The sequence below is a fragment of the Pacificibacter marinus genome, from assembly GCF_018860665.1.
In the GTDB taxonomy this organism is placed as follows: domain Bacteria; phylum Pseudomonadota; class Alphaproteobacteria; order Rhodobacterales; family Rhodobacteraceae; genus Celeribacter; species Celeribacter marinus_A.
Map to the genome: position 1 here is coordinate 1 of NZ_JAHKPK010000003.1, position 57,671 is coordinate 57,671.

At 53.4% G+C, this 57,671-nt stretch carries 51 protein-coding genes and 1 pseudogene (1 of these 52 running past the window's edge); 21 read left to right on the forward strand and 31 right to left on the reverse strand.

Going from position 1 to position 57,671, the window contains the following annotated elements; translation table 11 throughout:
* Nucleotides 1-165: 165 nt before the first annotated feature.
* Nucleotides 166-600 (reverse strand): annotated as a pseudogene (locus KO497_RS19525) (IS3 family transposase); the annotation flags it as partial.
* Nucleotides 600-935 carry a transposase gene (locus tag KO497_RS19530; RefSeq protein WP_436799276.1) on the reverse strand — a complete coding sequence of 112 codons (336 nt, stop codon included), beginning with the start codon at nucleotides 933-935 and terminating at the stop codon, nucleotides 600-602. The pseudogene KO497_RS19525 and the gene KO497_RS19530, both read right to left, overlap by 1 nt.
* Between KO497_RS19530 and KO497_RS19340 the strand changes: the two genes are divergently transcribed.
* Nucleotides 889-1,212, forward strand: a complete 324-nt coding sequence (locus KO497_RS19340) for a helix-turn-helix domain-containing protein (protein ID WP_354668069.1) — start codon at nucleotides 889-891, stop codon at nucleotides 1,210-1,212. The genes KO497_RS19530 and KO497_RS19340 overlap by 47 nt on opposite strands.
* 128 nt (nucleotides 1,213-1,340) lie before the next feature.
* Here the strand turns inward: KO497_RS19340 and KO497_RS00700 are convergent, their stop codons facing one another.
* The 17 genes from KO497_RS00700 to KO497_RS00780 form a co-directional block, all read right to left on the reverse strand.
* A complete protein-coding gene (locus KO497_RS00700) occupies nucleotides 1,341-2,474 on the reverse strand; it encodes a CaiB/BaiF CoA transferase family protein (RefSeq protein WP_215942052.1) in 1,134 nt (377 codons plus the stop codon).
* Nucleotides 2,467-3,678 (reverse strand): acyl-CoA dehydrogenase, encoded by a 1,212-nt coding sequence (locus KO497_RS00705; protein ID WP_215942053.1) that lies wholly within the window; start codon nucleotides 3,676-3,678, stop codon nucleotides 2,467-2,469. The genes KO497_RS00700 and KO497_RS00705 overlap by 8 nt, the downstream gene beginning before the upstream one ends.
* A 50-nt stretch (nucleotides 3,679-3,728) precedes the next feature.
* Complete coding sequence (locus KO497_RS00710) at nucleotides 3,729-4,754, reverse strand: phosphotransferase (RefSeq protein ID WP_215942054.1); 1,026 nt, start codon at nucleotides 4,752-4,754, stop codon at nucleotides 3,729-3,731.
* On the reverse strand, nucleotides 4,751-6,832 hold the full coding sequence (locus tag KO497_RS00715; protein WP_215942055.1) for a 3-hydroxyacyl-CoA dehydrogenase NAD-binding domain-containing protein: 2,082 nt from the start codon (nucleotides 6,830-6,832) through the stop codon (nucleotides 4,751-4,753). The genes KO497_RS00710 and KO497_RS00715 overlap by 4 nt, the downstream gene beginning before the upstream one ends.
* Nucleotides 6,829-8,028, reverse strand: coding sequence for an acetyl-CoA C-acyltransferase (locus KO497_RS00720; RefSeq protein ID WP_215942056.1), 1,200 nt, complete (start codon nucleotides 8,026-8,028; stop codon nucleotides 6,829-6,831). The genes KO497_RS00715 and KO497_RS00720 overlap by 4 nt, the downstream gene beginning before the upstream one ends.
* Nucleotides 8,029-8,040: 12 nt before the next feature.
* Nucleotides 8,041-9,501: an aldehyde dehydrogenase family protein gene (locus tag KO497_RS00725; protein ID WP_215942057.1), complete on the reverse strand. Its 1,461-nt coding sequence runs from the start codon at nucleotides 9,499-9,501 to the stop codon at nucleotides 8,041-8,043.
* Nucleotides 9,502-9,511: 10 nt separating this feature from the next.
* Nucleotides 9,512-9,892, reverse strand: coding sequence for a carboxymuconolactone decarboxylase family protein (locus KO497_RS00730; RefSeq protein ID WP_215942058.1), 381 nt, complete (start codon nucleotides 9,890-9,892; stop codon nucleotides 9,512-9,514).
* Nucleotides 9,893-9,905: 13 nt separating this feature from the next.
* Nucleotides 9,906-11,078: a CaiB/BaiF CoA transferase family protein gene (locus tag KO497_RS00735; protein WP_215942059.1), complete on the reverse strand. Its 1,173-nt coding sequence runs from the start codon at nucleotides 11,076-11,078 to the stop codon at nucleotides 9,906-9,908.
* Nucleotides 11,075-11,947, reverse strand: a complete 873-nt coding sequence (locus KO497_RS00740) for an NAD(P)-dependent oxidoreductase (RefSeq protein ID WP_215942060.1) — start codon at nucleotides 11,945-11,947, stop codon at nucleotides 11,075-11,077. Before KO497_RS00740 ends, KO497_RS00735 begins: the two co-directional genes overlap by 4 nt.
* A 9-nt stretch (nucleotides 11,948-11,956) precedes the next feature.
* Nucleotides 11,957-13,189, reverse strand: a complete 1,233-nt coding sequence (locus KO497_RS00745; protein WP_215942061.1) for an acyl-CoA dehydrogenase family protein — start codon at nucleotides 13,187-13,189, stop codon at nucleotides 11,957-11,959.
* Nucleotides 13,190-13,234: 45 nt separating this feature from the next.
* Nucleotides 13,235-14,005: an SDR family NAD(P)-dependent oxidoreductase gene (locus KO497_RS00750; protein ID WP_215942062.1), complete on the reverse strand. Its 771-nt coding sequence runs from the start codon at nucleotides 14,003-14,005 to the stop codon at nucleotides 13,235-13,237.
* A complete protein-coding gene (locus tag KO497_RS00755) occupies nucleotides 14,002-15,216 on the reverse strand; it encodes a mandelate racemase/muconate lactonizing enzyme family protein (protein ID WP_215942063.1) in 1,215 nt (404 codons plus the stop codon). The genes KO497_RS00750 and KO497_RS00755 overlap by 4 nt, the downstream gene beginning before the upstream one ends.
* Nucleotides 15,213-16,820 (reverse strand): GMC family oxidoreductase, encoded by a 1,608-nt coding sequence (locus KO497_RS00760; protein ID WP_215942188.1) that lies wholly within the window; start codon nucleotides 16,818-16,820, stop codon nucleotides 15,213-15,215. The genes KO497_RS00755 and KO497_RS00760 overlap by 4 nt, the downstream gene beginning before the upstream one ends.
* Nucleotides 16,807-18,453, reverse strand: coding sequence for an ABC transporter ATP-binding protein (locus tag KO497_RS00765; protein ID WP_215942064.1), 1,647 nt, complete (start codon nucleotides 18,451-18,453; stop codon nucleotides 16,807-16,809). Before KO497_RS00765 ends, KO497_RS00760 begins: the two co-directional genes overlap by 14 nt.
* A gap of 4 nt (nucleotides 18,454-18,457) precedes the next feature.
* Complete coding sequence (locus KO497_RS00770; RefSeq protein WP_215942065.1) at nucleotides 18,458-19,351, reverse strand: ABC transporter permease; 894 nt, start codon at nucleotides 19,349-19,351, stop codon at nucleotides 18,458-18,460.
* A gap of 2 nt (nucleotides 19,352-19,353) precedes the next feature.
* Nucleotides 19,354-20,271, reverse strand: coding sequence for an ABC transporter permease (locus KO497_RS00775; RefSeq protein WP_215942066.1), 918 nt, complete (start codon nucleotides 20,269-20,271; stop codon nucleotides 19,354-19,356).
* 100 nt (nucleotides 20,272-20,371) lie between these two features.
* Nucleotides 20,372-21,901 carry an ABC transporter substrate-binding protein gene (locus tag KO497_RS00780; RefSeq protein WP_215942067.1) on the reverse strand — a complete coding sequence of 510 codons (1,530 nt, stop codon included), beginning with the start codon at nucleotides 21,899-21,901 and terminating at the stop codon, nucleotides 20,372-20,374.
* Nucleotides 21,902-22,107: 206 nt separating this feature from the next.
* Between KO497_RS00780 and KO497_RS00785 the strand changes: the two genes are divergently transcribed.
* Together KO497_RS00785 and KO497_RS00790 are read left to right on the forward strand one after the other, a co-directional pair.
* A complete protein-coding gene (locus tag KO497_RS00785; RefSeq protein WP_215942068.1) occupies nucleotides 22,108-23,046 on the forward strand; it encodes a LysR family transcriptional regulator in 939 nt (312 codons plus the stop codon).
* Between the two features lie 134 nt (nucleotides 23,047-23,180).
* On the forward strand, nucleotides 23,181-24,533 hold the full coding sequence (locus KO497_RS00790) for a cytochrome-c peroxidase (protein ID WP_215942069.1): 1,353 nt from the start codon (nucleotides 23,181-23,183) through the stop codon (nucleotides 24,531-24,533).
* Here KO497_RS00790 and KO497_RS00795 read toward each other — a convergent pair.
* Both KO497_RS00795 and KO497_RS00800 read right to left on the reverse strand, forming a co-directional pair.
* Nucleotides 24,530-26,020 carry a CRTAC1 family protein gene (locus tag KO497_RS00795; protein WP_215942070.1) on the reverse strand — a complete coding sequence of 497 codons (1,491 nt, stop codon included), beginning with the start codon at nucleotides 26,018-26,020 and terminating at the stop codon, nucleotides 24,530-24,532. The two genes, KO497_RS00790 and KO497_RS00795, sit on opposite strands and share 4 nt — an antisense overlap.
* Complete coding sequence (locus KO497_RS00800; protein ID WP_354668070.1) at nucleotides 26,017-27,198, reverse strand: ROK family protein; 1,182 nt, start codon at nucleotides 27,196-27,198, stop codon at nucleotides 26,017-26,019. The genes KO497_RS00795 and KO497_RS00800 overlap by 4 nt, the downstream gene beginning before the upstream one ends.
* Before the next feature lie 272 nt (nucleotides 27,199-27,470).
* Between KO497_RS00800 and xylF the strand changes: the two genes are divergently transcribed.
* From xylF to xylA, 5 genes are all read left to right on the forward strand, one after another.
* Nucleotides 27,471-28,493: a D-xylose ABC transporter substrate-binding protein gene (xylF, locus tag KO497_RS00805; protein WP_215942072.1), complete on the forward strand. Its 1,023-nt coding sequence runs from the start codon at nucleotides 27,471-27,473 to the stop codon at nucleotides 28,491-28,493.
* Between the two features lie 173 nt (nucleotides 28,494-28,666).
* Nucleotides 28,667-29,962, forward strand: coding sequence for a sugar ABC transporter permease (locus KO497_RS00810; protein WP_215942073.1), 1,296 nt, complete (start codon nucleotides 28,667-28,669; stop codon nucleotides 29,960-29,962).
* Complete coding sequence (locus tag KO497_RS00815; RefSeq protein WP_215942074.1) at nucleotides 29,959-30,708, forward strand: ATP-binding cassette domain-containing protein; 750 nt, start codon at nucleotides 29,959-29,961, stop codon at nucleotides 30,706-30,708. Before KO497_RS00810 ends, KO497_RS00815 begins: the two co-directional genes overlap by 4 nt.
* Nucleotides 30,705-32,144, forward strand: a complete 1,440-nt coding sequence (gene xylB / locus KO497_RS00820; protein ID WP_215942075.1) for a xylulokinase — start codon at nucleotides 30,705-30,707, stop codon at nucleotides 32,142-32,144. Before KO497_RS00815 ends, xylB begins: the two co-directional genes overlap by 4 nt.
* Before the next feature lie 2 nt (nucleotides 32,145-32,146).
* Nucleotides 32,147-33,448, forward strand: coding sequence for a xylose isomerase (gene xylA, locus KO497_RS00825; RefSeq protein ID WP_215942076.1), 1,302 nt, complete (start codon nucleotides 32,147-32,149; stop codon nucleotides 33,446-33,448).
* Between the two features lie 233 nt (nucleotides 33,449-33,681).
* Here the strand turns inward: xylA and KO497_RS00830 are convergent, their stop codons facing one another.
* The 3 genes from KO497_RS00830 to KO497_RS00840 all read right to left on the reverse strand — a co-directional run bounded on the left by KO497_RS00830 (nucleotide 33,682) and on the right by KO497_RS00840 (nucleotide 36,764).
* Complete coding sequence (locus KO497_RS00830) at nucleotides 33,682-34,719, reverse strand: transporter substrate-binding domain-containing protein (RefSeq protein ID WP_215942077.1); 1,038 nt, start codon at nucleotides 34,717-34,719, stop codon at nucleotides 33,682-33,684.
* Nucleotides 34,720-34,730: 11 nt separating this feature from the next.
* Nucleotides 34,731-35,813, reverse strand: coding sequence for a transporter substrate-binding domain-containing protein (locus tag KO497_RS00835; RefSeq protein WP_215942078.1), 1,083 nt, complete (start codon nucleotides 35,811-35,813; stop codon nucleotides 34,731-34,733).
* A gap of 150 nt (nucleotides 35,814-35,963) precedes the next feature.
* Nucleotides 35,964-36,764: a hypothetical protein gene (locus tag KO497_RS00840; protein ID WP_215942079.1), complete on the reverse strand. Its 801-nt coding sequence runs from the start codon at nucleotides 36,762-36,764 to the stop codon at nucleotides 35,964-35,966.
* A gap of 589 nt (nucleotides 36,765-37,353) precedes the next feature.
* On the opposite strand from KO497_RS00840, the gene KO497_RS00845 reads away from it, so the two are divergent.
* The 6 genes from KO497_RS00845 to ptsP all read left to right on the forward strand — a co-directional run bounded on the left by KO497_RS00845 (nucleotide 37,354) and on the right by ptsP (nucleotide 44,155).
* Nucleotides 37,354-38,655: a 3-deoxy-D-manno-octulosonic acid transferase gene (locus KO497_RS00845; RefSeq protein ID WP_215942080.1), complete on the forward strand. Its 1,302-nt coding sequence runs from the start codon at nucleotides 37,354-37,356 to the stop codon at nucleotides 38,653-38,655.
* Between the two features lie 123 nt (nucleotides 38,656-38,778).
* On the forward strand, nucleotides 38,779-39,258 hold the full coding sequence (locus tag KO497_RS00850) for an NUDIX hydrolase (RefSeq protein WP_215942081.1): 480 nt from the start codon (nucleotides 38,779-38,781) through the stop codon (nucleotides 39,256-39,258).
* 110 nt (nucleotides 39,259-39,368) lie between these two features.
* Entirely contained in the window at nucleotides 39,369-39,863 is a 495-nt protein-coding gene (locus KO497_RS00855; RefSeq protein WP_215942082.1) for a DUF1178 family protein, read from the forward strand.
* Nucleotides 39,864-40,010: 147 nt separating this feature from the next.
* Complete coding sequence (locus KO497_RS00860; RefSeq protein WP_215942083.1) at nucleotides 40,011-41,246, forward strand: aspartate kinase; 1,236 nt, start codon at nucleotides 40,011-40,013, stop codon at nucleotides 41,244-41,246.
* Nucleotides 41,247-41,324: 78 nt separating this feature from the next.
* Nucleotides 41,325-41,534 (forward strand): DUF6500 family protein, encoded by a 210-nt coding sequence (locus KO497_RS00865; protein ID WP_215942084.1) that lies wholly within the window; start codon nucleotides 41,325-41,327, stop codon nucleotides 41,532-41,534.
* 368 nt (nucleotides 41,535-41,902) lie between these two features.
* Nucleotides 41,903-44,155: a phosphoenolpyruvate--protein phosphotransferase gene (gene ptsP, locus KO497_RS00870; RefSeq protein ID WP_215942085.1), complete on the forward strand. Its 2,253-nt coding sequence runs from the start codon at nucleotides 41,903-41,905 to the stop codon at nucleotides 44,153-44,155.
* A 14-nt stretch (nucleotides 44,156-44,169) separates the two neighbouring features.
* On the opposite strand, the gene KO497_RS00875 is transcribed toward ptsP, so the two are convergent.
* Together KO497_RS00875 and KO497_RS00880 are read right to left on the reverse strand one after the other, a co-directional pair.
* Nucleotides 44,170-44,955 carry an EcsC family protein gene (locus KO497_RS00875; protein ID WP_215942086.1) on the reverse strand — a complete coding sequence of 262 codons (786 nt, stop codon included), beginning with the start codon at nucleotides 44,953-44,955 and terminating at the stop codon, nucleotides 44,170-44,172.
* 51 nt (nucleotides 44,956-45,006) lie between these two features.
* Nucleotides 45,007-45,498 (reverse strand): GNAT family N-acetyltransferase, encoded by a 492-nt coding sequence (locus KO497_RS00880; RefSeq protein WP_215942087.1) that lies wholly within the window; start codon nucleotides 45,496-45,498, stop codon nucleotides 45,007-45,009.
* Nucleotides 45,499-45,646: 148 nt separating this feature from the next.
* Between KO497_RS00880 and KO497_RS00885 the strand changes: the two genes are divergently transcribed.
* Nucleotides 45,647-46,231: a flavin reductase family protein gene (locus KO497_RS00885; RefSeq protein WP_215942088.1), complete on the forward strand. Its 585-nt coding sequence runs from the start codon at nucleotides 45,647-45,649 to the stop codon at nucleotides 46,229-46,231.
* Between the two features lie 10 nt (nucleotides 46,232-46,241).
* Here KO497_RS00885 and KO497_RS00890 read toward each other — a convergent pair whose 3' ends face one another.
* Complete coding sequence (locus tag KO497_RS00890) at nucleotides 46,242-46,934, reverse strand: GntR family transcriptional regulator (RefSeq protein ID WP_215942089.1); 693 nt, start codon at nucleotides 46,932-46,934, stop codon at nucleotides 46,242-46,244.
* Between the two features lie 545 nt (nucleotides 46,935-47,479).
* Here KO497_RS00890 and KO497_RS00895 point away from each other — a divergent pair.
* The gene (locus KO497_RS00895; RefSeq protein WP_215942090.1) at nucleotides 47,480-48,223 is read left to right on the forward strand and encodes an SDR family NAD(P)-dependent oxidoreductase; all 744 of its coding nucleotides are present in this window, start codon (nucleotides 47,480-47,482) and stop codon (nucleotides 48,221-48,223) included.
* Nucleotides 48,224-48,247: 24 nt separating this feature from the next.
* Nucleotides 48,248-48,559, forward strand: coding sequence for a cupin domain-containing protein (locus tag KO497_RS00900; RefSeq protein ID WP_215942091.1), 312 nt, complete (start codon nucleotides 48,248-48,250; stop codon nucleotides 48,557-48,559).
* A gap of 99 nt (nucleotides 48,560-48,658) precedes the next feature.
* Here KO497_RS00900 and KO497_RS00905 read toward each other — a convergent pair whose 3' ends face one another.
* Nucleotides 48,659-49,396 (reverse strand): ribonuclease activity regulator RraA, encoded by a 738-nt coding sequence (locus KO497_RS00905; protein WP_215942092.1) that lies wholly within the window; start codon nucleotides 49,394-49,396, stop codon nucleotides 48,659-48,661.
* A gap of 496 nt (nucleotides 49,397-49,892) precedes the next feature.
* Between KO497_RS00905 and KO497_RS00910 the strand changes: the two genes are divergently transcribed.
* The 3 genes from KO497_RS00910 (at nucleotide 49,893) to KO497_RS00920 (ending at nucleotide 52,788) form a co-directional block, all read left to right on the forward strand.
* The gene (locus KO497_RS00910) at nucleotides 49,893-50,879 is read left to right on the forward strand and encodes a TRAP transporter substrate-binding protein (RefSeq protein WP_215942093.1); all 987 of its coding nucleotides are present in this window, start codon (nucleotides 49,893-49,895) and stop codon (nucleotides 50,877-50,879) included.
* A gap of 95 nt (nucleotides 50,880-50,974) precedes the next feature.
* A complete protein-coding gene (locus KO497_RS00915; RefSeq protein WP_252729451.1) occupies nucleotides 50,975-51,505 on the forward strand; it encodes a TRAP transporter small permease in 531 nt (176 codons plus the stop codon).
* Between the two features lie 2 nt (nucleotides 51,506-51,507).
* Nucleotides 51,508-52,788 (forward strand): TRAP transporter large permease, encoded by a 1,281-nt coding sequence (locus KO497_RS00920; RefSeq protein ID WP_215942094.1) that lies wholly within the window; start codon nucleotides 51,508-51,510, stop codon nucleotides 52,786-52,788.
* A 299-nt stretch (nucleotides 52,789-53,087) separates the two neighbouring features.
* On the opposite strand, the gene KO497_RS00925 is transcribed toward KO497_RS00920, so the two are convergent.
* On the reverse strand, nucleotides 53,088-54,632 hold the full coding sequence (locus KO497_RS00925; RefSeq protein WP_215942183.1) for a SulP family inorganic anion transporter: 1,545 nt from the start codon (nucleotides 54,630-54,632) through the stop codon (nucleotides 53,088-53,090).
* Nucleotides 54,633-54,876: 244 nt separating this feature from the next.
* On the opposite strand from KO497_RS00925, the gene KO497_RS00930 reads away from it, so the two are divergent.
* Entirely contained in the window at nucleotides 54,877-56,376 is a 1,500-nt protein-coding gene (locus KO497_RS00930) for a hypothetical protein (protein ID WP_215942095.1), read from the forward strand.
* Here KO497_RS00930 and KO497_RS00935 read toward each other — a convergent pair.
* Together KO497_RS00935 and KO497_RS00940 are read right to left on the reverse strand one after the other, a co-directional pair.
* Nucleotides 56,360-57,004: an aminotransferase class IV family protein gene (locus KO497_RS00935; RefSeq protein WP_215942096.1), complete on the reverse strand. Its 645-nt coding sequence runs from the start codon at nucleotides 57,002-57,004 to the stop codon at nucleotides 56,360-56,362. The two genes, KO497_RS00930 and KO497_RS00935, sit on opposite strands and share 17 nt — an antisense overlap.
* Nucleotides 57,001-57,671, reverse strand: partial view of an aminodeoxychorismate synthase component I gene (locus tag KO497_RS00940; RefSeq protein ID WP_215942097.1) — the 3' portion only. The gene runs 475 nt beyond the window's last position; 671 of the gene's 1,146 nt are visible here — the last part of the coding sequence; the start codon falls outside the window, past its right edge; it ends in the stop codon at nucleotides 57,001-57,003. The genes KO497_RS00935 and KO497_RS00940 overlap by 4 nt, the downstream gene beginning before the upstream one ends.

Here is a 57,671-nt window from a genome sequence, read left to right on the forward strand (position 1 = left end):
GTGCATAAGTCTGTCGCCAAAACCAAGACACCCCGTCGAAAGTCCCGGGCCCAATTGCCCGCAAAGCTGTAAGGGACTTGGTTTGCGGAACCCATCAGGGCCAGCGGTCAAAGCCGCGTAAACAGGCCGGACACATGACCGCTTCTGACAAATGCACAAATCTGATCAAAAATGTCTTGCTATGCAGGAGCCATCCACACATGCCTTTCGCTCGAAGGCCAAGGGGCTTTTGCCGCCTAGCGACGAGTGGCGTCGACGCGGATTTACGAGGCCGTTGATATACTGGAAAATCGCGCCTTCGGCCTGGTGTCTGGTTTCCCAGCGGTTGCGCCAGATCAGCTCAGCATTGATCACTGCCTGGCAGGGTATTGCGCAGCAATGTCCCGAGAAGGGGGTTTGAAAAACGTTTCCATCATGGAATTGTCATAACAATTACCTTTTCCGCTCATGGACCCTTTGAAGCCATGCTTTAACAGGCGCTTCTGATTGTCATTTGAACAGTATTGTGACCCACGGATATGTGTGGTGAATGCAGCCCTCTTGCGGTTGTCGCAAAACTACTGCCATATCCAGCGCCCGGATCGCCAGGTCCCTTTTCATCACGCTGTCGTTAGCTCATCGGTTTTGACCTGCAAAGAAGATGGTGGCCTTGTTCGGGGAAAACGCCCCACCGGGGCCTTTTCTAATCCCTCCAAGTTTAACGCTTCCCTCGCCTCGCGCAGCAGGCGCACTTCCTTGCGGAGAGGTTCGTTCTCTTTCTCAATGTCCTCGTGCGGCCCAGACATCAAATCATCATGCTGATGCTTTTGGACCCACTTGTTCAATGTCGAAAGGCCAACACCCAAATCTGATGAAACCTGTGGCCGCGTTAAGCCTCTGAGGGTTGCGATGCGCACAGCATCACGCCGAAACGCGTCTGTGTATCTCGTTGCCATTCATTCTCTCCTTCATAGCAAATATTGCTTGCAAGAGATCGGAACCAAACGGCGACAAGGCCACTTTGCAAAAGCACGCCTAGAAAGTTCAGGTCGCTCACTCAAGGAAATTGCAGCAGATCTGGGATTCGCCGACGGGTCGCGTTTCAGCCATTGTTTCAAACGCAGAACGGATATGTCGCCGGGCGCATATCGTGCAAATGTGAGCCGCCCTGACGGAGACGATCTAACCGAACTGAGGCGCAGTTTTTCTGATTGGCCGCGAGGATCGGGCTGATTTTTGAACAGCGTACTTTGGATGAACGGCGACGTCGGCACGCCTTGAAAACACCAAGAAGACACAAGAGCACAGAGCCACATGGCATATAACAACGTGCGCCCCAACATGGGCGTCGGGGCATCACGCTATTTGTTGCCCTGCCCCAAAAGAGGGGCGGAACGATCCTCTGATTTGATGCTGCGCGAAAACTTGATCGGCGTGCCAAGCCCTGAAATCCCGTCTGCCTCGACCTGAAGACCGCGCGCGATAGCTTGCGGGTCGGCTAAGGCTTCGGACACGCGGTTGATCGGGCCGGCGGGCACTTTGGCCTGCTCTAACGCGTCAATCAAATCGCTACGTGTGCGCATCAAGGTTTTCGCGGTGATCACATCGGTCAGCACGCTTCGGTTCGCCACACGGTCTGCATTGGTCGCGAATTTAGGCGAGACCGCCATATCGCCCAAGCCAAGTACGTCGCAAAATGACGCAAATTGGCGATCATTGCCGCAGGTCACGATCAGATGGCCATCACTGGCGGGGAACACCTGATAGGGCGCGATATTCGGATGAGCGTTGCCAAGGCGTTTTGGCTCAACCCCGCCAATCAAAAAGTTCGATGCCTGATTGGCCAGCACGGAAATGCCTGTGTCAAACAACGACAGATCCACATGCTGCCCTTTGCCCGACCGCTCCCGTTCTGCCAAAGCGGCCTGCACACCGATCACACCGTAAAGACCGGTGAAAATATCGATCCAGGCCACGCCAACCTTTTGCGGGTCGCCATCAGGGTCGCCGGTCAAATCCATGATGCCCGACATACCTTGGATCAAGAAATCATAACCGGGCTGCAAGGCGCGTGGCCCCGTTTGCCCGAAACCAGTAATTGATGCATAGACAAGTCGCGGATTGAGCGCAGACATGCTGGCATAATCAAGTCCATATTTATCAAGCCCGCCGACTTTGAAATTCTCAATCACCACATCTGCCTCTGCGATCAAGGCTTTTAGGTTTTCCAGATCGTCAGCGTTTTGAAAATCGCAAATGACCGACGCCTTACCGCGATTGGCGCATTGAAAATAGGCCGACACCCGTTCTGTGCCGCCATCCGGGCGCTCCCGTTCAATGAACGGAGGCCCCCATTGACGGGTATCATCGCCGCTTGGACTTTCGATTTTAATGACCTCAGCCCCCAGATCGGCCAAGGTTTGACCGATCCAAGGACCCGCAAGAATGCGGGCAAGTTCAACGACCTTAAGGCCTTTTAGCGGTGTCTCATCCAAAGGCTTGCAATCCTGTTTGCGCGCGTCCCAAGATCAACGCATGAACGTCATGCGTGCCCTCATAGGTGTTCACGGTTTCAAGGTTTTGCGCATGACGGATCACGTGGTATTCGGCCTGAATGCCGTTGCCGCCGTGCATATCGCGTGCCAAGCGCGCAATATCCAAGGACTTGCCACAGTTGTTGCGTTTGATCATCGAAATCATCTCAGGCGCGAATTTTCCTTCGTCCATCAAACGGCCCACGCGCAGGCTGGCCTGCAGGCCAAGGGCGATCTCGGTTTGCATATCAGCCAGTTTTTTCTGGAACAATTGCGTGGCCGCCAATGGGCGACCAAACTGAATGCGATCCATACCGTATTGATGCGAGCGGAACCAACAGTCTTCAGCCGCGCCCAAGACGCCCCAACTGATGCCATAACGCGCGCGGTTCAAACAGCCAAACGGCCCACTCATACCTTCAACATTGGGCAGGATCGCATCCTCTGACACCTCGACGTCCTGCATGACAATCTCGCCTGTGATTGATGTGCGCAGGCTCAACTTGCCTTCGATTTTCGGCGCGCTCAAACCCGCCATGCCCTTTTCTAGAACAAAGCCACGCACCTTGCCGCCATGCGCTTCGGATTTGGCCCAAACCACGAACACATCCGCGATTGGTGCGTTGGAAATCCACGTTTTGGACCCGACGAGACGATAGCCGCCATCGGTTTTGATCGCGCGGGTGCGCATCCCACTAGGGTCAGATCCCGCGTCAGGTTCAGTCAGACCGAAACAACCGATCCATTCACCAGCGGCCAGTTTTGGTAGGTATTTTTTCTTTTGCGCTTCTGATCCATAGGCAAGGATCGGGTACATCACCAAAGACGATTGCACCGACATCATAGACCGATAACCAGAATCCACACGTTCCACTTCGCGCGCAACAAGCCCATAAGATACATAGCCAGCACCAAGCCCGCCGTATTCTTCGGGCACTGTGACCCCCAAAAGACCCGCCTCGCCCATGCGTTGGAAAATCTCGGGATCAGTGGCCTCATTCAAATAGGCTTCTGTGACCCGTGGAGCCATTTCTTCATCGGCAAAAGCGCGTACAGATTCACTGAACATGCGTTCATCATCGGTGAGCTGATCATCCAGCAAAAACGGGTCTTGCCAATTGAAAGAAGCACCTTTGTGCGTCGTTGTTTTCGCGATGTCATTCATCGTCTTACTCCGTTCATAAGTAAATGTATCAAGGCGTCCTGCCCCGCGCTTTACAGCTTTGTCTCAACAATATTCCATGCGGTCTCGGCACGCAGTCGCGCCAAATGCCCCAACTTCAGCGCCTTCTCAGAGGCCGCGTTGCCGTCCAAACCGCGCTTGTAAACGCCTTGGATGATGGCCGCGCTGCGAAACAGTGAAAAGACCACGAAAAACAGATGGTTGGTCACAGGCGCGCGCCCTGCGTATTTGCAGTAAAGATCCAAAAATTCTTGTTCCGTCGGAATACCAAGCGCCTTGTGATCCAACCCCTTCAGGCGTCCTGTCGGCAAAACATCGGCGTGGTACAACGCGCAGACATAGCCCAAATCCGCCAGCGGGTGACCCAAGGTGCACAGTTCCCAATCAAGCAGGGCCAAGATTTTCGGATCGTCTCCGCCCGCAATCACATTGCCCGGACGAAAATCGCCATGAACAAGCGCCGCTTCGCCATCTTCGACGACGTTTTCAGGCAACCACTCCATCAATCTGTCCATTGCCAAAATCGTTTCGGTTTCTGTCGCCTTGTACTGCTTGGTCCAACGCGAAATTTGACGTGTCAAAAAACCATCAGGGCGACCAAAATCAGACAGGCCAACAGCATCGACATCCACCGCATGAAGCGCCGCCAGCGAGCGGATAAAATCATCGTAAAACACGCGGCGCTGATCTGGTGTCATCCCCGGCAAAGACGGGTCTTGGTAGATCGGACCTTTGACCATATCCATCACGTAAAATTCTGTGCCGATCACATCGCGGTCCATACACAATGCCAACATTTGCGGTACAGGCACGGAGGTATCGGCAAGCGCTGCCATGACGCGATATTCACGATCAACCGCATGGGCAGAAGGCAATAAAGTCCCCGCAGGTTTCTTGCGCAGAACATAGTCTTTGCCCCCTGCCGTGATTTGATAGGTCGGGTTGCTTTGGCCTGCGGTGAATTGGGTCAAAACCATATCCCCCGAAAACCCTTCAACGTTTTCAGTCAAGTAGCGATGCAACGCTTGTGTATCAAAATCTATCTGCGGCGAACTCATGGCTCTGCCCTTTCTACATTTAGGTCGGCGAAAGTGCGGCCTGTGGCGACCATGTCGCGCAAAAGCTCAGGCACGCGCCAAAAATAAGGGTCTTGGATGGCATAGGCTTCGATACGATTGATCAAGGCCTGCGGCCCGATTTGATCGGCCAAATGCATCGGACCACCTTTGTGACGCGGAAAGCCGTAGCCGAACAATTGGACCGCATCGATATCAACAGGGCGCAGCGCGATCCCCTCTTGGATAACACCAGTGGCTTCCATGATCATCGCTGTAAGACAACGGTCAACGATGTCTTGATGGCTAAACTCTTGCGGCGTCAGACCAAGCGCTTTGCGCTCTGCATGCATGATGTCTACCGCGCCAGCGTTTGTCCCCGTTTTCTTAGTGCCCTCGTAGACATAATATCCCGCTTCGGTTTTACGTCCGAACCAACCTTGATCGACGATCCGGTCCGCAATCGGCGAATAGCGTTCTTCGGGCGGGCGCGTTGCCGCCTTGCGGTCGCGTGTGGCCTTGGCCACATCCAACCCCGCCAAATCGCCAACAGCAAACGGCCCCATGGCAAAGCCAAAGCCCTCAAGCGCTTGATCCACATCCGAAAAATCAGCACCATCCAGAACCAAATATTCGCAAGCCTTGCGATAAGTGGTCAAAATACGATTGCCGATGAACCCGTCGCAGACCTCAGAACGCACAGGCACTTTGCGGATCATTCGCGCGACTTCGAACACGGTTGCGGTGACTTCAGGCGCAGTTTTTGCCCCAACGACAACTTCCAGTAGACGCATGATATGTGCGGGCGAAAAGAAATGCAGTCCGATAACATCTTGCGGCCGCTTGGTGGCTTCAGCAATTTCATTTACATCCAAGTAGGACGTGTTGGTCGCCAAAATACAGCCCTGTTTGCATACGGCATCGAGCTTGGCAAAAATGCCGGTCTTGGTCGCCATGTCTTCAAAGATCGCCTCGATCACCAGATCAACGTCAGACAGCGCCGTAATATCAGTCACGCAAGACAATGCACCAATGGCTGCGGCATGACTGTCAGCTGTCAGCTTGCCACGTTTGAGCGCCCCAGTCAGATTGGCCTCAATCGCCTTTTGCGCCCGCGCGGCGGCTTCAACTTGCGTCTCGATCAAAGTCACAGGACGCCCTGCGATCAAAATCGCCGTGGCAATACCGACGCCCATAGTTCCGCCGCCGACAACACCGACCGTCTCAACAGTCCGTGTCTGCGCCCCGCGTTCTGGGATTTTGGTCGTCGCACGTTCAGCAAAAAAGGCATGGACCAATCCAGCGCGTTCTTCACCTTGCATTAATTCCATGAACAAGGCGCGTTCGCGTTTTAAACCTTCATCAATAGGCAAGGTTGCGGCTTCAATTGCATCAATCGCACGCTGTGGTGCGGTCAATCCCTTTGCGTATTTTGCGCGGGCCGCAGAAAGTGCTGCGTCATCAGCCATGACGGTTAGATCATCGGTGGGTCGTGCCGTCAGATTACCAGCCAAAATATCACGCGCAGCCATTAGTCCTGCATCGCGCGGATCGCCTTGGTCAAGACGCGCGATGATGCCCAGCTCCAGCGCTTCACTGTCCGCCACATGGCGGCCCTTGCAGATGATATCTATGACGGGCGCAATCCCTGTCAAACGGGTCAAACGTTGGGTGCCCCCAGCCCCTGGCAGCAACCCAAGCGTCACTTCGGGCAGTCCCACTTTGACGCCTTCGATCCCCACCCGCAGATGGGTTGCAAGCGCCAGTTCCAGCGCGCCACCAAAGGCCACGCCATGCAGCACAGACACAACAGGTTTCGCGCTGTCATTGAGTGCCTTCAACAGATCCGGCAAGGTCGGTGTTTCCGCAGCCCGCGCGAAATCTTTGATATCCGCGCCCGCCGAAAACAAACGCCCCTCACCGTACAACACAATCGCGCGCACTGAAGTGTCAGCGACAAGCTCAGCCAGCGCGTCAAACACAGCAGACCGCAAGGCAACGCCAAGTGCATTCACAGGTGGCTTTGTCAGGCAAATCAATCCGATATCGCCATCTCGTTCTACACGTACGATGTCACTCATTGATCAGCTCCGTCCATCCGTTCAATAATCATCGCAATGCCTTGACCAAAGCCAATGCACATGGACAAACAGGCATAGCGCCCTTGGGTTCTTTCCAACTGGCGCAGTCCTGTCAGGATCAATCGCGCCCCCGATGCACCCAGTGGGTGACCAATCGCGATGGCCCCGCCATTGGGATTTATGCGGCTGTCGTCATCCGCCAAACCAAGCGCCGCGTTGCAGGCCAAGACCTGCGAGGCGAAGGCTTCGTTCACTTCGATCACGTCCATATCTGCCAGTGTCAGCCCCGCACGCGTCAAAGCTTTGGGGATGGCAAACGCTGGCCCGATCCCCATCACGCGAGGGGCAACCCCTGACACAGCACCCGCCAAAATACGGGCACGCGGGATACCAAACCCACGCGCGCCAATGACCAGAGCAGCAGCCCCGTCATTGATGCCCGACGCATTGGCAGCCGTCACGACGCCACCGTCAAACAAGCTGCGCATACTGGCAAGTTTTTCCAAATTCCCTCCGGGCCGCGGGTGTTCATCCACCTCAACCGTGGTCACGCTGCGCTTGGGGCATTTGACCTCAATCGGTGTGATTTCATCTTTGAAAAAACCGTCCGCGCGTGCAGCTTCGTATTTGGATTGGCTCGCCAAGGCATAGACGTCACAGGCCGCACGACTGATGTCGAACTCTGCCGCCAAATTGTCTGCCGTTTGTGGCATCGTGTCCGTTCCAAAGGCGGCACCAAAGGTCGCATTCGGGAAAGGTTTGCCTGCTGTGGCATCATGTATTTCCACCTGCCGTGACCACGCAGTGCCAGATTTTGACATCACCAATGGCGCACGGGTCATGCTTTCAACGCCGCCAGCCACCAACAAAGCGCCATCGCCAAGCGTAACAGCGCGCGCCGCATCCAGCGCCGCAGACAGGCTTGAGCCACATAAGCGATTGACCGTTTGCCCGCCTACGGTGTCAGGCAGCCCCGCCAAAAGCGCCGAGAACCGCGCCATGTTGCGGCTGTCTTCGCCGGATTGGCTGACATTGCCCATAATCACGTCTTCGAATTGATCCAGTGGAAAGTCACCTCGCGCCAGCAAGGCCCGAATGACATCCGCCATCAAATCGTCAGGACGTATGCCCGCCAAGGCACCGCCATGACGGCCAAAGGGACTGCGCAGCCCGTCGTAAATATATGCATCAAGCATGCTTTAAGTCCTTTATGGCGCTGAGAATTTTCCCGCGGCCTGCATCTTTTCGATGGAGGGCATGGATTTGATCTCAAGAAACTCTTCCAGTCCGATGAGACCACCTTCGCGGCCATTGCCGGACCGTTTGTAACCCCCAAGCGGTGCGCCAAAACTGGTGCCCTGCCCGTTGATCCCGATATTGCCTGCGCGAATTTGCGCAGCAACTCGCGCCGCACGGCTGGCACTGCCAGTTTGGACATAGGCGGCAAGGCCATAGTCGGTGTCATTGGCAATTGCGATGGCGTCTTCTTCGGTCTCAAACGGGATAATGCACAGCACAGGCCCGAAAACCTCTTCACGCGCGATGGTCATATCATTGCTGACATCCGCAAAAACTGTTGGACGCACGAAATAGCCCACCTCAAAGCCATCAGGACGGCCAAGCCCTCCCGCCACCAAACGCGCGCCATCATCGATGCCCACTTGAATGAGGGATTGAACGCGTTCGAATTGCGCTTTGTTGGCCAACGGTCCGATATGTGGGCCCTCTTTGGCAGGATCATCAATCGGTTGCGCGCTGGCCTGTTTAGCCACCATATCCACCACTTGATCGTATATGCTGCGTTCCACCAACATACGTGTCGGGGCGTTACACCCTTGACCTGTGTTCATAAAACACCGCGCTGTCGAGGCCGTCACACAGGTCTGCAAATCGGCATCCGCAAACACGATGTTCGGGGATTTTCCACCCAGTTCAAGCGTCACGCGTTTGATCGTCTCGGCAGCATCACGGGTAACCATGGCACCAGCACGGGTTGAGCCGGTAAAGGATAACATCGCAATGTCTGGATGGCGCGACATGGCCGAGCCAACGGTTGGACCATCACCAAAGACAAGATTGAAAACGCCAGCCGGAAAGCCCGCCTCATGCATGAAGTCCGCAAACAAAGCCGCAGATATTGGTGTCAATTCAGACGGTTTCAAAACACAAGTCGCCCCCGCTGCAAGTGCGGGCAGAACTTTCGGCACAATCTGAAAGATCGGCCAGTTCCAAGGCGTGATCAGACCACAAACACCAATCGGCTCTTTGTGCATGATGTCCCCGTTGGACAGGGTTTCAGTGCTTTCAAGTTCTTCCAAAGCTGCGATAAATTGATCGACATGGCGTGAGGCACTGCCCGCTTGGGCGTTGCGCGACAAGGTGATCGGCGCGCCCATTTCAGACGAAATCGCCTGTGCCATTTCCTCATTTCGATCAATCATCACCTTTTGCAAGGCACGAAACAACGCGATGCGTTCGGCTTTGGTTGTTTTTGAATAGGTCTTGAAAGCCTTGGACGCGGCTGCAACGGCATCATCCACATCAGCCGCAGAGCCCAAAGTCACTGTGCCGATCTGCGCCTCGGTCGCGGGGTTGATGATGGGAAAGTCGCGCCCATCAGATGAGGAAACCCAAGCGCCGTTGATGTATTGTTTATCTAGCGTTTTCATTACCTTATACCTACAGCATGTCGTGCTCTTCGAGCACGTTGCGCGCGTGGCGGAAACATTCCAAACCTTGGGGAACACCACAGTAAATACCGATAATGTGCAAAATCGCGCGGATTTCTTCTTTGGTGACACCGTTTTTGATGGCTCCACGACAATGGATTTCCCATTCGGTCATTTTGCCAAGGGCCGCCAACATCGTCAGGTTCAACATCGAACGGGTCTTGTGGTCGATCGCTTCATCGCCCCAGCCAAAGCCCCAGCACCAAGCGGTCATGGCCTCTTGGAACGGCAGTGAGAAATCATCAGCCGCAGCCAGATTTTTCTCGACATATTCAGCGCCCACAACGGCCTTGCGGTTTTTCAGGCCTTCTTCGAATAGTTTTTCGTCCATGAGTTTTCTCCAATCAGGCGACAATTCCGTCTGCGATAAGACGGTCAATTTCAGGGTCAGTGTAGTTAAGTTCGGTCAAAACAGCGCGTGTGTGCTGGCCGATCTCGGGGGATTGCGCCAAGACATCACCAACGGTGAATTCCGGCATTCCAGGGATATTTGGCACCGGCCAAGGATCGTCGCTGCCCGCTTGATCCAGCCAAGAAAACACGCCGATTTCTTTGGCCTGCGGGTGTTCGACAAAATCGCGGTAAGATTGCACCACAATGTTTTGCAGCCCCACTTTGGTCAAAACCTCAGACAAAGCATCCGCGTCCCATGTTTTGGTGATCGCGCGCACATAGTCGTTGAGGTATTCGATATTTTCCAACCGTCCAGCGATGGTGTGGAATTTGGTCTCAGCCCACAGATCATCGAGGTTCAACACATCACAGAACGTCGCGAATTCGGGATCGCGCACGATGTTGATCTGGATGTAGCCATCTTGCGTTTGGAACGTGCCAGAAGGGGCTGTCGACGCTTTGCGCGCACCGCCACGAAAGCCGGACAAAAGACGCACGGCTTGAATGGCCCCTGCCCCTTCCATCAGACTGATCTCGATCTTACGACCCTTTGCGTGGTCACGACGCGCATAAAGGGCACCGGCCAAAGACTGGCTCGCGTACAACCCTGTGGCCATATCAAAATAGCTCACGGGTGTATGGTGCGCGATGCCGTCCATACCGGTGTTTTCATGCACGAACCCACTGAACGCCTGCAGCATCGGGTCCATCGCGGGTTTGTCGCGCAAAGGACCAGAATTGCCAAAGCCCGAAATCGACACATAGATCAAACCGGGGTTCATCTCAGATAAGCGATCGTAGCCAAAGCCAAGACGTTCGGCCACACCGGGACGATACCCTTCGATAAAGACATCTGCCTCGGCGATCAATTTATCTGTGATCGTTTTGGCGTCGTCTTGTTTCAGGTTCAGGCTGATCGCCCGTTTGCCCATATTGGCGACGATGGAATAGGCTGTGTGATCGCCGAACACGCCGCCGATCAACCGCGCCCAATCGCCACCCTGAGGTTCGATTTTGATCACATCCGCGCCTTGTTGAGCCATCAACATACCGCAGTATGGACCCGCAAGGCCTTGGGACAGATCAACAACCTTTAGACCCTCATAGGGGCGTTCAAAGCTCATGATTTTGCCCTTTCATCAAGGACTTGGTACACGCGAGTGAAATCAGATTTCGGTGGCAAAGTTTCCTCGACAAGGTTCCACACCTCGGCCACGCGCTCCCCCATCAGGTTGGATGTGCCCGCTTCTTTGACGAACTCGTTGTACAGACGCACATCTTTGTTGAGCAGCTCGGCAAAGAACCCAGCATCAAATGTGCCAGGCAGCACGCGGTTGGGGAATTTGTCGGCAATCGCTGTGTTGTTGCCCGTGGACACCTTCACAACATCGATGATGGTTTTCATCTCGACACCATGCGAGAGCCCGAACAGAACCGCCTCGGATGAAGCCGCCATGGCCGTGGCTGACAAGAAATTGTTGAGCAATTTCACGGCCTGCCCCTGACCTGGCTCTGGGCCTACGTGAAACGCATTGGCGCAGAACAGGTCGATAATCGGACGATGGCGTTTGAATTCGTCTTCCGAACCTGACCAAATCAGCGTGATCGCTGCCTTCAACGCGCCTTGACGACCGCCGCTGACAGGGGCGTCAACATATGTCATCCCCACAGCGTTCAATGTCGTGGCAGCTTCTTTGGCTGCTGCCGGTCCAATTGTGGACATCTCGATCAAGACTTTGCCTGCCACATCAGGCACAGCCGCGATTTGAGCCGCAACGGCGTTGACGATTTTGCCATCTGGAAGCGACGTAAAAATTGTGTCAGCGCCTTTGATCACCGCCTCAAGACTGTCCATTTCGGTGGCCCCAGCTGGAGCCAAACCAGGCACCATGTCAAAGCAGATCATTGGCGTAGGACCTTTGGCGATAAAGGCCGCCATAGGTTCGCCCATTTGGCCAAGGCCGATAAAGCCGATGGTTTTAGGAGTGGTCATGTTTTGGTCCTATCGGTTGAGGTATTTTTTGAGCTCAAGGCGCGCAATCTGGTTGGCATGCACCTCATCAGGGCCATCAGCCAGACGAATGGCGCGCGCACGGGCATAGGCATAAGACAGGCCGAAGTCGCTTGAAATGCCTGCCGCGCCATGGGCTTGGATGGCCCAATCGATCACTTGAGCCGCCATATTCGGAGCAACCACTTTGATCATACCGATTTCTTTGCGGGCTTCTTTATTGCCAACCTTGTCCATCCGATCCGCAGCATTCAGCGTCAACAAACGCGCCTGATCGATCATGATCCGCGACTGCGCGATCCATTCACGCACAACGCCTTGATCAGACAACGGCTTGCCAAACGGATGACGGTCCACAACACGTTTGCACATTTTCTCAAGCGCAACTTCTGCTTGACCGATCATCCGCATGCAGTGGTGAATACGTCCAGGTCCAAGCCGCCCTTGAGCGATTTCAAATCCACGGCCTTCGCCAAGCAAAATATTGCTGACCGGCACACGCACGTTGTCATAGATGATTTCGCCGTGACCATGCGGGGCATCGGAAAAGCCAAAAACAGGGATCATACGTTTGATCGTCAAACCTGGCGTGTCGCGTGGCACAAGGATCATAGATTGCTGGCGGTAGGGATCGGCGCCATCGGGATCGCTTTTACCCATAACAATGAACAGCTTACACCGCGAGTCGCCAGATCCAGAGGTCCACCATTTGCGACCGTTGATCACATATTCGTCGCCATCACGGATGATGGTCAGGCTGATATTGCGTGCATCTGATGAGGCCACGTCAGGTTCGGTCATTGAGAAACAAGACCGGATTTCCCCAGCCAGCAGCGGCTCCATCCATTCTTTTTTCTGTGCCTCGGTGCCGTAGCGTTCCAACGTTTCCATGTTGCCAGTATCAGGCGCGGAACAGTTGAAAATCTCAGCCGACCAAGGCGCACGGCCCATGATTTCACACAAAGGTGCGTATTCCAGATTGGTCAAACCACCGCCACGACGGCTTTCTGGCAAAAACAAATTCCAAAGCCCATCAGCGCGGGCTTTGACTTTCAATTCTTCGATAATCGGAACACCGCCCCAATTTTCCCAGTCTTCAACACTGGCGCCCATGTCTTTCAACTGTTGCTGATAGACAGGTTCGTTCGGGTAAACATGCGCGTCCATGAATGCCTCAAGACGATCGCAAAGATCGCGGGCTTTCGGGCTCATTTCGAAATCCATACCGGGTCTCCTATTCAAATTCTTTGTTAATCAATGCGGGTCCGTTTACGGCCCGACGATTGTTGTTCCGCCGTCGGCGACAATGACTTCGCCAGTGATAAAGCGTGACCAAGGCCCAGCCAGGAACGCCGCGATGCCGCCAATGTCGTCAGGTTCACCGATACGGCGCACAGGCGTGCGTTTGATCCGGTCCGCAGAGACTTCGGGATTTTCCCAAAGTGCGCGGGCAAAATCGGTTTTCACCAATCCCGGCATGATGCAATTGACGGTGATGTTCTTGGGGCCCCATTCCACCGCAAGCGAGCGTACAACGCCCAGATCGGCGGTTTTCGAAATCCCGTAAGCGCCGAGCGTGGGCGAGCCGCGCAATCCCCCGATGGAGGACACTACGATAAAGCTGCCTCCGCCCTGTTCGGCCATCAATGGCATCGCCGCTTTGGCGAACCACAAAAGGCTGTGCACGTTTGATGTCATGACCTTTTCAAAGGCTGAATCTTCAAGTTCCGCCAAAGGACCATAGACAGGGTTCACGGCGGCGTTGGCCACGAAAATATCGACACGTCCCCATTTGTCTTTGGCCGCTTGGACCAGCGCCATGCAGTCTTCTTTCTTTGAGATATTGCAGGCTACGGCCAGTGCTTCGCCGCCTTTGGCTTCGACTTCAGCGACGACGACTTGGCAAGCTTCGATCTTGCGACTGGCGATGACGACCTTTGCGCCAAGCGCGGCAAGGTGATGGACAATCGATGTACCGATGCCCTTAGAGCCTCCGGTCACAATCGCAACTTTTCCAGCGAGAGAATATGGCAGGGTCATTTACGGGCTTCCTTTCGAATTTCGGCAGGCTCATCGCCCATACGCAATTGCAAACGCGCGCCGGTATAAGGGTGGGCTTCGGCGACGTCTTCGTCCAGTTCGACGCCGATACCGGGGGCGTCTGGAACGATGACATGGCCGTTTTCCCAACGGATAGGGGATTTAAGAATTTCAGCGTGGAAACCGCCCCATTGCTCGATGCCTTCCATGATCAGGAAGTTGGGCGAACAGGCAGACACTTGGATATTGGCTGCCCCCACGATGGGACCACAGAACAAATGCGGTGCGATTTGCGCATGAAAGGCTTCGGCCATCGAGGCGATTTTCTTAGCTTCCAAAATGCCACCAACGCGGCCCAAGTTCGGCTGCAAAATCGCGGCGGCGTCTTGGCGCAAAAGCTCGGCAAATTCGTATTTCGTACACAGGCGTTCGCCGGTAGACACAGGGATCGAAGTGTTTGCCGCAACCCGCGCCGTACCGGAAATGTAATCTGGCGGTGTGGGTTCTTCGAACCACAGCGGATCAGATTTTTCCAACCGCTTGGCCAAACGAATGGCCCCAGCAGGCGTCAATTCGCCGTGGGTGCCGATCAAAATATCGCAACGATGCCCGACAGCTTCGCGGATGCGTGCTGTGTAATGCTCTGCAAATTCAAGCGTTTCCATCGACAGTTGACGCGGATCAAAAGCGGTGTAGGGCCGAGCAGGATCAAATTTAAGCGCCGTAAAGCCTTGTTCGACATATTCAAGCGCGCGCTCTGCTGCGGCATCTGCATTGTCGTAAACCATCTGATTTGACGCCGCATCAATCGGCGCATTCAGATAGGTGTAACTGCGCAAACGATCCTGTACCTTACCGCCAAGCAAGTCATAGACAGGCTTATCAAGTGCCTTACCGATGATGTCCCAAAGCGCGATTTCGATACCACTGAAAATGCCCATAACGGTCGGATCGGGGCGCTGCGAGAAGCCCGCAGAATAGACATGACGGAAATGACGTTCGATGTTGAACGGGTTGGCGCCCACGAAATGACGCTCGAACATATCGTCAACCATGGCGACCAAGGCTTTGGGGTGAAACGGCACGCCGTAAATCTCGCCGTAACCTTTGATGCCGGTGTCCGTTGTGACCCGAACAAAGACCCAGTAAGGCCCGCCCCGATGAATGGACGGATTGGCGACAACAAAGGTTTTGATGTCTTTGATCTTCATGCGATACGTTCCTTTAGAATTAAGTCCGCGGCTTTTTCACCAATCATGATGCAGCCCGCGTTGGTATTGGCCGACACGAGGGTCGGCATGATTGAAGCATCGGCAACCCGCAGCCCCATGATGCCATTCACCCGCAAATCGGGCGCAACAACCGCGCCGGCATCCGCGCCCATGCGACAGGTTGAACTGGGATGGAAAATGGTTGACCCATTGGCACGCACATAATCGAGAATCTCGGCGTCGCTTTGCACGGCATCACCAGGCACAATCTCATTGGCGATATAGTCACTGAGCGCCGGTTGCTCGGCCACGGTGCGCACCAGTTTCATACCCGCCACCATCACGTCGCGGTCTTTTGCAGCCGTTAAATAATTGGGTTGGATCGCGGGCTTGGCACGGTGATCTGCCGACATGATCCGCACATGGCCACGGCTTTCAGGGCGCAATTGACACATGGTCACGGTGAAGCCCGAAAAGTCATCGAGCTTACGCCCGCGTGTGGCAGACGAAAAGCGCATGAAATGGAATTGCACGTCTGGCGTGGCGGCGTCTTGGTTGGTTTTCGCAAACACGCCGACTTGGCCTGCGGACAAGGACAAAGGCCCACCGCGATCTTTCAACCAACGTAAAGCAGAACGCACTTGGCCGACCATTGATCCCGCCTCGTCATTGACGGTGACAGGCTGGCTGCACAGGTATTTGCTGGAACAAGTGTAGTGATCTTGCAGGTTTTCACCCACATCAGGCAGATCGTGCTGCACCTCGATGCCGTGCTCTTGCAACAATTCACCATTGCCGATGCCAGACAGTTGCAAAATCTGCGGTGAATTGATCGCACCTGCGGACACAATCACCTCGTGACGTGCCCGAAAGCTACGTGTCACACCGTTTTGATCGACCTCGACGCCTGTTACACGACGATCTTCAATGATCAATCGACGCACAAGGCTGTCGGTTTGAATGTCCAGATTTTTCCGCCCCTTGGCGGGACGCAGATAGGCCGTCGCCGCAGAACTGCGCAAGCCCTTGTGGGTGGTAACGTGAAAGTAGCCCGCGCCTTCTTGGTCGCGTCCATTATAGTCGGGGTTTGCCCGAATACCGGCTTGGGCCGCAGCCTCGATGTAGGCGTCACACAAAGGATGCGCGCTGGCACGGCTCACACTGAGCGGGCCGTCCGTGCCATGAAACCCATCGTCAAGATCATCCATCGCTGTGCCTTCAGCGCGGCGGAAATAGGGCAGCACATCATCATAGCCCCAGCCCGTACAACCAAGCTGGCGCCAGTGATCAAAATCTTGGCTTTGACCACGCGCATAGACCAACCCATTGATTGAACTGCACCCGCCCAAAACCTTACCGCGATGCCAATCAAACACACGCCCATCAAGATCAGGTTGAGTTTTGTAACCCCAGTTGATCTTAGGATTGTACATCGCTTTGTAATAGCCAATCGGGATGTGTATCCATGGATTGCTGTCTTTCGGCCCCGCCTCAAGCAGCAAGACACGGATGTCCGCGCGCGCCGACAGACGGTTGGCAATCACGCAGCCCGCAGAGCCAGCACCGACCACCACGTAATCATATTCTGCATCAAATTTTTGCAAGGGTATCCCCTTCGTCAAAGACTGGCATGTCCCAGTTTTGACCCGGTTGAGCTGACAAAAGCGCCTTCGTGTAATCGTGACTGGGCGCGTTGAAAATCTGCGACACCCCGCCCCGTTCAACAACAGAGCCATATTGCATCACCAGCACTTCGTTACAGATTTGCGCCGCGACCCGAAGGTCATGGGTGATGAAAATCACCGTCAGGCCAAGCCGATCCCGAATGTCGTTCAACAGGTGCAAAACCTCGCGCTGGATCGACACATCAAGCGCCGATACGGCTTCATCCGCGATCAAGACTTTGGGCTGAACAACCAGCGCACGCGCGATACACAAGCGTTGGCGTTGCCCACCTGAAAACTGGCTTGGGAAACGGTTCACAGAGTCATGCGGCATACGCACGATATCGAGCAATTTATAGACGCGATCCCATGCTTCTTTGCGTGGGATGCCAAAGTTAATCGCCCCTTGAATCAGCTGACTGCCGATGGTGCGGCGTGGGTTGAGCGAACCGTAAGGATCTTGAAACACGATCTGGATGTCTTTGCGATGGCTGCGCAATTCCGACCGCGATTTGGCGGCAAAATCAACGCCAGAGATATTGATCGCACCTGAGTCAGGCTCGATCAATCGCATCAGACAGCGTACAAGCGTGGTTTTACCTGATCCAGATTCGCCAACGATCCCAAGTGTTTCGCCGCGTTTAACTTGGAAAGACACATTGTTCACCGCCGTCACAGTGCGCGATGGTTTGAACATACCTGTGCTGGTGGTGAACGTTTTGTTCAAACCCTGCACATCAATAACAACAGGGTTTTCATTTGCCTCAGGGGTGGTTTCTTCGGTCATCGGACGCGGCACCGCATCGATCAACGCGCGGGTGTAGGGGTGCTGCGGATTGTTCAGAACTTCGTCAGCCGTGCCTTGTTCGACGATTTCGCCGTGGCGCATCACAACAACACGGTCCGCAATCTCTGCGACCACGCCAAAGTCATGAGTGATGAACATAATGCCTGCGTCGTGGCGTTCATTCAGTTGCTTCAACAACACCAAAATCTGCGCTTGCGTTGTCACATCCAGTGCCGTTGTCGGCTCATCCGCGATCAACAATTTCGGGTCCAGCGCCAGCGCCATCGCGATCATGATGCGTTGACGTTGCCCGCCTGACAGTTGATGCGGAAAGGCATCATACAAACGCTTTGGATCTGGCAAGCGCACTTCTTCAAGCAGACGCATGACCTCAGCACGACGATCAGCCGCGCTCAGATTGCGATGAATGCGAAACACTTCTTCGATCTGCGCGCCGACAGTGTAGGCAGGGTTGAGGGCCGTCATCGGCTCCTGAAAAATCATCGCCATTTGGTCACCGCGCATGGCGTTGCGTTCTTTGTTGCTCAGCTTCAAAACGTCACGACCATCAAAATCAATCGATCCGCTGGTGACTTTCAAGCCAGGCGACAACAAGCCCATCGTCGCCAAAGAGGTAATGGATTTTCCAGAGCCGGATTCCCCCACAACACAAAGGATTTCACGGGGGCGCACGTCAAAGGAAATGCCGGTAACGGCGTTTTTTCGGTCCAATTTGACCGGCAGACCAACAGTGAGGTTACGAATAGAAAGGACGGGATCAGCCATGTCATCAATTCCTGTTCTCAGGGGCTGTGACATCACGGATGCCGTCACCCAAAAGGTTAATTGCTAGGATCAACAAAAAGAGCGCTGTCCCTGGAATGGCGATCAGCCAACCGTCGAAAAACATCAGGCCTTTGGCCTCAGAAATCATCAGCCCCCAGCTGGGATCCGGCGGTTGAACGCCAAGACCAAGAAAGGACAAAGCAGCTTCAAGCAGGATCGCATGCGCCATTTCAAGCGTCGCAATAACGATGAAGTGGTTGAGGATATTGGGCAAAACTTCGACGAATAGAATACGACGGGTCGTGCTGCCCAAGGCTTCCGCTGAGGCGACGAAATCAAGGCCGCGTACTTGCTGTGTGGCGCTGCGCATCACGACAGCGAAACGGTCCCAGATCAGCAAACCCAGCACCCAGATGACGACGGTCAGCGATGATCCCATCAGGCTCACCACCGCCAAGGCCACCAAGACAACCGGCATGGACAGGCGTGTGGTGATCACAAAGTTGATCACGTTATCGACGCGGCCGCCGAAGTAGCCTGCACAGACACCCAAAGTCGTGCCGATCACGCCGGAAATCAGCATTGCCGAGAACCCGATCATCAGCGAAATCCGTGCGCCGTAAATCAAGCGTGATAGATAGTCACGCCCCAAATGGTCCGTGCCCAGAATGTGGTCCCAAGTCGTTTTAGGACTATCAAACCAAACCGGCGGAATAAGTTTACGAGATAGAATTTGCTCGTAAGGATCATGCGGCGCCAACATCGGCGCAAAAATCGCGATAAAGATAATCGCAAAAACGACAAAGGCACCAAACAGAACACCACGATGATTGAGGGCCTGCCGCAAGACCTGCTTGGAGGGCGACGTATGTGCGGAAGTGGAAACGGGAGTGGTCATGATCAAGAAATCCTAATCCGAGGGTCCAGCCAAGCGTTCAGAACATCTGCCAAAAAAGTCAGCATAATGTAGAACACGCTTAAAACGAGGACGATGGCTTGCATCATCGGTAGATCCGCACGTTGGATCGACTCCCAGGCGAGAAAGCCCAGTCCGTTGACCGCAAAGATTGTCTCGATCACGATGGAACCGCCAAGCATGAAACCGAATTGCACGGCCGCCAATGACACCACCGGAATGATCGCATTGCGCAGCGCATGTTTAAACAAGATCGAAAAGCCGCTGGCCCCTTTGGCCCGTGCGGTTCTGATGTAATCCGAGCGCAGCACTTCAAGCATGCCTGCACGGGTCAGACGCATCACGCCGGGAGTGATAAAGTACCCAAGGGCAATAGACGGCATCACAAAATGCGCCCAAGTGTCAGTGCCGGAGACTGGCAAAATGCGCCAATTGATCCCGAACCAAAGCATCATCGTCAGCGCGAACCAAAAACTTGGCATCGCTTGCCCGACGACGGCCACAGTCAAAGCGAACCGATCAAGCAGGCTATTGGGGCGGATCGCGGCCACAACGCCCAATGGAATGGCAAGCACCAGCGCGAATATCAACGCGGACAGACCAAGCGTCATTGTCGTTTTCAATCGTGCGAAAATTTCAATCGACACGGGCTGGTTCAGATACAGTGATTGCCCGAAATCCCCCTGCGCCGCGCGTCCGAGCCACGACATGAACTGAACGGGGATCGGCCTGTCATACCCGTAGTATTCTCGAATACGTACGATATCAGCCTGTGTTGCGTTTTCACCGGCCACAGCAATGGCAGGATCGCCTGTCAAGAACGTCATGGAAAACGTCATCGCAGACACCGTTAGGACAACCAATAAGGCCGTCACCAGTCGTTTAATGAAAAAAGCTATCACAGTATCAAGCCCGTTTTGTTTGAGAAAAGTGAGGCGACACTCCCCCGATGGCCCAAGGGCATCGGGGAAGGATCATCGACTTCGTTCGAGTGTGTTTTGCCTAGTTCCAGGTTGCTTCGAAAAAGCGTGGAATTTCATCCGACGTCGGTGTGAAATTCAGGTCTTTCGAAAACGCGTAGTATTTTGCGTAGGTAAACATCGGTAACCAATAGGCTTCTTCGGCGATAATACCCAAGGCCTCGGCATAGGCTTCCTTGCGGACGGCACTATCAACAGATGTATCACCGCGCGCCAAAGCTTCGGCCGTACGTGGATCTTTGGCTGGATCATCAGCACCGCCAGAGAAGAAATGCGGCGTGATCGCGCCCACATCAGGAATAGACCCAGAGCCCCAAGTCATGTGGTTGATCGGAGTCTTACCTTTATGCGTCAGATCAAGAAGGCTTCCGTACTGCATCCAGTTCAAATTGGCACGAATGCCAACAGCGGCAAGATCACCGATAACCGCTTCAGTGAATTCACGCTGACGGTAACCATACAGATCAAACTCAAATCCAGCAGGATAACCGGCCTCAATCAAAAGCGCGCGGGCTTTGTCTGGGTCATAGTCGTATTGCTTTACATCTTGCGTACAGCCAAACTGATCAGGGTGACAGGCGGAGTGAATCACAGTGGACGCAGGACCAACCAATTCAATCGCGATGGCTTCGCGGTTGATCGCGTGTGACACGGCCTGACGCACGCGTTTGTCGGTGAAGAAATCCTGACCAGAATCCCCATCGACATCAAACGCCATATAGGAAATGCGCAGAGTCTTTTCGTTTACGACAGAAACCTGCCCACTGTCTTCCATCCGCAGAGCCTGCTCTTTAGGGACATCCCAAATCCAGTCCAGACCGCCTGTTAGCAATTCAGCAAGCTGGGTGTTGGATTCAGAAATCGTCCGGTAACGGATGTTTCCAATTTCAGGCGTGCCTTTAGGGCCACCTTCAAAATAGGCGTCATTGCGCTTCCAAAGAATGGATTTGCCAGTTTGGGAGTCGGCAACCATGTAAGGCCCTGTCCCCACAGGCGGCACCGAGCTATAATCTTTGCTGCCATCAGCGCCCGTTGGCGCATTGTCGTAATGCCCAGACGGCATGATCGAAATTTCGTTGGACAAATAAGAAAAGGCCAGCGGGCTTGGGGCGTTCAATTCGATACGCACAGTATAGTCATCGATTTTCTCTGCAGACTTCATCCAGTTATAGATAGAGGCCGCAGGAACACCGTTTTCTTCATCCAACAAGAAATTGATGGTGTAGACCACATCATCCGCGTCGAATGTGCTGCCGTCGTGAAACACGACATCTTCGCGCAGCTTAAATTCAACGGCCATATTGCCGTCCCATGTCCAGCTTTTCGCAAGCAGCGGGTCGAATTCACCTGTTTCAGAGTTGAACAAGACAAGGCCGTCCCACCCCATTTGCCCCATGATCACCAATTCGCGCGTCACACTAAAATACGGATCGATGACTGCGATTTCTTTATCAGTTGCCCAGTTCAGCGTATCGTCTGATTTACCTGCAAATGCAGGCACAGCAAGCGACGCCGCGAGGGCTCCAGCGAGTGCCAGTTGTAGATGTTTCAAATTTTATCCTCCCTTAACAATGCCCAAGATCCTAACGCCCTGTACCGCTGGGGCTGACAAGTTTTGACTTGCCAACACGCAAAGGCCTGTGGTCGATTTCCCTGTCTCGAACATGTGTAAGGTTGATAATCAAGCGTGTGAGTCTATAAAGCAAATGATAAATAATTATCTCTTCATGCATTCTTGTTATAGTAAAAGGATAGCCCATGCATATGCCTCTGCGCCAGATCGAAGCCTTTCGTGCGGTCATCGAAACAGGCAGCATGACAGAGGCTGGAAAGCTGTTAAATGTCTCTCAGCCTGCGATCAGCCGCCAAATTCGCGAACTGGAACAAAGGTTTGGCATAAACCTTTTTCTGCGTCGCGCAGGTCGGGTCGAGCCGACCAAAGATGCGCAACTCTTGTTTGCCGAGGTCGAACGCTGTCTTGGCGGCTTGGAACAATTCGTGAAATTCGCCGGCGAACTGGGCGTATCGCGTCGTCAACGATTGCGAATCGCAGCCACGGTCGGTCATTCATATTTTTTATTGCCCGATGTGATTCACGCCTTTCATAAAATCTATCCCGATGTGACGATTTCACTGCGCAGCGGACCATCGCCTGAAGTTGTCGATTTGATCGAAAAAGGCCAAAGCGACATCGGCTTCGCGCTTTTACCGCCTGAGTCTCATGGTGTCACCACAGAGACGATGCCCGAGGTCGAATTGGTCTGCGTTGTGCCAAAAGATCACCCGCTTGAAACCAAAGATTTTATCGAACCCATCGACCTAAAAGACACGCCTCTGCTGCTGATTTCCGAAGACAGTCTAATGCGCAAGCGATTGCTGCAGGCCTTCCAAGAGGCGGGTATCCGGCCCAACGTCATCGTCGACTCGACCTATACTGGCCCGATTTGCAGTCTTGTTGGGCAGAACATGGGCGTCTCGATTGTCGATCATCTGACGGCGGCTTCAAATGCCTATCAAGACATCACAATCAAGCGGTTCAGACCTTCAATCCCCTGTGAATTAAAACTTGTCACCCATGCACGGCAAGACATTTCTGCCCCCGCGCAGGCCTTCGTTGATCTTGCCAAAGAAGTTCTCGTGCGAATCTGTGAATCCTCAGACTTAAATGCACCACATAAGACAGGCCACGTCAGATAATCCGCGCTCAGACCATTGGACGCGGCAAGCTGTTTTGCATTTTCTTAAAGATGCACCTGACGATGGTTCAATATACGCCACAAGGACTGTCTTGTGATGTTGCGATACGATCCTGCGTCCCTTAGCCTGATCATATGCGCATCATTCCTTTCATAACCTTTTTCGTTTTATCCACCTCATGCGCCAGCGCCGAGCCTTTGCCTGCGCCTGTGCAAGATGACGACTTTAGACCGGTAAACCTTGACGAAGCGGCCCTTGGGCAGCTGTTGTTTTACGATCCTATTTTGTCTGGAAATTCCGAAGTGGCCTGCGCCAGTTGTCACCATCCCGCCTTTGGAACATCGGATGGTCTTTCCCTTGGGATTGGCGATGGCGGCATCGGTTTGGGGACCCATCGTGAGGTCAGCAACGCCAACCTGCCAGAGGAACGCATCCCCAGAAATTCGCCCGCTTTGTTCAATTTGGGTGCGCATGAATTTACGGCCATGTTCCATGATGGTCGCCTTGAAGTCGACCCTTCCCGTGCCAGTGGCATGCGCACAGATATGGGCGAGGATATGGAAAACGGCTTTGCCTCGATCCTGTCTGCGCAAGCCATGTTTCCCGTGCTCAGCCGCGATGAAATGGCAGGGTCCTACAATGAAAACGACATTGGCCGATTGATCCGCCAAGGTCTCATCACCGGTGATGAGGGCGCGTGGGATGTGTTGGCAAAACGCGTGGCCCACCTGCCCGATTACGCCACCCGTTTCATCGAAGTCTATCCACATATCTCTGAAGCAAATCAAATTGCTTTTACAGATATCTCAAACGCGATTGCGCGCTTTATCGAATTTGAATGGCGATCCGACACAGCGCCATTTGACGCGGTTTTGGCGGGTAAACGGCAACTAACAGGTCAAGCACAAACTGGGATGGATCTGTTCTATGGCGATGGAAATTGCGCCTCTTGTCACAAAGGCCCCTTTTTGACCGATCACACATATCACGCGATGGGAGCGCCGCAAATAGGGCCGGGGAAATCCGCAACATTTGAAGATCATCACCGCGACGACGGGCGCTTTCGCGTCACGGGGCGACTTGAAGATCGTTACGCCTTTCGCACGCCATCCCTGCGTAATATCGCTCTGACTGGCCCCTATGGGCACGCAGGCGCGCATTCAGATTTGGCGACATTTATCGCCAGTCATGCAGACCCCGCGACGTCGATTTTTGAATACGATCCCGCACAGGCAATCTTGCCAAACCTTGGCAAAGCAGATCAATCAGACATCGACTTTAGCGTGATGAATGACCCTGAACAGGTCAGCGCCATTGCTGCCGCTGTGCGCACGCCGCCTGTGTCTTTGTCAGATGCAGATGTGGCGGCTTTGGTCGCCTTTCTTGCCACTCTGACTGACACCGCCAGCTTGCAAGGGCGTTTGGGCATACCTGACCAAGTGCCCAGCGGATTGGACATTCCCAATCCTGACCCAAATCCCAACTAAGGCTTGATCATCTCAACAGACTGCCCAGCTTTATGATGCGCTGAGGATATGGTGCCGTCAGGCCAAGTGACCGTGACAAGTGCCTCGGTTGCATCCCCAAGTCCGAAATGGCGTGGCAACAATTGCCCGCCTGCGTGGCCACCACCAATGGTGTTTTGAATCATTTGCGTACCCTGCGGCGTTTGCACCGTGATCAGCGCGCCAATCGCATCACGATTTCCGCCAGCTTTCTGCAAAGATACGCCGAGCCAATGGCCTGTCTGGGGGGTAATATTGCGATAGAGCTCAAGCGGGGCGCGCCGATTGACAACAATCAAATCCAAACGCCCATCCTTGTCAAAATCGGCCAAAGCAGCGCCGCGAGACCGCGCGGCCGTGGCAACGCCAGCTGTGGCGGCAGTTTCCATGAATGTGCCATCTTCGTTTTGCATCAACAGGTTGTTCGGATCATCCATCGCCATCCCCGGCATTTGATCCACATTGCCTTTGGCGATGAACAGATCTGCACGGCCATCGTTATCGATATCGCCAAACTCTGCATGCCACCCTGTCGAGGGGCGTCCATCGTCACCGATATGCGGGCGCTGCGCATAGGTGCCAATGCTGTAATCCGCCGCCGCATAGGTGCCATCAGGTTGCGATAGTTGTAAAAGCTGATCGCCCATCGAGGTCAACATTACATCGTCAAACCCATCCGCATTCAAATCGCGACTGGCGATCCCCATGCCCCACAACGACACGTTTTGCCAGCCATCCGCGGCATCAAGAAAACGCCGATCCTTGATGTCCCACATTTGCTCATGGCCCTGTTTGACGTAGTAATGCCGATCGTTGGACAACCGCAGACTTGTGCGTCCCCGTGCATCTTTGCTCGCCAAAATCGACAGGGCGCAATATCCGGGGCTTAAGACTTCGGCTTCATATCCCTGCCCCATGGGCCGTAAAATCGTGTTCACATCGCAGGCTTCAAACGGCCCGTCTGGATCATCACGATCCACGTAATTGCCAATCGCAAGTGTGGGGCGCGCGTCCCCCTCCTCCCACCACGCTGTGAAAGCCGTACTCCAACGTGTGTCGGTTTTGATGCCCAGCGCCTGCGTCGCATCAACGAAACCGCAGTTGCCATCGCCCTTCAAGACAACATTACGACCTGCGCGCAGAACAAACAGATCGACATGGCCGTCGGCGTCCATATCGATGGGATAGGCGCCGGTTGTCTGGGTGAGGCTTGGAATTGGTGCATCTGCAAAGGTGAAATCACCCATGTTGCGCAACAGCTTTGCGCGCGTCTCGCCACCAGCGGCAAACACATCAGGCAGCGTATCGCCGTTGCAATCAAACACCGCGACGCCGCCGCCGACAAAATGTTCCCATCCGCCGCTGTAAACATGTGAGGGCAAGCGTGATGACATATCTTCGAACATGGGCTCGGCCCGCAAAGGCGGCACCATGATCAACGACATCAACACCCCGCCCAGCACCTTCATGCGTTGCTCGTTTCACAAGCGGTCACAAATTGATCTGACAAAGCACTGATCGCCGGCACAGTTGCCCCATGCGCCCAGACCATATCATCCCAAGGCCGTATTGCGATGGCGCAGGGTTTGCGCATATCTGACAAAGTCATCGTTTTCATTTCGGCCAAAACCTCGTCAGCAAAAAGGTAATCATAGCGCGTGCGCTCGCCCGAAATGATGATCAGCGGCGGATCGAAAAGCTGGACAACATTGGACAAGCCGACAGCCAAATACCGTCCCGCACGCCGAAAAATCGTGGCGGCAGCGGTATTTCCCGCTTTTGCCTCATCAAACAGTAAATCCAACAAATCTTCGGGTGTGCGATTGTGCATTTCCCCCAAATCCAAGGCCACGCCCACCTCGCGGGTGAGCGCATAATCCCCAAGATAGGCTTCAAGGCACCCACGCTGACCGCAGCGACACAGCGCCCCGTCCATTTGTACCTTTGTATGCCCCAATTCGAGTCCAACACCATGACTGCCTCGATAAAGGGTATTGTTGACAACAAGCCCCATACCGACGCCATTCTCAATCGTCACCACGGCAAAGTCGGTCTTGTCGCGCCCCTCTCCGAACCAAAGTTCAGCAAGGGTCAGCATATTTGTGTCGTTGTCGATAAACAGTGGCATATCGAACCGCGCAGCAAAGGCTGGCGCAAAATCGACATCGTCACCTTGCAGCAATGAACACCACCGCACCACGCCACTTTCCATATCAACGATCCCGGGCAGCCCAACGCCAACAGCGCCGATGTTTCCGACCGAGATCTCGCCTTTTTGCGCCAACATCTCGATCAGGGTGGTCATTTGATCTAACAGTTGCGTTGGCGTGCGCCGTTGATTGCTTGAGGGCAAAGTCACCCCCGCAAGCACATTTCCAACAAAATCAGATAAAACCGCTGAATGTCGTCTTGAAGACAATTTGATTCCCACAACGTAAGCGGCGCTTGGCACGACCTCCAACGCAACAGATGGACGCCCCCGCCCCGTTTCACGCGTTGGCTCATGCACCTCGCGCAGCAAACCAGCGGCAATAAGATCCGAGGTGACCGCTGTTGCACTGCCCGCACTGATTTTTAGCGCCCGCGCCACGTCAGCGCGCGCAGCACGCCCGTTCGCGCGCACGTGCTGAAAAAACTGCTGCCGCAAAGATGCTGCCTTGGTGGTTCCAGACTGGAGCAATGGGCCACAGCCTGCACCAATCGCTGAGGGATACATATAATTCATCATATAAAAGAAATATCACAAAAACCTACGTACTCAACCCGAAACCGATAGGGTTTCGTTAATAATTCGATCAAGTAAGGACAGCTTTCTATATTTTTACTTTACTCATTGAAGTTAATTGCGGCAATGTCACCCCACGCGAGTCGTGTGACTCGTCCTCGAATGCATTCGAGGGAACCTTAGGGAGGAACGTCATGAATAAATTTATCATCGCGGCTGCTGTTGCAGCCTCTGGTATCGCCACGACAGCTTTGGCAGAAGACCTAACAGTCGGCGTCAGCTGGTCTAACTTTCAAGAAGAACGCTGGAAAACAGACGAAGCCGCAATCAAAAGCGCACTTGAAGCCGCTGGTGCCACATATATTTCAGCTGACGCACAATCATCATCTGCCAAACAGTTGTCTGATGTTGAAAGCTTGATCGCGCAAGGCGCTGACGCCTTGATCATCCTTGCGCAAGACGCCGCAGCCATCGGGCCAGCCGTTGACGCAGCAGACGCAGAAGGCATTCCCGTTGTTGCTTATGATCGCCTGATCGAAGACAGCCGCGCCTTTTACCTGACATTCGACAACGTCGAAGTTGGCCGCATGCAAGCCCGCGCCGTCTTTGCCGCACAGCCAACTGGCAACTACGTTATGATCAAAGGCTCCCCCACCGATCCCAACGCAGACTTCCTGCGCGGCGGCCAGCAAGAAATCTTGCAAGAAGCCATCGACAGCGGCGCGATCACAATTGTTGACGAAGCCTACACAGACGGTTGGTTGCCCGCGAATGCGCAGCGCAACATGGAACAAATCCTGACAGCCAACGACAACGCCGTGGATGCGGTTGTGGCTTCTAATGATGGCACAGCGGGCGGTGTTGTTGCGGCCTTGACGGCACAGGGCATGGAAGGCCTTCCTGTGTCTGGTCAAGACGGCGATCACGCTGCTTTGAACCGTGTTGCTCTTGGCACGCAAACCGTTTCCGTTTGGAAAGACGCACGCGAGCTTGGTAAAGCTGCCGGCACAATCGCAGCCGAATTGGCCGCGGATGACATGATGAAAATCGAAGGCAGCGCAAGCTGGACTTCTCCTGCGGGCACCGAAATGACCTCTATGTTCCTCGCACCGGTTCCTATCACCGCTGAAAACCTGTCTGTTGTCACAGATGCAGGCTGGATCACTGTAGAGGCCCTCTGCCAAGGCGTCACAGATGGCCCAGCGCCCTGCAACTAAGACATAACGGACCAGATCACCTGATCAGTTAAACGAGGTCTGGATCCCGCCCCTGCGACGGGGTCCGACACGTAAATTTCACTCATTTTGGCATCGATTGTACACGCAATAGATCGGCCCGCCCGCTGTGCGCAATCGACCGCCAACATCCTCGACCGTTCAATGGAGACATAATGTCTGACCAATCAAACGCCAAGTCGCCCCCAAAACGCAGCTTTTTGCAATCTCTTGAAATCGATCTGCGCCTTCTTGGCATGATTGGCGCCTTTCTCGCCGTTTGCCTTGTCTTTAACCTGTTGACTGATGGTCGTTTTTTGACGCCGCGCAACATTTTCAACCTATCGATCCAGACCGTTTCAGTCGCCATCATGGCCACGGGCATGGTTTTCGTCATCGTCACGCGACATATCGATCTGTCTGTGGGCGCGCTTTTGGCGACATGTACTGCGGTCATGGGCATGATGCAGACATCATGGCTGCCAAATATCTTAGGGCTTGAGCTTGGGCATCCGCTTATCCCTTGGATCACGATTATCGCAGGGCTGTTGATCGGAGCTTTGATTGGCGCAGCACAGGGCTGGTTGATCGGGTATCACGGCATCCCAGCCTTCATCGTCACACTCGGCGGATTGTTGATTTGGCGCAACGTTGGTTGGCACCTCACAGACGGTGCTACAATCGGTCCGCTCGACAAGACCTTTATCCTTTTTGGCGGCATCAACGGCACACTTGGCGCAACATGGAGTTGGATTGTGGGCATAGCAGCCGCTGCCATCTCATTGTTTTTCATCTGGTCGGGTCGAAAAACGAAAATACAGCACGGATTTCCGGTCAAACCAATGTGGGCCGAATTTACCGTGATGGCCCTGATCACAGGGGCGATATTAGGCTTCGTCGCAACCTTGAACGCTTATACTGTTCCGACGCGTGTGATTGCCCGCAACCCCGCCCTGTTTAGCTGTGAATCAGCGGAAGGCTGTGTTGCGGCTTACGGCATACCCTATTCGGTTTTGGTGTTGATCGCTGTTGCCATCGTTATGACCGTGATTGCCCTGCGCACACGCCTGGGACGCTACATTTTTGCGACAGGCGGCAACCCTGATGCGGCGGAACTTTCGGGCATCAACACACGCTTTTTGACTGTAAAAATCTTTGCGATGGTCGGCGTGCTTTGCGCCCTTGCAGGCATCATCGCCTCGGCGCGCCTTGGATATCACACAAACGATATCGGCACACTCGACGAGCTGCGCGTGATTGCGGCTGCTGTGATTGGTGGCACGGCTTTGTCTGGTGGCGTCGGGACGATTTATGGTGCGATCATCGGCGCATTGATCATGCAGTCTTTGCAATCGGGCATGGCCATGGTCGGTGTCGATGCCCCCTATCAAAATATCGTCGTCGGCGCCGTGCTTGTTTTGGCCGTCTGGATCGACATCCAATACCGCAAACGTCTGGGAGGTAAGTCATGAGCACGCCCTTAGTAGAAATGAAGAATGTCTCTATTGCCTTTGGTGGCGTACGCGCAGTTGATAATGTGAGCATCGATTTGCATGCAGGCGAAGTTGTTGGTCTTTTGGGTCACAATGGCGCTGGAAAATCGACGTTAATCAAGATGCTGTCTGGAGCCTATAAAATGGATTCCGGCGAAATCTGGATCGAAGGCAACAAAGCCACGATCAATTCCCCGCGTGACAGTCGTGACTATAATATCGAGACGATTTATCAGACACTTGCATTAGCGGATAATCTGGACGCGGCCTCAAACCTGTTCTTGGGGCGCGAATTGACCACGCCTTTTGGGTTTGTCGATGACAGCCGAATGGAATCTGAAACCCGCAAAATCATGGCGCGGCTGAACCCCAATTTCAAGAAACTCAAAGAACCTGTGTCGGCCTTATCTGGTGGGCAACGCCAATCTGTCGCCATTGCCCGCGCGGTGTATTTCAACGCGAAAATCTTGATCATGGATGAACCCACGGCTGCGCTTGGAGTCCATGAAACCGCCATGGTCGCGGAATTGATCGGCGAGTTGAAAAAGCAAGGTCTGGGCATCTTTTTGATCAGCCACGACACGCGTGAAATGATGGAGCTGTGCGACCGCGTAGCGGTTATGAAAAACGGTCAATTGATCGGCTCAGAACGCGTCGAGGATGTTACAGAAGATGACATTCTATCAATGATCATTCTGGGTAAAAACCCAAAGGCAGCAGCATGACATATATCGGACTAGACCTCGGAACCTCTTCGCTCAAAGCGATTTTGATCGACGAAAACCAATCTGTAATCGCCGAACAGGCTGTCGCCCTCAGCGTCTCTCGGCCCCATGACGGATGGTCTGAGCAAGATCCAAAGTCATGGATCGACGCCACAGGCACGGCCATGAAAGCCCTTGCCGCACAGGCTGATCTGTCAGGCGTGCGCGGGATTGGGCTGTCGGGCCATATGCACGGCGCCACGTTGTTGGACGGCGCAGATCAGGTGCTCAGGCCTTGTATTTTGTGGAATGATACGCGGTCTTTCCATGAAGCCGCAACCTTGGACGCGGACCCGCAGTTTCGTGACATATCTGGCAATATTGTCTTTGCAGGTTTCACCGCCCCCAAGGTGGCATGGGTGAAAAACAACGAACCTGATGTCTTTGATAAAATTGCGAAAGTGCTGTTGCCGAAAGACTATTTGCGTCTGTTCTTGATTGGCGATCATGTTGCTGAAATGTCAGATGCTGCGGGCACTAGCTGGCTTGACGTTGCCAAGCGCGACTGGAGTGACGCCTTGTTGGCGGCAACCGAACTGGCCCGAAATCACATGCCTCGGCTGGTCGAGGGCTCAGAGGTCTCTGGCACCCTGCGTGATGCTTTGGCAGCCGAATGGGGCCTGCCAAAAAATGTCGTCGTAGCCGGTGGCGGTGGCGACAATGCGGCAAGCGCGATTGGTGCGGGTGTTGTGAACAAAGGCGATGCCTTTGTGTCGCTTGGCACCTCTGGCGTTTTATTCGCCGCCTCAGATGCCTATCAACCCGATGCGGCCAGTGCTGTGCACACATTCTGTCACGCGGTTCCAAACATGTGGCATCAAATGGGGGTGATTTTGGCCGCGACGGATGCGTTGCAATGGCTCAGCAAAATCACGGGAAAATCAGCGCCTGAATTGACCCAAAACTTAGGCACGCTGCAGGCCCCTGGACGGACGCTGTTCTTGCCTTACTTGGGTGGCGAACGCACCCCGCATAACAACACAGATATTCGCGGACAGTTCTTGCATTTGGATCACGGCACAGATGTGGAAAGCATGACACGTGCTGTTTTAGAAGGCGTCGCTTTCGCCTTTGCCGATTGCCACGATGCGCTGCTGTCAACCGGCACAGTGATTGAACGCGCTATCGCCATGGGGGGCGGGGCAAAATCTGACTATTGGTTGGACGCGATTTCAACCGCGCTTGGCGTGTCATTGCTGGTGCCACAATCCGGTGATTTTGGCGCCGCACTGGGTGCTGCACGTCTTGCCATGATGGCCGCGACAGGTGCTGGCGTCGAGATCGCGACCTTGCCGCCGATTGCCAAAACAATCCGTCCAAATACACAACTTCAACCTGCATTCAACGACGCGCATGATCGTTACAAGCGCGCTTACTCTGCTCTAAAGGGCCTTTAAATATGACCGACTTTTTCAAAAACATCCCCGCAATCAAATACGAGGGCCCAGACAGCGACAACGATTTTGCGTTCCGTCATTACAACCCTGATGAAATGATCATGGGCAAGCCGATGAAGGATCACCTGCGCTTTGCGGCAGCCTATTGGCATTCTTTTGCTTGGGAGGGTGGCGATCCCTTTGGCGGACAAACCTTTGATCGTCCTTGGTTTGGCAACACCATCGAACACGCGAAACTCAAAGCAGATGTGGCGTTCGAGATGTTCTCGATCTTGGATGTGCCTTACTTTTGCTTTCATGACGTTGACGTGCGTCCAGAGGGCAAAACCTTTGCAGAGAACACCAAAAACCTAGAGACCATCGTCGATTACTTCGGCGAAAAGATGGACGAGACCGGCGTGAAGCTTTTGTGGGGCACCGCGAACCTGTTTTCGCATGTCCGCTTCATGTCTGGGGCTGCGACAAACCCTGATCCTGACGTTTTTGCCTTTTCTGCGGCGACCATCAAAACCTGTATGGACGCCACGATGAAACTCGGCGGTGAAAACTATGTCCTTTGGGGCGGACGCGAAGGGTATGAGACGCTGCTCAACACCGACATGGGGCGCGAACGCGCACAAGCGGGTCGCATGTTGCAGATGGTGGTCGATTACAAATACAAGATGGGCTTCAAAGGCGCGATTCTGATCGAGCCCAAGCCACAAGAGCCAACCAAACATCAATATGATTACGATGTTGCGACGGTTTATGGCTTTCTCAAAGACTTCGGTCTAGAGGGCGAAGTTCAGGTCAATATCGAACAAGGCCACGCGATCCTTGCAGGACATTCGTTCGAACATGAATTGGCGATGGCGCGCGAGTTGGGCATCTTTGGCTCCATAGACATGAACCGCAATGATTATCAATCGGGCTGGGATACAGACCAGTTCCCCAACAATGTGCCTGAAATGGCATTGGCCTATTACGAGGTTTTGCGCGCAGGTGGCTTTAAAACCGGTGGCACAAACTTTGACGCGAAATTGCGGCGTCAGTCCTTGGATGCAGAAGACCTGATCCTCGCCCATGTCGGCGGCATGGATGCCTGTGCATCCGGTCTCAAAGCAGCAGCCGCGATGTTAGAGGATGGCAAATTGGAAGCGGCGCGCGATGCACGCTATGCGGGCTGGACCACGGTTGACGGGGCGAACCTGTTGCAAAGTGATTTATCCACTATTTACGATCAAGTCCTTGCCAACAACACGGATCCAAAACCACAGTCTGGCCGTCAAGAACGCCTTGAAAACTTGGTCAACAGATACCTGTAACGTACAACAGTGAACCACTGGCTTTGCCGCGAACACAATCGCGGCAAAGCACTCAAAATGCGACTTATGTCTAGATTTTCAAGGCAGCCAACACCGCCGCACTTATGTGTCGCCCGCCTTTTGGTTCCCCAAACAGTTCTCAAACCAATAGTGCAAAGATGCGCAGTCTTTCATCATAAAAAAGGGCCGTGAACAATGCTCGCGGCCCTTTTTAATCATTTACGATCATAGCTTTACTGAAGTTGTGCCCAGAACGCTTCGAGGTGACGCCCAACGATTTCGTGGTAACGCCCATCCGCTTTGAGTGCGCGCAGGCCTTCGTTTACGCGGTACAAATGTGCTGTGGCGCGCCAATGTGTTTTGGATACCACAACATGCAAGCCCCCCTCAGATATTGGCCGCTCAAGCGGCAAAATAATATCCCGCAGGCCCATTTCCACGATCAGGTTTGCCCCCAAAAACAGATTAACGGAGGCCGCGTCAGCTTCACCGTCCATAACCTTTTGCATACAAGCGTTCGCGTCTGCAGCACGTACAATCGTCACAACGCCGTTATTGAGCCAGTCACGACCTTCGCGTTCCAAGTCATAAGTAAAGTAGCCGTCGGGGCGACAAATGCTTTTGCCTGCAAGGTCTTCATCGGTGTTGAATTCAAAGGCATTGTCGTTTTTGACAAACAACATAATCGGCACAGTGATCAAAGAGTCAGAGTACAGAAAATTCTGACAGCGAAATTCTTCTGGCTTTGCGTCACAATTGCCATGGCCCCAAGGGAATCCCATGTCGAAGTCTTTTTCCTTTAACAAAGGATCAAGATGTTGGCTCCAGTCATCATTCCACGTGACGGAATAGGTCACAGGGGATGGCGCCAATTCCATGGCCGCGTTAACGATTTCTGTGACCATCCCACCACCAGGCAGATCTCTGTCGGTGAAAGGCGCATAATTGGACCCTGTCAGGAACTTAAGATCGGCATTATCATCCAACAAAGGGGTTGGATCGGCTGCGGTTTGATCCGCTGTACATGGAATATAGATCTGAGAGCCCGGCACCAAGGTCGTGCCGTTCAATTTGCCTTGGTTCGCATAATAGATCAGCGTCCAAGCCTGTGCACTGCCATATTCGCGCTCTGCCACCTGAAACAGGGTATCACTATCAGTCACAGTGTAATTGACGTTACACGCAGCATTGGCAGCACCTGCCCCCCAAAGGGCAAACACGCTGGCAGCCGCGTAGATAGGCAGAGACTTGAGTAATTGACGTTTTGTCATCTGCTATCCCCTTAGAAGTTGGCCCAAATGAGCGACATGTGATCTTCAACGATTTTCTGGTAAGACCCGTCTTCGCGAATGCCTGCAAGGCCTGCATTGATGACATCAAGCATCTCTTGCGCCTGTGGATGCGATTGGTGCACCAAAACATAGAGCGCTTGCAAAGACATCGGGTGGTTCATCACGTTGACTTGATCTTTAATGTCCATGGTCTTCATCACTTCACGACCTTGGAATTCGTTGCCGCCAACAAAATCAACATCGCCCGCCAACATCATCGCGAAACAGTCTTGGATGGTGGGGGCGCGTTTCAATTCGACCTTGCCGTCTTTCAACCAGTTGCGTCCGTTTTCATCCATGTCCCATGCAAGTGTGTTGTCTTGACGACAGATAGAATGACCGATGATGTCGTCGTCCGTGTTGAATTGCAGCCCGCTGGCCTTGCTCGCAAAGACCAATTCGAGCATCTCGAACATCGGATCTGAGAATAAAAAGCTGGTGCAACGGTAGTTTTCAGGGTCGCGGTCACAGTTTGGCTTGTACCAAGGAAAGCCCATATCCAACAAAGCATTGGACAACATCGGATCGAAATGTGAGCCCCAGTCGGTGATAAAGTGGATCGCATGGCCTTGCTCAGGGGCGGCTTTGGTCATCGCTGCGTCGACGATATCCGTGATCAAACCACCGTTATGCGAGTTTTGGTCGGAATAGGGTTCGCGACCATTGCCGGTCAAAATATTAATTTTTGTGCGTACAGAAGCATCACCACGGGGCACAACCACGGCTTGTGTCGTGATAGGCTCTGCATCGGCAACCACTTCACGGCCACCGGGCAAGCCCGTCGGCAGCCCATCAATACATGGCATATCAAGACGCATACCAACACCCAGATTGCTTGGGCGCGGGCCGATGCTAGAAATGTTCTGGCTGTGAATCAACGTCCAACGCCCAACGTCTTTATAGTGCTCATCCGCGATCAACGACAGGCTATCACCACGTTGAACCACATAAACACCACCGCATGTTTCAGCCATAGCCGGCGCCGCAGCAAATCCTAATAGCCCCGTTGCAAGCGCAGCAATCGTCTTTTTCATCGTATTTGTCCTATTCATAGCACTGCAACAGACAGCCTTTGGTCTGCGCAGCAAAAAAGCTGTGCATCAAAAACTCTGCCTCAAAATGACACAAAGCTTAGACACGTGATGTTATGGGAAAAACGCAGCCCTCCCCGGCTGCGCTTTGATTTATTGACCGACGAAAGTGGTCATAATGGCATTCGTGTTCACACGGCCAGAACTTAGCAAAAATGGCTCAGGAACTTTGATGGTCCCGTTTTCATACGCCATGTTGAGCATGTGATCGATCTCAGGCTGGCTCAGATCTTTCGCAGTTGCATCCAAAACCATGCTGAACAAGGTCGCCGCTGCCAATTTGGCTTCACCGACCGTATCCGCAGGTGTCGCCGCAGTCGAAGATGTGCGCAATGCTGCGATGGTGCCTGCTGTCATTTGCGCCACAAAATCGTTTTCATCTACAGTATTAGCTGGTGTCGTCGGTTCTACGACTTGTGCAGCCATTGCCACAGACGCCTCAGCCTCGGCACCGTTTGAAGCGCTCACAGTGGCGGCACCTTCCTCGCGCCCCAAACCGCCAGACCAGATGGTCAAACCAGCGATCACAACAACCAATCCTGCGGCAATGCCGATCAGAAATTTATAAGATGGGCCGCTTGCCTCGGCCTGTAGAGCTTTGAGCGGAGCGTCTTGTGTGGTTTTTTGTGAGGTTTGAGATGTGTCCACCGGTTCAGAACCAGATGTCAATTCAACACCAAAATCATTCAACGCCTTGCCGCCCAATTTTAGATCGACGACATTTTCATCCATTGGTCCAACAGATGTCGGCTGCAGCTGTTCCGTTCCCGCGGACGCGATGCTCTCGTGAACTTTAATGTTCGCTTGCGTTTCTACTTTTTCAATTTTCAACGCGCTGCTGGCAGACCGCGCACCGTTAAATTCTTTGACTCTAACGTCTTTTGAGACACTCATGAACGCACCCCCCATGGCACTTTACGCTAGGGAAACGACAGAGAATCCCCGCGAAGGGTTAGATCAAAACGATGTGATCTTGTCAATATGATGTGGATGGAGGTCAATTACCCACAACATATAGCTCAGACCATCACCTCTATGCTGAACGCTGCGCTCAAAGATCTTCGAATCGGGGGAATTTCAACCTAAAGCGTAATACCCTGTTCAGGCCAATTTGAACAGCATCACAGGCGCGCCCTGCATCATCGATAGCGGAAGTAGGCGCCTAGTCACCCAGGCTTTTGCTTAAAAAACACAGGTATCGCACACAAAATTCACCCCTATTTTGCTGCAATCATTATGCAGCAACCCAAGCAAAAGGCCGACACCCCATCCTAGCTGTCCGCTTTGGTGGAAAAAACAAACATGGAAATAAAGACAGAACGTCTATCGTGAACCGCGCGGGCAATAGCCACAGTATGGTGTGTGTGTCGCCGTAAAACAGCGATGCGAAAATCAGCAGCCTCTTGCCAAACGCGTCTTGTCCCGCGTAGAGCAATAGCACCTTATCTATGCGGACTGAATTGTGTTTTTATACAGGCTACTTTTGACTCTTCTGACACCCTTGGCTGCGCTCATTGCGTTACGCCAAGTGCTGCGCGGTAAAGAAAGCCTGTCGGACATCAAAGAGCGATTTGGCGCGGGGCTGGCATCTGCGCCAATGTTGCCGGGGTCTACCCTTTGGTTTCACGGGGCATCAAACGGCGAATTGACCGCAGGACGCGCCTTGATCGAAGACGCCCTTGCACGCGACGGATTGCGGCATATCATTGTCACTGTCAACAACGTCACCGCGCGCCAACTGGTGCAAAACTGGGGGCTTGATCGCGTCAAGGTACGCCTCGCCCCACTGGATTTCAAACGCACGGTGCATCATTTTATCGCCTGCACACAGCCCGATGCCTTGATCACAATTGAAAACGAAATTTGGCCCAATCGTTTCACCCATTGCGCCGCACACGACATTCCGGTGATCGTTGTTGGCGCGCGTATGTCACAAAAAACCCTAGAGGGTTGGCAAAAATACGCGCCTGTATTGCGCAATATGACACGCCTGACTCTGGGCGCCATTACCGCGCTTGCCCCGCAAGACACGGACTCGCAAGACCGTCTCATCGCGTTGGGTTTGGACGCAGAGCGCGTGTTGCCCCTGTTCAATCTCAAAAGCGGTGTTGATGTGACGGTCACATTGCCCGACGATGCCGCGCAATTGCGGACTTCGTTTCACAAAGATAAAACGGTTCTGGCGGCTTCGACCCATGACGGCGAAGATGAAATTATCCTTGAAAGTTTTGCGCATTTACGGAAATCGCATCCCGATCTTCGGCTGATATTGGCCCCACGCCACCCCGCACGTGCAGACAAAATTCAAGCGCTTGCCTTGACCTTTGGGTTGGATGTTTCTCGACGCAGTGCCCATGAGGCCCCAGATGACGCATCCGTCTATTTAGCTGACACCTTGGGCGAAATGGCCCTATGGTACGCGCTGGCAGGCATCACATTCGTGGGCGGGTCTTTGGTGGACAACGGCGGGCACACCCCGTTTGAACCCGTCCAATTTGGCTCGGTTGTGGTTCATGGGCCATTTGTGTCCAATCATGCACAGGCGTTTGAAGCATTGGCGCAGGCCGGTGGCGCGCTTAAAGTGAAAAACGCGGCAGATCTTGAAGCCACTTTGGACGCGCTTCTTGTGGCACCGAATGAGGCGGCACAATTGGCACAATCTGGCACCCAAGCTCTGGCAAAACTACGCACATCTGTCACAGCAACAGCCGCATTTTGGAGCGCTGTAGACGATGCCATTCAGCTGCGCAAAGAGACAACATCTCGGATGAGATCCCGCCTCTAAGACTATGGATCAAGCGGGCAAAATGTCTAAATACAGTGCAAAAGCACGAAAGTCGTTTTATAATGTCTTTCTATTTGCTAAGTTTTTGAAAAGACGTCGCGACACAAAACCGGAGCATTTGAGGTGAACGCAGTTCGAACCAAACAACGCCCTGTGCGCCTGCTTGGCGCAACAAAAACGGGTGTCAGAACCCAATTTGGCGCGTTGTGTTGGCGAGTGCGCAAAGATCGCGTCGAAGTCTTGCTGGTTCAAACACGACGCCGCAAACGATGGATCATTCCCAAAGGCTGGCCAATGGAAGGTCAAACGCCCGCCAAAGCCGCCGCGACTGAAGCCTATGAGGAAGCTGGTGTTTTGGGCAAGGTGGCCCCGATTTGTATCGGATTGTACAGCTATACTAAATACCCGCGCGCAGGTACTGCGCCTCTGCCTTGCATGGTGGCGGTTTTCCCTATGAAGGCCAGTAAAATACTGAAAGACTACCCCGAAAAAGGCCAACGCAAGCGCAAATGGGTGTCGACAAAAAAGGCCGCCGAAATGGCAGGCGAGCCAGAGCTGGCGCAAATCTTGCGTCACTTCGATCCGAGACTGATGCGCCTTTAAACGGCGACTTACCCCCTTGGAAAGACCATCAAAGGACTAATCGTTTACATTGCGCGCAAGCGCGCGCTATTCTGATGCAACGCATAAAACTCCAACAACAGTAGACAAATATGATCCGATACACGCTCAAATGCAGCGAAGATCACAGTTTTGAAAGTTGGTTCGCTTCTGCCACGGCCTTTGAAACGTTGCAGGCCGCGGGCCAATTGTCCTGTCCGCATTGTGGCTCTGATCACGTCACAAAATCACTGATGACGCCGCGCGTCAGTACGGCCCGCAAAAGTACAGCCTCAGCCAAGGGTGACGAGACGCAAGCATCCACAACGCAAGCTGCCCCCCAGCGTCACAAAGACACGCACATGACGTCAGAGCAATCGACCGCCCATGACACCGAAGCAACTTTGGCTGCGATGCGCGATCATATCGAGAAAAACGCGGATTACGTTGGCACAGACTTTACCGCGCAAGCACGCGCGATGAACGACGGCGATGCTCCTGCGCGCGCAATCTATGGTGAGGCCAAAATTGAGGACGCCAAATCGATGATCGAAGACGGTGTGCCCATTGTACCCCTGCCCTTTTTGCCCAAACGTAAGCTGAACTGAACAGGTTACGGGTTAAACATCGCACGCCACAGCATTTGCGCGCGTAATTGCGGCTCAAAAGACAAAGACACGCAGGCCTCTCTTGCACTTTGCCCAAATGCACCCTAGGACAGCTTGATCATTCTAGACGGGGGAGAAGGGCCAAAAATGCCAGTTCTCGTAATGAAATTCGGCGGCACATCTGTCGCCACGCTCGACCGCATCAAACGTGCGGCCAAACGTGTCAGCCGCGAAGTTGCCAATGGCAACGACGTGATTGTAGTTGTGTCCGCCATGTCTGGCGAAACCAATAAACTTGTTGGCTATGTCAATGAAACCTCTCCGATGTTCGATGCACGTGAATATGACGCCATTGTATCGTCAGGTGAAAACGTGACGGCGGGGTTGATGGCACTGACGTTGCAAGAAATGGATATCCCTGCGCGCAGTTGGCAAGGGTGGCAAGTGCCACTTAAGACCACATCCGCGCATGGGGCGGCTCGGATCGAAGACATCCCGACTGACAACATCAACGAAAAATTTGGCGAAGGCATGAAAGTTGCTGTCGTGGCCGGTTTCCAAGGCATCTCGAACGAGGGGCGCATCACCACGCTGGGGCGCGGCGGATCCGACACCACGGCTGTGGCATTTGCCGCTGCTTTCGATGCGATCCGGTGTGACATCTACACTGATGTGGACGGCGTCTACACCACCGATCCGCGCATCACCAATAAAGCGCGTAAGATGGAAAAGGTATCCTTTGAGGAAATGTTGGAACTGGCGTCGCTTGGTGCGAAGGTTCTGCAAACCCGCTCTGTTGAATTGGCCATGCGCTTTAAGGTTAAGCTGCGTGTGCTATCGTCTTTTGAAGAATATGACCCCAATGCTGGCACGCTGATCTGTGCTGAGGAGGATATCGTGGAAAACAATGTAGTCTCCGGCGTTGCCGCAAGCCGTGAAGAAGCCAAAATGACCCTCGTGTCTGTGGCGGATCGCCCAGGCATTGCTGCGGCCATCTTTGGTCCACTGGCCGAGGCAGGCGTGAATGTCGACATGATCATTCAAAACATCTCGGAAGAAGGTCGCACCGACATGACCTTTTCTTGCCCCGTCGATCAAGTCGCCCGTGCTGAGGCCGCTATGGCCGCCACAAAAGACCGCGGCGATGTGAATTATGAAGCCTTGGTGTCAGACACCAATGTTGCCAAAATTTCATTGGTCGGCATCGGCATGCGGTCGCAATCAGGCGTAGCCGCTAAGATGTTCAAAACGCTGTCAGATGAAGGCATCAACATCAAAGTCATCGCCACATCCGAGATCAAGGTCTCTGTACTGGTGGATCGCAAGTATACGGAATTGGCTGTGCAAGCGCTGCACGACGCCTTTGAGCTTGAAAAAGCCTAACTGGTATCCGACAATATCAATGATCAGCCTCCGCCCAGACCTCTGAGCGGAGGCTTTTATTTGAAAAAGGTATTCCCCATGCGCGACAGCTTACGTCAAAAAATCATCGCGGTCTGCGAGGCTAAGATCGCCGCAAAGGGCGACAACGTGGGTCTTTCTTTTTATGCGTTTTTCAAAAACAAAAACGATGACCCTGCCCTGCTTATGGAAGCCGCCAGATGGTGGATCGAAACCCACGAGTTGGATCATTTCGAGAAAGCGACAAAGATTCGCGACATGCTGCGTTGATGTAAAACAGCTGAACGACACAAAGACACAACAGGGCTGCGCGCTGTGATCGATTGTACCGTGAAGGCCGCGTGGCAATGGACCTAAGCCTGCCCAAACACACTTTAATTTCGTATTTTCGTTGGGCGCGTCAGCGTCAAGTCAACTCAAAATAAGTATTATTTTGTTGGAAGCGCTCGTCCAGAATCGACAATGCACACGCAGAAAGACCATGCAGGTGCAGCGTAAGTTTCGGAAAATATATGCTTATTTTTTAATATCTCTAAAAACGCCACCTCTTGTCCTTGATTTTCTATGGGCAAGGGGGCCATCTATGCTCTAGTAAAAAGAGAGCCGACAACAGGCCAACTGGGAACGAGCAATATATAATGTCGCAAAGTCTTGAGAGTGAAAGCCGAAAGCTGCTTGGTCGTCTAAGGGACACCTTGGCCGAAGATGGCGCAGGTCAAGAGCGTCTTAACCGCATCACCCATTTGATCGCGGATTCGATGCACACCGAAGTGTGTTCGATCTATCTGTTTCGCGACAGTGAAACCTTGGAGCTTTGCGCCACCGAAGGCCTAAAAGCCGAAGCGGTTCACCAAACGCGTATGCGCATCGGCGAAGGTTTGGTGGGCAGAGTTGCCAAATCCAAGCGCATCGTCAACACGGCTGACGCCCCTTCGTCCAAAGGCTTTCGCTACATGCCTGAAACCGGCGAAGAGATTTACTCGTCGTTTCTAGGACTGCCCATTCAACGCCTTGGCGACACCCTTGGCGTTTTGGTTGTCCAATCTAAAGAGGCGCGCCAGTTTTCAGATGACGAGCTTTACGCGCTTGAAGTTGTGGCAATGGTTCTGGCGGAAATGACCGAACTTGGTGCCTTTGTCGGCGAAGAATCCGCGCTTGGTGCGCTGCACCAAAATCCTGTGATGTTTCGCGGAGCAACCGGCCAAGAAGGCGTCGCAGAGGGCCACGTCTATCTGCATGAACCGCGCGTGGTTGTCACCAATCCTGTGGCTGACGATCCAGACGTCGAATTGGAACGGTTGCGAGACGCGGTGAACACTCTGCGCATTTCCGTCGATGAAATGCTGTCTGGCGTCGACACCAAAGAAAAAGATCAGCGCGAGGTACTAGAAGCCTACCGCATGTTTGCCAATTCCAGCAGCTGGTTGCGCCGCATGGAAACGGACATCAGCCGCGGTCTTTCTGCGGAAGCCGCCGTTGAAAAAGAACAATCCTTGGCGCGCACCCGTTTGTCCAATGTGCCTGACGCCTATTTGCGCGAGCGATTGCATGATCTTGATGATCTGTCCAACCGCATGTTGCGCATTTTGACAGGGCAAGGATCGGACACTGGCGCCGAAATGCCCGACGACCCTATTTTGATCGCCCGCAACATCGGCCCTGGCGAGCTGTTGGAATATGGCAAATCCTTGCGCGGAATTGTTTTGGAACAAGGCTCGGTCGGGTCTCACGCAGCGATCGTTGCGCGTGCTTTGGCCATTCCTTTGGTCATTCATGCCGCGAAAATCACCACAAAGGCGCTCAATGGCGATGCAATTTTGGTCGATGGTGATCAGGGCGTGGTGCATTTGCGACCCGAAGACAGCGTTGCTGCAGCCTTTCGCGACAAAATCGCCATGCAGACCGAAGCCAGCAAGGCCTACATCGATCTCGTTGATAAAAAAGCAACCACACCTTGCGGCAAAACCATTGCCCTGCACATGAACGCGGGTCTGATGGCTGATTTGCCATCGCTCGGCTCATCTGGGGCCGAGGGCGTGGGGCTGTTTCGCACAGAGCTGCAATTTTTGATCCGCAATTCCGTGCCCAAACGCGGCGAGCTTGCGACACTCTACAGTCATGTGATGGACGCCGCACGCGGCAAACGTGTGGCCTTTCGCACGCTCGATATCGGGTCAGATAAAGTCCTGCCCTATATGAAACCCCAAGACGAGCCGAATCCCGCAATGGGTTGGCGCGCTATCCGTGTTGGACTTGATAAACGTGGCGTGATGCGGATGCAGCTGCAGGCCCTGATCCGCGCCTGCGCTGGACGCCCGCTGACAATCATGTTCCCCTTTGTAGCACAATTCGAAGAATTCCGTGCTGCACGTGCGATGGTCGATGCCGAGCTTGCTAATGAGGAACGCTTGGGGCATGTGCTGCCCACATCCGTGGAAGTGGGCGCGATGTTGGAAACGCCCTCCTTAGCCTTTGCACCTAATCAATTCTTTATCGAAACGGATTTCATCTCAATCGGTGGTAACGACCTAAAACAGTTCTTCTTTGCGGCCGACCGCGAAAACGAACGGGTTCGGCGGCGCTATGACACGTTGAATGTGTCGTTTTTGAGCTTCATTCGTCAAATCGTGGATCGTTGCGATGCCCATGGCACGCCCGTGTCATTCTGTGGCGAAGACGCAGGGCGTCCACTTGAGGCAATCTGTTTTGCTGCAATGGGATTAAAATCCCTTTCCATGCGCCCTGCCTCAATCGGCCCAATCAAACACGTGTTGCGTCAAGTGAACTTGGATGCTGTGGCGCAATTGATTGACTCAGCGGCCACGCGTGGCGAACAGACAGTACGGACGGATGTGGCAGCCTATTTGGCCGACCAAGGCATCACGCCTTAGCCGCATCACTTGCCTTAGCCGTCTGACTTATCTGACATTTCAGCCCGCAGCATGTCTTTGAGTGCCTCGAAACTTTCGCCGGAATCCTCACTGAGGCGCAGCATTCCGAACGTCACATGCGCCATGTCTTGGTAATAGGCGGTATAGGCGTAATTGGTCGCAGCCCCAGCAACGGCACCCAATATAGGCACGGTTTGCGCCGCCAGTTTTTGCCCCAAGACAACAGACAGACGTGGTGCGACACGGGCGATGATGCCATTAAGTGTGGCCCCCGTCAGTGTGGTGCGTGTGGTCAAAAAACCGAGATCCGCACCGTCGTCATCTTCGAGTGGCCCAGCGGCGGCAAAGACAGAGATGCATGCCTTGCGCACGTCCTCGCGTTCGGGGTCAAACCCATGTTCTTTTGCCACGGCTTGGATCGCGTGCAACAAAATTGTTGTGGTCACGGGCAGTTCGGCCAAGGCAGTGGGCAACCCACCTGCCCCGCCCACAGCCCCAAGGCCAGACGACACCGCTTTCGACAACCAGCCGCCGCCCTCAAAACCGTTTTTACGGGATCGCGACGCGCCATCAAAGGCCAATTCGAGCGCCGACATGGTGACGGTTTCCAGCTGCGTGCGCACAGGCGCAGGCAGTTTACTGAACAAACCGTCTGCTGTGCCCCCCACCATATTGAGCACCTGCATCCCCGGATTATTGGCACGGCGCAATCGTGCGGCCAAAGCGCGGATGGCTTCGGGCGTGGGAGCCTGCAAAACTGCGGCCTCTCCATCATATAGACTGGGCGTTTTATGTTTCATGGAAACAATGTGGGGACTGGTTTCAACTTTGCCAAGTGCCAATTGGCCCCTTTAAATCACACGCTCGACCGACCCCGCCACGCCATCCCAAGCCCCCTCTGTCAAAGCCACGCCCAAAACCCGTTCGGGGTTTGTCGGCGGCGGCATACGCACGTCTTTGAGCAGCGTGAATCCGAAACGACGATAATAGGGTTCATCCCCCACCAACATCACCCGTTTCCAACCCAAAACGCGCGCGCGTTCCATGCTGTCTTGCATCAACAACCCGCCCAGACCCTCACCTTGACGTGTTGGATGCACGGCGATGGGGCCAAGCAGCAAAGCCACGACTTTTTGCGGGCCAATGTGAATGGGCCAATAGCGAATGGCCGCCGATACAATCCCAAGTTCATCGCGTGCGACAAGACATAGATCTGTAACTTTGAGGACACCATCACGCAACCGATACGAGGACAAAGCCTCGCGCCCAGGGGCAAAACATGTGTCATAAAGGCTTTCGACCTCCCACATGTCATCTGCATTTTCGACTTCGAGTTTGTACACCCCAGCCCCCTGTTCACATCTTTCACATCAAGCGACCCAATCTGTCGCGCGATATTTCGCTCGAAATTCTGCTATCACGGCACTAGGTAAGGGGCAACGCATCACGCGCTGCATTTCATGCGCCTTTTTTGGACAAAGAGACCCAACCATGTTTTATCGCCCCGAAGACGGCCACGGCCTGCCGCACAATCCTTTCAATGCCATCGTGTCACCGCGCCCAATTGGGTGGATTTCTTCGCGTTCGAAAGACGGCATCGATAATCTTGCCCCTTATTCATTTTTCAATGCTGTCGCCTATGTGCCGCCACAAGTGATGTTTTCAAGCTCGGGGCGTAAAGACAGCCTGAATAACATTGAGGCCACGGGGGAATTTGCTGTCAATTTGGTGGGTGCACCTATGGCCGACGCCATGAACCTGTCATCGCAAGCCGTTAGTGGTGATGTGGATGAGTTCGTACATGCCGGCCTCACTAAAACCGAATGCGATACGATTTCTTGCGCACGTGTTTTAGATGCACCGGCCACTTTGGAATGCAAAGTCACGCAGATCATTCGGCTTGAGGGCGCAGATAATCACGCCATTTTTGGCGAAGTCATTGGCGTGCGTATGCGAGATGATTGCATTGTTGACGGGCGTTTTGACGTGATCACTGCACAGCTTTTGTCGCGCTTAGGCTACCGAGATTACGCGCAGGTGACCGATTTGTTCGAACTGGTGCGGCCCGACAGTTAAGGAAAAACGGTTAACGCTCAAAGGGCTCGAAATAGTTAGCATTCGTGGACGAGATTTGTTTGATCGTTTCATCCAGCCGTGACAAATGCAGCATCCCTGCCTCAATCGCCTTGAGAGGGTCGTTTGCTTTTACGCCATCTGCAATTGCATGGTGGTCTGCAACAAGTTCTGGCATGCGATCCTCTTTGGACAGGCCAAGCATACACAAACGATCCACTTTGGACTTTTCCGCCATGATCACATCAAAGGCGAATTCCGCCCGCGCGATCCCACATAGCATTTCGTGAAAGGCATAATCCAACTTACCGAAACCATCGACATCGCGATCGGCAATGGCGCGTTCTTGGTCTTTCAATGCAGCATCCAGCTTGGCCCCACTGGCCGCATCACAGTGAAGTGCGGCGCGACGCAGCACTTCGGTTTCAACAGCGGCACGCACGAAACGGGATTTCACGATCTCGCGCATGGAAAAGCGCTTTACCTCGGTTGCGCGTTGCGGACGGATAAGCAAGAGATCAAGGTTAGACAGTCGACTGAAGGCATCCCGTACAGGTTGGCGTGACACACCAAAACGCGCCGCAATATCAGCTTCGGAAATTTTATCTCCTGGCCGCAACCTCAGCGTTAAAATCTCTTCTTGTATATAGTCAAAGATATTATCAACGCTTGTCCGTCTTACGCCGTCCTGTATCACTCGCGGCACAACGCCACCTCCCTATCCGTTCTTATCGTCTTCCTTCGAAACTCGGTTGTATTCGCCTTCGCGCCAAACTCCAAGAGGCTCGATTTCTGAGCTTTACGATTTACCGCAGATGGGTTTGCAGATTTGCGCAACCGATCTTTGATAAATTTTACTGGAACATTGCATTGATTACTAGTATCCCAGAACGGAGGGCGACGCAAGAGTCGCCCATTGCACGCGCAAAGCGCACAATTAGAATGCATGTGAGGCACATATGTTAGGTTTTAGACGTCCCAAGTACATAAAGGCTGCGAACACCCTTCAAGGTGCTCACCGCTTGGACGCCCGAAACACTCCCAATATCGCGCCCTTGTCTGCAAAGATCGGGGCTGAGATGTAGCTCAACATCAAATGGCTCGACCAAACATGCGATCAAGGCGGGACATCCCTACCGAAAACGCATTTTTGAGGGTTGAGCCTTACAGCACAAGAGTTGCTTTTGCACCTCACGATTCGACGGCTCTTAACTGCCGCATCTTATTTACAACGAAAAGGAAGCTAAACGAATGAAACTTCAGGGTAAAACAGCAATCGTCACCGGTGGCGGACGCGACATCGGCATGGCAGCGGCACTTAAATTGGCATCCGAGGGTGCGAATGTTGCGATCAACTATTTCGCAAGCAGCGAAAGTGCTGAAAAAACTGTTGCGACAATCATCGCAAACGGCGGCAAAGCTTTTGCATTGAAAGGCGATTTGACCAAAGCTGCAGATGTTGAGGCACTTGTTGCTAAAACCGTTGCAGACTTCGGCTCTGTGGACGTTTTGGTCAACAACGCTGGCGGCTTGATCGCACGTAAAACCATCGCCGAAATGCCGCTCGAGCACTGGCAGGCCGTAATGGACCTGAACTTGACCAGCACCTTCTTGATGACCAAAGCTTGCCTTGCGCACATGGACTCAGGCACAATCGTTAACCTTGCAAGCCAAGCTGCACGTGACGGTGGCGGCGGCGGTGCTGTTGCATACGCGACTTCTAAAGGCGCTATTATGACTATGACACGTGGTCTGGCCAAAGAATTGGGTCCAAAAATCCGCGTCAACGCTTTGTGCCCAGGCATGATCGACACAGATTTCCACAACATCCACACACCTGACGCAGGTCGTCGCGGCTATGAAGCAGCTGCGCCTGTGAAACGCCAAGGTACAATCGAAGATGTTGCCAACTTGGTTCTGTTCCTCGCATGTGACGACAGCTCGTTCATCACAGGGACAAACGTCGACATCAACGGCGGCATGCTGTTCAGCTAAATCAGAGATGAGGGATTGAGTGATATGTCACAGTATCCGGTTGTTACGACAGGCGAATGCGTCACACGACAAGTGCTATCCGATCACCCTCACCTAATGGTGGTCGCCTTCCGCTTTGCGGCGGAGGGCGCCACAGGCGCACTTCACAACCACCCTCATGTGCAGTCAACTTACGTTGAAAGCGGGCGTTTCACGTTCACATTGGGTGATGAACAACACGAAGTTGGCCCCGGCGACAGTTTTGTCGTGCCCTCTGGTCAGCTTCATGGCTGCGTTTGCTTAGAGCCCGGCACATTGATCGATAGCTTCACGCCACGTCGTGACGATTTCTTGTAAAGCCTGATCTTCGCACAAAATGTCATGCGACCACAAAAAAGGCGCACCCGAATCACTCGGGTGCGCCTTATTACAGTCTTATCGCACATAGATCGCTGATTAGCGCTTCGCTTTCCAAGCCTCAAACCGTGCCAAAGTATCGGGATCGGTCGGCGGGTACAGTCCAATGATCGAAACGCCGCGCTTCACTTCTTCAAGAACGAAATCCTCAAACAACTCCATTGGTGCGCCTTCCGCTGCGATTTCATTCGCGAGGTGACGCGGAATCACCATGATACCGTCGCCGTCGCCTAGAATAATATCGCCAGGATAGACCGCAGCGCCACCACAGCTGATAGGCACATCAATGTCGATGGCGTGGTGTTTGGTCAGATTCGTTGGCGCAGAGGCTTTGGCCGCAAAGACGGGCATGTCCAATTTGGCAGCCCCCGCTGCATCGCGAATCCCCCCGTCTGTCACAACACCTGCGCCGCCACGCCCCTCAAGACGCGTCAACAAGATGGAGCCAGCAGAGGCAGCCGTCGAATCTTGGCGACAATCCATGACCAAAACAGACCCCTCTGGGCAGGTTTCAATCGCAACACGTTGTGGGTGGTCTCTTTCACGAAAGGCCTCAATAGGATCAGTGTCTTCACGCGCCGCGATATAACGCAATGTGAATGCAGGACCAACCATGCGCTTTGTCTCTGCCTGAAGAGGCGCAACACCCTGAATAAAACAGGATTTAAACCCTTTTTTGTAGAGCAGCGTCGCCACAGTGGCCGTACTGACCCCTTTCAGAAGTTCAATGGTATCGCTGTTCAAAGGCAGCTCGGAAGCGGGTTTCGGGTTTGGCATATATATGTCCTCATGCGGGTCTATCATTGACTTGGCGACGGCATTGCGCGCCAATGCTTTTGTCGGCCAAGCACCTATGCCCTGCCGAGCAACAGACGATCGACCAGAAAGGAGTAGAGCCAAAAAACCAAATCTGCGCCGCATTCCAAACGGCACGTCAATTGAGTTCAGGTCACTGCTTATGAATTCTAGTATACTAGTAATGCACACCCCACGCTAGGGCTATTTTTTATGCATTCAACCTAGGATTCTGCGTAAAGTTTAAGCCGAACAAACCAAAGAGACGCATGGCGGCAAAATCGAAATCGTTAAGTAACGTTTAACTTCAAAAGGTTACATATTTTTTTCGCGAAGATGGCTATCAGACGCAAACATATTTTGACAGTCGTTACTTTCTAGAATACTAGTATTGAACATGGCGTATATGTCTTCTTGCAAAACCATTTTGTGACAAGACGGCTCGCGCCCGAATTCAAATTGATCAGGGAGGATCACAATGAAATTTGTAAGTGGCTTTAAAAAACTGGCACTCGGTGCTGTACTTGTTGGCACAACCGCATCTATGGCGAATGCGCTCGACATGCGCGGCTGGAACATCCACGTAGAAGACTACCCAGTGTCTCTCGCAATGGATTCATTCGCAGACGAAATCGCTGAGAAAACCAATGGCGAAGTGACTGCCGAAACATACCACAACGGCGTTTTGGGCAGCCAGCCTGACGCAATCGAGCAAATTCGTCTCGGCATCATCGACTTTGGTGAATTCAGCCTTGGGCCGATGGGTCAATCAATTCCAGAGACCAACGTTGTGTCTTTGCCGTTCATCTTCCCAAGCATCCCTGCGATGTATGAAATGATGGATGGTGAAGTTGGTGAGGCAATCGGCGCAGGCATGATTGCCAAAGGTATCGTTCCTTTGGGTTGGTACGACGCTGGCGCGCGTTCTTTCTACAACTCTGTGCGCCCAATCAACACACCAGCTGATGTTGAAGGTCTTAAAATGCGCGTCATGAACAACGACTTGTTCGTTGACATGGTTGCAGCAATGGATGGCAACGCCACACCAATGGCCTTCGCAGAAGTGTACCAGTCCATCAAAACGGGCGTTGTCGACGGTGCGGAAAACAACCCACCATCCTACGAGTCAACAAACCACTATGAGGTTGCATCTTACTACTCATTGACAGAACACCTGATCATTCCAGAATGTCTCTGCATGAGCCTCAAAACTTGGGAAAAATTGACTCCTGAGCAGCAAGATATCGTTATGACTGCAGGCCGCAACAGTGCTAATCTTCAGCGTGAACTGTGGCAAGAACGTGAAGCATCAAGCATGGAAACTGTTAAAGCTGGCGGCACAATCGTGAACACGATCGCTGACAAAGCACCATTCCAAGCTGCTATGACACCTGTTTACGAGGGCTTCCTCGCAGACAACCCAGACCTAACTGACTTGGTTAACATGATCCGCAACGCGGACTGATAACGGCCACATAGGTTTGAAAGGCCCGTTTGACATGGTGCAAGCGGGCCTTTTGCGCTCTTGTGGGCTCGTCCATTTGTGATACGGAGGCTACATTGTCACATCCAACCCCCTTGCTTAGATTTCTTGATCGGGCGCTTGATCGTATAAGCGCCCTTTGTCTTGGTGTCTCGGCTGTGTCTCTCGTCCTTTTGATTTCCACTTTCGGGTGGCTCGTCTTCGGGCGCTACGTCTTAAACTCTACCCCCACATGGGTTGAACAGCTCGCTCTTCTCTTGATCTGTTACATCGCCTTTTTGGGTGCCGCAGCAGGCGTCAAAGAGGACACGCATATCGGGGTGACACTCTTTCGCGACATGCTGCCCGTCAGCTCACAAAAAGTCGCGATTATCGCCATCGATATTATTTTGGCTCTCTTTGGTGCGATTATGTTGATTGCTGGCATTACGCTGATGAAATTCGGCTGGTCCTCGAAACTGCCGATGCTCAATATCCCAGAAAGCTTTCGCACACTGGCCATTACATCGTGTGGCGCATTGATCCTCCTCTTTGCGGGCACCCGCGCACTCATGCGCATTTTAACGTTTCGAGCATGGTCGCTCACAGACGATTACAAGGAACACTGACCATGGGTTTAGCCATTCTATTAGGCGTCTTTGGCGTCACTGTTGTCATCGGTTTCCCTGTTGCATTCGCCATGGGCATCGCGGCCGCATCGGCCTTCTGGTTCGAAGGCTTCCCAATGTTGATCACGTTCCAACGTGCGACAGCGGGTGTGACTGTGTTCTCTCTTCTCGCCATTCCGTTCTTTATCTTCGCAGGCGAAATCATGCTGCACGGTGGTATCGCCTCGCGCTTGGTTAAGTTGGCATCCGCCTTGGTTGGCCACCTCAAAGGTGGTTTGGCGATGGTGAACATCTTTTCAAGTATGCTGTTCGGCGGCATCTCTGGCTCTGCGGTTGCAGATATTTCAGCCCTTGGGTCGCTTTTGATCCCTGTTATGAAAGAACGCGGCTATCGCCCAGATTTCGCGGTAAACGTTACTGTAACCTCCTCCATCGCCGGTATTGTTATTCCGCCAAGCCACAACATGATCATCTTTGCCGTTGCAGCAGGTGGCGGGATTTCCGTGTCGAAACTGTTCCTCGCCGGCGTTATCCCCGGCATTTTGATGTGTGTCTGCTTGGCCATTGCAGCCTACATCCTGTCGATCAAACACAACTACCCCTCTGAGCCTTTCCCTGGATGGCGCGCAATTTTGAATGCCTCTATTGATGCGCTTCCTGGCTTCATGACTGCTGTTATCATCGTAGGTGGCACATTATCTGGTGTCTTTACTGTGACTGAATCTGGTGCCTTCGGTGCGGTTTACGCCGTGTTGTTGACCAAATTCTACTACCGCAGCCTCAGCTGGGATGCGTTCAAAGTCTCAGTGGTGGGTGCTGTACGCACTACAGCCATGGTGATGATCTTGATCGCCTTCGCAAGCTCCTTTGCTTACCTGTTGGCTCTGTACCAAGTGCCTGGAAAGCTCAGCAATTTGCTGGTGTCTATCTCGGACAACCCCATCGTGATCTTGATCATGATCAACCTCATCTTGTTGTGCCTCGGCATGATCATGGACATGGCCGCTTTGATCCTGATCTGTACACCGATCTTCCTGCCTATCGCAGTCGGCTTGGGCATGGATCCTGTACAATTCGGCATCATGATGTTGATCAACCTCGGACTTGGCCTTTGTACGCCACCTGTTGGGACCTGTCTTTTCGTTGGCTGCGCCGTGGGTAAGGTTAAGATTGAACAAGCGCTCAAATCCATCTGGCCATTCTACTTGGCCATCTTGTTTGCTCTGATCTTGGTCACATACGTCCCTGCTGTTTCTCTTTGGTTGCCTTCGCTCTACGAATAATCAAACGAGACTTTGAACGTTACGATGCCATCGCCCTAAACATAGGGCGGTGGCATTTTTATATGCGACGACAGCCCACTCTGATCTCAGTCTGGCGGTTGGCATAAGCTGCACAAGACTGGCAGGACACGGCACAAGAGGTCCAATGCCTTGCCCTCTTCACATAACATGGCTCCTCCTCCCTCACAGGCCAGACGACATCTCAGGTCGCCACACCCAAACGCGAAAACCCCACGGCCTCAACGAAAAAAGCCCCCCGAAACCGGAGGGCTTATTCATCTCAATCTACCGCATATGCCTTAGTGACCGCCGGACAAAATCCCTGTGCGTACGGTGTAATCCGTCGCGATCTCGTAGTCAGGATCATCATCACTATCGACCATCAAATGCCCAGCGTTGGTCAGCAAACGGTGACAGTCATGGCTCAGGTGACGCAACTGGATTTCCTTGCCTGCTGCCTCAAATTTCGCCGCAACACTTTCCACCGCGTTCAAGGCCGACTGATCCGCCACGCGACTGTCTGCAAAATCAACGATCACCATAGAGGGATCATTGGCTGGATCAAACAACTCTTGGAAACCTTCCGCAGACCCAAAGAACAAAGGCCCCTGAATTTGGTACACTTTCGCGCCTTCAGGTGTCTCATATGTCTTGGCGTGAATGCGTGACGCGTTCTGCCACGCATAGGCCAAAGCCGAGACGACAACGCCCACGACCACCGCAATCGCAAGGTCTTCGAACACCGTCACCACAGTCACAAGTACGATCACAAAGGCGTCGATACGGGGCACCTTGCGCATCACTTTGAACGAATTCCAAGCAAAGGTCCCGATCACCACCATGAACATCACGCCCACCAGCGCGGCCAATGGAATGACCTCGATCAGCGGTGACGCGATCATGATAAACGCCAACAAAAAGATTGCTGCTGAAAAACCTGACAAACGTGTGCGCCCGCCCGATTTCACGTTGATCATCGATTGCCCGATCATCGCACAGCCGCCCATGCCGCCAAAAAAGCCAGTCACAACATTGGCCACGCCCTGTGCCACACATTCTTGAGACACTCCGCCGCGTTCGCCCTTGATCTCGCCCACAAGGTTCAACGTCAACAGGCTCTCGATCAAACCGATTGCCGCCAAAATCAACGCGTAGGGAAAGATCACATGCATCACATCAAAGAACTGTGGCAGACTGTCAAACATCGGCACCATTGGGATGTGGAATTTCGGAAAACCGCCCTCGATAGAGGCCAAATCGCCCACGCGTGGCACTGGAATATCGAACACGATCACAACCACAGCCGTGACCAAAATCCCCGCCAAAGGCGCTGGGATCACGTTGGTAAATTTGGGCAAGCCCCAAACAACAGCCATGGTCAACGCCACAAGACCCAGCATCAACGCCAGCGTCCCCGTTGGCATCCACTGCATATTGCCCGCGGCATCCGCCATCTTAAACTGCGTCATCTGCGCAAGGAAAATCACAATCGCCAAGCCATTCACAAAGCCCAGCATCACAGGATGCGGCACAAGGCGAATGAATTTACCCAAGCGGAACACCCCCGCCAAAACCTGCAAGATTCCCATCAACACCACAGTGGCAAACAAATACTCGACACCGTGATCCGCGACCAAAGCCACCATCACGACCGCCAGCGCGCCAGTGGCCCCCGAAATCATCCCCGGACGCCCGCCGATTAGAGAGGTCACAAACCCGACCATAAAGGCCGCGTAAAGCCCAACAAGCGGGTTCACCCCAGCCACAAAAGCAAAGGCCACAGCCTCTGGCACCAAAGCCAAAGCCACCGTCAAGCCAGACAAAACATCCGTCTTGGCCTGCATCGGCGTCAGCCGCGTATTGCCGCTATTCGGCAATGATAATTTCTCCGCAAAAGCGGCGAGTGTCGATTGTGTCACGGGAGTTCCCCAAATGTCTGATTGTACGTTTGCGCGGCGTATAGCACGCGTTTTCACCCGTGTCACACACTCCGTGTGAGGGAACTTGTTTGCCTAATTTATGTTGCTCTATTGCTAGACGGTCACTTTGTGACAGGTCATAGTCGCCGAATTGAGAGGTTGGGGATTTATGCAAAAATTTGAAAGCTGGGACGATGTTGAAGCGCACTATCAGGGTGGTTTGACGCTCGCTGAGCAAAAGCTGAAACTGGCTTTGGTCGGCGGCGTAAATTGCGAATTGGGTGAATTGCCCAACGCCCCTGACGATTGGGCCACGCCAAACCCAACTCGCCATATCCGCGCCGATGTCCTGCGCTATGCTTTAACACGCCCCAAAGACGCGAGGGATGCCGCGGAATACGGTGTTGCCATTAGTGGCGCGGTTATTTCGGGTGAATTGGACCTCCTAGATTGCACGATCCATGGCAATGCCGCATTTATGCTCTGCCGTTTTCAGAACCCAGTATACGCACATAGAGCGGTCTTCTTAAAACACCTAAGTCTGATGGGCAGTCACCTGCCTGCATTCTTTGCAGAACAGACAATTACAGGTGGAGATTTGACTTGCAGCGACGTAATATTTGGAGTCGAAGATGGTGTTGGCCTTGACCTGCGTGGGGCTGAGATTAAAAATAGTTTATTCCTAAATCGATGCGTCGCCACTGCAATGGTTGATCTGGTCGGCGCAAAAATTGGAAAAACTTTTGAGTGTAGTGGTGCAACCTTTTCAGCTAGATCGGGTAACACGCTCCACCTACAAGAAATAGAAATCAAAGCAGGATTTCACTTTCGCGACATCAAATCTGTAGTGGGGCGGCTTGACTTGACTTCAGCCAAGATCGGAACTCTGGTTGATGACCCTGAAAGCTGGGGCAAGGTTACAGATTTGATCCTAGATGGATTTACCTATGATCAGATTGGCGGAGACACAAGCTCTACAGATTATAAAGCGCGGCTACGTTGGCTCAAAACAAGCGACAACACTGTCGAAAAATTCCGCCCCCAACCCTACAATCAACTCGCCAAAATCTTGCACGAAATGGGGCATGAACGCGATGCGCGTGAAATCAAAGTGGCCTTAGCGGGCAAGCTCAAAGCGCAAGATCGCAAAGAACGAGTTATCAAGCCAAATGGCAATTGGGGTGTCGGCGTTGCAAGCGCATGGCGTGACTTAAACAACGCTGCGCTTTGGATATGGCATGTGACGTCGCTGCGCTTCATCGGTCATGGATATAAACCAGAAAATGCTATTGCAGTTCTGCTGACATTCATCCTTTTCGCGTGGGGAGCGGCAGATCAGGCTTGGAAAGCGGGTGATTTCGCCCCCAATTCTGCGCTGATTCTCAATTCAGATGATTGGCGCGCGCTGAGCAACGCGCCAAATCAAGCCCAAGCATGGGGTGAAACTGTCGTTGGCAAAGACTGGGAAAGCTTCTCCCCTGTCGCCTATGCCGCTGATATCGTCATTCCTATAGTAGACTTCGGCCAGACCCAAGCTTGGGCACCGTCAACAAATCGCGGCCCTTGGGGCGCGACGCTTTGGTGGATGCGTTGGGCGTTTACCGCCGCAGGCTGGATCATTTCTGCCTTGGGCGCGGCGGCGATCACTGGGGTTATTCGGCGCGAATAAGGGTCGACTTAATCAATCCACGCAATGCATTGCCGCAAAATATCGCATCGGCACGTTCCAATTCCGACACGGTCAGATCAGCTTCAACCGCGCGGCCCAAATCCAACAGCTCCGCCCGCAAAATTCCCGGCAACAAGCCTGAGGTGCGCGGCGGCGTCAGCAATCTGTCGCCATCTTGCACAAACAGATTGGTGATCGTGCCTTCGCAGACCTCACCGCGTTCATTCAAGAATATCCATTCATCAATGCCCGCAGGCAGATTGCCCCGCGCAGTATCATAAAGCGCGCGCATAGTGGTTTTATGTCCCAACCAGCGATCCGCACTGTCAACGCGTTGATCGGCAATCGCGACGGTCCAGTGATCCGCAGTTTTTGCCAAGGGCCATTGCTCCAAAGCGCCCTGCCCATCACGGTCTACAGTCAGGCGAATGCGCAAATCATGATCCGACGACACGTCATTGATGAGAAATAAAAGCTGTTCTTTCGGAAAGGAAATCCCCAAAGCCGCGCAGGTACCAGACATGCGTACAAGGTGACGATCCAACCGCTGCGCCCCCGTTTGCGCAGACCATCCCAGCGTTTCAATCACGCGAAACTCTTGGGGGGTGTTTGTTTGGGAAAGGCTCATAACCGCGCAAACTCCGCTTTCAACAAAGCCTCATTATATTCCGATTCCGCTTGGCTGTCATAGACCAACCCACCGCCCACATTCAGGTGGCCGATGCTCGATCCGGTCTCGAACACAAGCGTGCGAATAGCGACGTTGAATTCAGACGCCCCATCAGGCGCGATCCAGCCAATCGCACCGCAATAGGCCCCACGCGGCGCTTGTTCCAACTCTTCGATGATTTCCATCGCGCGAATTTTCGGCGCGCCAGTGATAGACCCGCAAGGGAATAAGGCTTTGCATAAGTCGTAAAAGTCAGTGCCCGCCAACAGCTGCGCTGTGACGGTCGAGGTCATTTGATAGACGGTCTTATAGGCCTCGATGTCAAACAAGTTTGGCACTTTGACACTGCCCACTTCAGAGACGCGCGACAGGTCATTGCGCAACAAATCAACAATCATCAGGTTTTCAGCCTGATCTTTTTGGGACCCCATAAGCCAAGCTTTGGCAGCCGCGTCTTGCACGACATCTGCCCCACGCGCCACGGTGCCCTTCATCGGACGCACGGTGATGCGGCCAGAAGCGTCAGTCTTAAAGAACAGCTCTGGCGAACGTGACAAAAGCGTATGGTGATCGGTTTCAATAAAAGCGCCAAACGGCACAGGTTGGCGCGCGCGCAAAGCATCAT

Coding starts and splice junctions, on each gene's coding strand:
- KO497_RS19340 (WP_354668069.1), top strand. CDS start 889: ATGCGCACAGCATCACGCCGAAACGCGTCTGTGTATCTCGTTGCCATT.
- KO497_RS19530 (WP_436799276.1), bottom strand. CDS start 935: ATGGCAACGAGATACACAGACGCGTTTCGGCGTGATGCTGTGCGCATC.
- KO497_RS00705 (WP_215942053.1), bottom strand. CDS start 3,678: ATGAATGACATCGCGAAAACAACGACGCACAAAGGTGCTTCTTTCAAT.
- KO497_RS00710 (WP_215942054.1), bottom strand. CDS start 4,754: ATGAGTTCGCCGCAGATAGATTTTGATACACAAGCGTTGCATCGCTAC.
- KO497_RS00715 (WP_215942055.1), bottom strand. CDS start 6,832: ATGAGTGACATCGTACGTGTAGAACGAGATGGCGATATCGGATTGATT.
- KO497_RS00720 (WP_215942056.1), bottom strand. CDS start 8,028: ATGCTTGATGCATATATTTACGACGGGCTGCGCAGTCCCTTTGGCCGT.
- KO497_RS00725 (WP_215942057.1), bottom strand. CDS start 9,501: ATGAAAACGCTAGATAAACAATACATCAACGGCGCTTGGGTTTCCTCA.
- KO497_RS00730 (WP_215942058.1), bottom strand. CDS start 9,892: ATGGACGAAAAACTATTCGAAGAAGGCCTGAAAAACCGCAAGGCCGTT.
- KO497_RS00735 (WP_215942059.1), bottom strand. CDS start 11,078: ATGAGCTTTGAACGCCCCTATGAGGGTCTAAAGGTTGTTGATCTGTCC.
- KO497_RS00740 (WP_215942060.1), bottom strand. CDS start 11,947: ATGACCACTCCTAAAACCATCGGCTTTATCGGCCTTGGCCAAATGGGC.
- KO497_RS00745 (WP_215942061.1), bottom strand. CDS start 13,189: ATGGATTTCGAAATGAGCCCGAAAGCCCGCGATCTTTGCGATCGTCTT.
- KO497_RS00750 (WP_215942062.1), bottom strand. CDS start 14,005: ATGACCCTGCCATATTCTCTCGCTGGAAAAGTTGCGATTGTGACCGGA.
- KO497_RS00755 (WP_215942063.1), bottom strand. CDS start 15,216: ATGAAGATCAAAGACATCAAAACCTTTGTTGTCGCCAATCCGTCCATT.
- KO497_RS00765 (WP_215942064.1), bottom strand. CDS start 18,453: ATGGCTGATCCCGTCCTTTCTATTCGTAACCTCACTGTTGGTCTGCCG.
- KO497_RS00770 (WP_215942065.1), bottom strand. CDS start 19,351: ATGACCACTCCCGTTTCCACTTCCGCACATACGTCGCCCTCCAAGCAG.
- KO497_RS00785 (WP_215942068.1), top strand. CDS start 22,108: ATGCATATGCCTCTGCGCCAGATCGAAGCCTTTCGTGCGGTCATCGAA.
- KO497_RS00790 (WP_215942069.1), top strand. CDS start 23,181: ATGCGCATCATTCCTTTCATAACCTTTTTCGTTTTATCCACCTCATGC.
- KO497_RS00795 (WP_215942070.1), bottom strand. CDS start 26,020: ATGAAGGTGCTGGGCGGGGTGTTGATGTCGTTGATCATGGTGCCGCCT.
- xylF (WP_215942072.1), top strand. CDS start 27,471: ATGAATAAATTTATCATCGCGGCTGCTGTTGCAGCCTCTGGTATCGCC.
- KO497_RS00810 (WP_215942073.1), top strand. CDS start 28,667: ATGTCTGACCAATCAAACGCCAAGTCGCCCCCAAAACGCAGCTTTTTG.
- KO497_RS00815 (WP_215942074.1), top strand. CDS start 29,959: ATGAGCACGCCCTTAGTAGAAATGAAGAATGTCTCTATTGCCTTTGGT.
- xylB (WP_215942075.1), top strand. CDS start 30,705: ATGACATATATCGGACTAGACCTCGGAACCTCTTCGCTCAAAGCGATT.
- xylA (WP_215942076.1), top strand. CDS start 32,147: ATGACCGACTTTTTCAAAAACATCCCCGCAATCAAATACGAGGGCCCA.
- KO497_RS00830 (WP_215942077.1), bottom strand. CDS start 34,719: ATGACAAAACGTCAATTACTCAAGTCTCTGCCTATCTACGCGGCTGCC.
- KO497_RS00835 (WP_215942078.1), bottom strand. CDS start 35,813: ATGAAAAAGACGATTGCTGCGCTTGCAACGGGGCTATTAGGATTTGCT.
- KO497_RS00840 (WP_215942079.1), bottom strand. CDS start 36,764: ATGAGTGTCTCAAAAGACGTTAGAGTCAAAGAATTTAACGGTGCGCGG.
- KO497_RS00855 (WP_215942082.1), top strand. CDS start 39,369: ATGATCCGATACACGCTCAAATGCAGCGAAGATCACAGTTTTGAAAGT.
- KO497_RS00860 (WP_215942083.1), top strand. CDS start 40,011: ATGCCAGTTCTCGTAATGAAATTCGGCGGCACATCTGTCGCCACGCTC.
- KO497_RS00865 (WP_215942084.1), top strand. CDS start 41,325: ATGCGCGACAGCTTACGTCAAAAAATCATCGCGGTCTGCGAGGCTAAG.
- ptsP (WP_215942085.1), top strand. CDS start 41,903: ATGTCGCAAAGTCTTGAGAGTGAAAGCCGAAAGCTGCTTGGTCGTCTA.
- KO497_RS00875 (WP_215942086.1), bottom strand. CDS start 44,955: ATGAAACATAAAACGCCCAGTCTATATGATGGAGAGGCCGCAGTTTTG.
- KO497_RS00885 (WP_215942088.1), top strand. CDS start 45,647: ATGTTTTATCGCCCCGAAGACGGCCACGGCCTGCCGCACAATCCTTTC.
- KO497_RS00895 (WP_215942090.1), top strand. CDS start 47,480: ATGAAACTTCAGGGTAAAACAGCAATCGTCACCGGTGGCGGACGCGAC.
- KO497_RS00900 (WP_215942091.1), top strand. CDS start 48,248: ATGTCACAGTATCCGGTTGTTACGACAGGCGAATGCGTCACACGACAA.
- KO497_RS00905 (WP_215942092.1), bottom strand. CDS start 49,396: ATGCCAAACCCGAAACCCGCTTCCGAGCTGCCTTTGAACAGCGATACC.
- KO497_RS00910 (WP_215942093.1), top strand. CDS start 49,893: ATGAAATTTGTAAGTGGCTTTAAAAAACTGGCACTCGGTGCTGTACTT.
- KO497_RS00920 (WP_215942094.1), top strand. CDS start 51,508: ATGGGTTTAGCCATTCTATTAGGCGTCTTTGGCGTCACTGTTGTCATC.
- KO497_RS00925 (WP_215942183.1), bottom strand. CDS start 54,632: ATGCAGGCCAAGACGGATGTTTTGTCTGGCTTGACGGTGGCTTTGGCT.
- KO497_RS00930 (WP_215942095.1), top strand. CDS start 54,877: ATGCAAAAATTTGAAAGCTGGGACGATGTTGAAGCGCACTATCAGGGT.
- KO497_RS00935 (WP_215942096.1), bottom strand. CDS start 57,004: ATGAGCCTTTCCCAAACAAACACCCCCCAAGAGTTTCGCGTGATTGAA.